A 57,671-nucleotide genomic window follows, 5' to 3' on the forward strand; every position below is an offset into this window, starting at 1 on the left:
CAAAGTAACAGATTTTTTATATTTAATCTGTCTACTTTAGAGGTATCATATCATTTAGCCTGTCGGATTTTTTACGTGATGAAAATACAGTGGTTTAAATATTAAAGAAAAAATAATCTGAAAAAATAATCTGAAAAAATAATCTGAAAAAATAATCTGAAAAAATACTTTCGTTACTAAAACATATAGATATAAATAGAAGTATATGTTATGGTTATCATAAAATTAGTGTTCGAATAATTTAGTTGGAAAGGAGATTTATATGACTAAAGGAAGAAGTAGAATTACAATTAATTATATTAAAAAAATTGTAATTGCATGTGTAATATGTGTTGTAGGTATAGTTGGAACTATTAATGTAAATGCTGATACAAAAAAAGTTGATATCGTAGTTAATAAGACAAAGACTATAAAAGTGAAAAAGCCAAGCGTAAAAGTAAAATGGACAATTAAAAATAAAAAGATTGTTAAAATAGTAAAAATTAAAGGTAAGAAAAATAATATTTTAAAAATAAAGGGAATAAAAAATGGCAAGACAAAAATTATAGCAAAATATAAAAATAAGAAGAGAGTATTTATTATTAATGTTGTTAATAAAAACAAGAAAAAGAATACAGATTCAGAAAAAATAATAAATAATCAGGACAAAACGCAAAATAGTGAAACAACATCATCACAGAATACTGCAAATATAAAAGTGTCATATGTTAACGATAAAATAACTTTAAAGGATAATCTAATAATTAAATATTCATTGACTAATGGCAAGGGAGTGATAGCACTAGATTATAAAACAGAAAAATTGGAAAAATATATAGATGGAAAATGGGAAATCATCGAAAAGAAAAATGAGTATCAGAATACAATGTATGAGGTTAATGATAGTGAGATGATTAGAAATGCAGATTTGAATAATTACTATGATATTTCAATCGGGCAATATCGATTAACCAATAAAGTTAATGGACAGGAATGTATCGTTAATTTTAATGTATATGAAAATGATACAAAATTTGTTGGTATATTAAAGAATAATCAAATAAATATGAATGATGAATTATCATTTTATGTTTATGCTGTAGGTAATGAAGATAATACATATCCGGGAAGTCTTCAACCGGGAAAACTTGAAATATATGAGGATAATCAGTGGAAGAACATTGAATTGAGTGACGATGCAAGATTTCCGGAAATTATAATATTGATTGAAAATTTAAGACCGGGATATTTTAGTATTCCTATATTCCAGGATTATGTAGGACTACATTCCGGACACTATAGATATATTCATACAATAGAAGGAATAAATATTCCTATGGAATTTGACGTTTTATAATACATTTTTCTAGTATAATAAATAGAAAAATAGCACGCTTAATAATTGCTGTAGTAAAAAATAGTTGAAATAATAATAATATTATTATAAAATAAAACGTAGCGTGGTAAAACACAATGAACTGTTAGGAGGAAATATTATGATAGCAGCAGGCGATTTTAGAAATGGTGTTACAATCGAAGTTGAAGGACAGATTTATCAGATTATCGAATTTCAGCATGTAAAACCAGGTAAAGGCGCAGCGTTCGTTAGAACAAAATTAAAAAATATCAAGAGTGGTGGTGTAGTTGAAAAGACTTTCAGACCAACTGAAAAATGTCCTAAGGCTCACATCGATAGAAAATCAATGCAGTATTTATATGCAGATGGTGGATTGTATAACTTTATGGATACAGAAACATTTGAACAGATTGCATTATCAGAAGAAACAATCGGTGATGCACTTAAGTTTGTTAAAGAAAACGAAATGGTTACAATCTGCTCACACAATGGTGATGTATTTGCAATTGAACCACCTCTTTTCGTAGAATTAGAGATTACAGAATCTGAACCTGGTGTTAAAGGAAACACAGCTACAGGTGCTACAAAACCTGCAGTGGTTGAAACAGGAGCAACAGTATATGTTCCATTATTCGTTAATCAGGGTGAAAAGATTAAGATTGATACAAGAACAGGTGAATACCTTTCAAGAGTATAATCTGATTTTAGGATTAATAAATAAAAAGAAGTTCCTGTTTGGGAACTTCTTTTTTTATGTTGTGCACCTTGCGGTGCACGTTTCTAATAGGTGAAAGTCTTTAACATGAAAGCAATGTTTAGAAAAACATTGAATGAAGTTAATTTTACATAAATGCTTTGGCAAATGACCACTGACTAATGGAAGTGGTAATACATATAATAGTAGGAGATATTGGGCTGATGAAAGTAGTAATTTTAGACGCAAAAACTTTAACGAATGATGATATTGATTTTTCGGTATTTGATGAATTTGGTGAAGTGACAATTTATGATTATACTAAATATAATCAGATAGCGGAAAGAATAAAGGATGCTGAAATTATTTTGTGTAATAAGTCGATAATGAACAGAATGACTTTGAAGGATGCAAAGAATGTAAAGTATATAGGACTTTTTGCTACAGGATATAATAATGTGGATATAGAATATACAAATGAAAGAAATATAACGGTATGTAATGCAGGAAGTTATTCTACAAATGCTGTAGCACAACATGTATTTGCTCTTATTCTTGAACATTACAATAAAGTTGGAGAGTATAACAAATTTGTTAAAGACGGAGGGTGGATACACAGCGAAAAATTTTCGCCATTTAAACCAATGAAGGAAATGGATGGAAGAACATTAGGAATTGTAGGATATGGTTCAATAGGAAAGAAAGTTGCAAAAATTGCACAGGCATTTGATATGAAGGTCTTAGCGTATAACAGAAGTCCTAAGAAAGATGAAAGCGTCCGATTTGTAGAAATGGATGAACTGCTTGAAAAATCAGATATAGTTTCTATTCATTGCCCATTAAATAGCGATTCAGAAAAGATGTGTAATAAAGAGTTTTTTGAAAAAATGAAAGATGGAGCACTGTTTATAAATACATCACGAGGCGGAGTAGTTGATGAACAGGCATTAATTGATGCTGTTAAATCTAAGAAAATATCAGGAGCAGGTCTTGATGTAGTAGCAGTAGAGCCGATGGAAAAGCATGAAGAGATTCTTGATATAGATAATATAATTATTACACCTCACTCAGCATGGGCACCTGTTGAAACCAGGACAAGACTTGTTGAAATTGTAAAAAATAATATTAAAAAATGGGTTGCAGGAGCCCCTGTAAATGTTATAAAATAGAACCGAAGGGTGTTAGATATAAGTTATAGTTCTAAAAGAAGATACAAATACTTATATTTAAGGAGGATTAACCAATGAGAAAGGTTATCAGGAAAATTTCAGCTGCTATAGTTGCAACAACTATAACAGTAGCTATGTGTGCAACATGTTTTGCAGGTACAACATTTGAAGGCTACTTTGGACAGAGAGAAAATTGGTACGAAGGAGCTGACGGTAGTTTGTCAGGCGCAACAGCAAGTTCTTTCTCAGCTGATATGGATGCGATTGGCTGGGGCGGTGTTTGGGGAGCACAGGCACACAGAGACATCACAGTGAAGAAAGGACAGAAGTATACTCTTAGTTTTAAAGCAACAACTACAACGGCTGAAAAATGGGTATTCTTTAAAGTTACAGATTCACAGGACACAGTAGTTTATGCAGACTGGTTACACTTACAGCCGGGCGTAACAGAAAACTACAAGGCAACATTTAAAGCATCTGCTAATGCAACATTCATTTATTATGGAATGGGTGGAGAATTTGGTGACAGAACAGAAGAACAGGGTGATATTTATGCACTCTCAGAAGTACTTCCTAATGATGCTGATTCAAGTTTTAGTACATCAGTAAAGGTTACAAACTTCAAATGTGTTAAGTCTAAAGCGAAACTTAAAGTGACAAAGGACAAAAAGAAGAATGGTATAGCTCTTTACAATTACTTAAAGAAAAATGGAAAAATCTTTAAACAGGTTGGAGATTTTGTATGTACTATTCAGACATCAGGAAACAAGATTCAGATAAAAGCAATTCAGAATCAGGAAGTAGTTGCTGATGTTAAGTTAGCAAAGAATAAACCACAGGCAACAGTAAAGAAATTAAGAAGCAGCATAGCTTCAAGTGCAATCAACAGCGCTTTAAAGACAGAAACAAAAATGACATTAAAGAACCTTGGTTATTAATATTGTGCCGACATTTGTGAATGATGTTTGCAAATGTCGGTATTTTTTTGTAGTAGAGGAAATGTCATTATTACAAAAGATAAAGTTCACGGCAAAGTTGAGACTTTGGGGTAAAAATTTAGGGGCAAAAAAATAGATATAATAGAAAATTGTGTGTAAATGAATAAAGAAAATATCGATTTTATAGTAAATAATAGTAATTATTTCGAAGTGAAACCCTAGTATTCGACGATAAACGAGCACAAAATTGAAACAAAAATTATATAAGTCGAAAAAGGTCGAACACATTTTTACATAAAAGTGGAAAAAGGAAATATAATTATAGAGATAAAAGAAATAAGAAACCAAAGGTTGGTACAGAAGGGGGAAGCACACATGATCGACAAGATTATTGAGAACAACCGCGTTAGCATTGTAGGTGAGATTGTATCTGAATTCAGATACAGCCATGAAGTTTTTGGAGAAGGATTCTACATGGTAGATGTATCTGTAGACAGACTTAGTGAATTAACGGATATTATTCCGTTGATGGTATCTGAGAGACTTGTTGATGTAACACAGGATTACACAGGAAGACTTGTAGAAGTATCAGGACAGTTTCGATCCTACAACAGACATGAGGGGACAAGAAACAAATTGGTGCTTTCTATTTTCGTAAGAGAATGGGAAGAAGTAGAAGAGAATCTTGATGCAGGCAGAACAAATCAGATTTTCCTTGATGGATTTATTTGCAAACCACCAATTTACAGAAAAACACCGCTTGGAAGAGAAATCGCAGATTTACTTATTGCAGTTAACAGACCGTATGGTAAATCAGATTACATACCTTGCATTGCCTGGGGCAGAAATGCAAGATATGCATCAGCTTTTGAAGTGGGTGGACACATTCAGATATGGGGAAGAGTGCAAAGCAGAGAGTACATTAAGAAGATTAATGAAGATGAAAGCGAAAAGCACACAGCATATGAAGTGTCTGTCAGCAAATTAGAATATGTAGACGAGTAAAATCGTTAAAAAAAGCAGAAAAACATCCCAAAACAGACTGAAAAGTTTGTTTTGGGATGTTTTTTCTTGCAAAGATGCCACAAACAAATAAACAAATTAGTGATATTATTTATTTATACAACAAATTATAAATCATATTATTCTAAAAAATAAAATAACATCTAAAAAAAAAGATTGATTATAAGCAAAATTGTAAAAAATGCATAAAAGTTGTTGACTTTATAAGAGAATAATCGGACAATAGAGTGGAAGAAATACCATCAGAGATGGTATGCATATAAAGGAGGAAAACATGAGAAATTTTAAGAGGGGAGTTGCATTTGCTATGGCTGCAGTTATGACAGTGTCAATGACTGGAGTGATAAGTGCGGATGCAAACGAAGAAAGTAGCACTATATCAAGTTGGAAAGAAGAAGCAGTTATTACACCAACTGAAGGCAAACTCGTAGGAGCAGGATACATTAATGTTAAAGTTAATACATCTGTAACAGATGCAGAAAGTTATAATATTGTATTTGATGGAAAAAAAGCAGTCGAATTAGAAGCTAATGGTGAGAATGAACAGATGGCAGAAGTTTATACAACATCTATAGCAAAGCATACATTAAAGGTTGAGGCTGTTTTAGCTTCGGGTGAAACAGTAGAGTCTAATGAAAGAAACTTTTTTGTATCTAAAAAAGGAATTGCATTAGGTGAAGATATGAGTAAAACAGTCGAACTTAAAAAAATGAACCTATCTTGGTATTACAATTGGCAGGCAACACCTTATAATAATTCAATTGATGATGGAGTTGATTTTGTACCAATGATTTGGGGAAGAAATCAGGATGATCCGGATGGAACAAAAGATGAAAATTTATTTAAATACATTGCAGAGCAGTGCGCTTTAGTCCCAAAGGATGCTAATTACATACTTGGATACAATGAACCGGAATTATCAGCTCAGGCTAACATATCAGTTGTACAGGCACAGAAAGGCTGGGAAGAAATACAGAAACTTGGAAAAAGAACTGTATCTCCGGCTATTAGTAATCCTAACGGAACATACAGTGGATGGCTTACACCGTTCTTAAAAGGTGGAACAGTTGACTATAATGGAGTTCAGATAGAGATTGAGGGAGTTAGTTGCGATTGTGTAGCAATTCATACATATATTAGTCAGAGAAGTGTTAGCATGGTGATTGATGCTGTAAAGAAAGTACATGAATTATATGGAAAGCCTGTTTGGATTACCGAAATGGGAATTTTTGGAAGCAAGGCATATGGAGACAAATTCGATTATAGTTATCAGAAACCTGGTGAAAATGAAAAAACAGGTGCATTTATTAAAGAAGTATGTGCACAGTTAGATGAGATGGATTTTGTAGAAAGATATGCATGGTTCCCATACAATATTAATTCAGCAAATGATATTGATTCAAATGATGCAAGTGGATCAACTGCATTATTTGATTATGACTCAGGTAAATTAACAGATAATGGATTCTTATATGCATCATTAGGTAATCCTAAAGGTTATGAAACATATAAGTTAACTGATGCTGATAAGTATGTATATGAGGAACCAACAACACAGCAGCCAACAACAACTGCGACACCTAAGGTAGAAGAAACAACAACTCAGGTTACACCAACAACTGTAGTACCTGTAGAAACAACAAAGGCAATTACAATTGGTAAAGTTAAGATTAAGAGTGCAAAAGCAACAAAGAAAAAATCTGCTAAAGTAACATGGAAGAAAGTTTCAGGTGTTAAGCAATATCAGGTTCAGTATTCTTTGAATAAGAAATTTAAAAAATCAAAGATAAAGAAAACCGGTAAATTAACTATTGTATTAAGCAAATTGGCAGGTGGTAAGAAATATTATGTAAGAGTAAGAGCTGTCAGTGGAACTAAAAAAGGAGCGTGGTCACAGACTAAAACATTTAAAACATCTAAATAAAGAACAATAAAAATGTTACAATTTTTACATCAGAAATTAAATTGATTGATTGTTTATATGTGAAAATTAGACAGTATTTCAAATTGAAAATCGTTTTATTTGTGAAAATATGATATTTTGGATTGTAAAATAAAAACGTTTATGATAAGATATTCATAGATTGAAAATAAACGTTTTCAAGAAGAGAAAAAACAATTTTATTTGAGGAGGAAATTGAAGATGAGAAAGGTTTTCAACAAAGTTATGGCAGGTGCTATGACAACAGCATTAGTTGCTACACTTGCAGTAGGATTTAAGGTAAACACAACAGATGTTAAGGCTGATACAGCTAACGCACTTACAGGTAGCTGGACAAGTTCAGCAGAAAGTTATGAACCAAATGATGCTGTTATTACACAGACAACATTTAAGTCAACAGCAGTAGATAATGTTTCTGCTAATATTTCTATTACAGGATGGCAGGCTAATTGGACAGCAGAAAGCGCTGCTCCGGAAGATGCAATTGTATTAAATGATAAAATCTGGGGTGAAAAACCATATCAGATTAAATCAGAAATTAATGCTAAAGTTGTTCCTGGAAATACATATAAATTAAAATTTACAGTTAATAACGGAATGATGGAAGCAGATACAACTACAAAGACAGAAAAGAATATTACAATTACTGTAAATAGTGGTATTGAAGGTGATAATGATAACATAATGTTATTTAAGACAATAACAGTTCCAGCAGGAGAAACAAAAACATACGAATTTGACGTTCCTGTAAGTCCTGATTATTTAAGTAATGATATTAAGGTTCAGTTAGCATATGGTTCATATTATTATTCATATGAATTAACACAGGCAGTTAAGGCTGGAAAAGTTACAGAAGAAGCAGCTAAGGCTTGCAAGTATGCATACGCATATGGAACATCAGAAAATGTAAATGCACATGGAACATTAGCATTCACAGACATTTCTTTAATGGGTGAAAAGTATACACAGAGCGTTATTCCTGAAAGACAGACACCAAAGGCTCCAACAGGTAATACAAATACAGCAGCTCCTAATACAGTAGCTCCTAAAACAGTAGCTCCTAATACAGTAGCTCCTACAACAGCAGCTCCTGCAGTAGTAGCAAGCAAACCTGCACAGGTTAAGAAAGTTAAGGCTGTTAACAATGCTAAGAAGTCAGTTAAGGTTACTTGGAAGAAAGTAAAAGGTGCTAAGTCATATCAGGTTAAGGTTGGAAACAAGAAATACAACGCTAAGAAGACTAATGTTAAAATTAAAAAACTTGCAGTAGGTAAATCTTACAAAGTTCAGGTTCGTGCTAAGAATGCAGCAGGATTTGGTAAGTGGAGTAAAGCTGTAAAAGTAACAATTAAAAAATAATAAAACAGAACAGCAAATATAATTTTCAAAAGTAAGTATGCGGCAATTATCAAAATATTGCCGCATATTAAACATAAGGACTGTAATTAGGAGGACAAATAAGTGAGATTATTTAAGAAAACTATGGCGGTTGCATTAGCATCTGTTATGACTATAGGAATGGCAGGCGTTGCTTCAGCAGCACCGGTTCCTGCAGGAACAAATGTTTTGGCAGGATTAACACAATGGACATCATTCTCTGTATGTACTAGAGAAGATGGTGGAGTATGGGAAGAAGCTTTAAAAGCTATTCCACAGACAAAAGGTGTAGATTATGCAACAGAAGGTTACATAACAGCAACATCAACGGTATCTGATTTTGATTTCTTCGTTATTAATTCCGGATGGGATGGTGAATATAACAAGTTGACAAATGAATTAGTAAATGATAATCCATGGGGTATGACAGCTACACTTGAAAATGTACCTGTTGAAGCAGGACGTAATTACACAATATCTTTTAATATTTCAAGTACATTAAAAGCAAGCAAAAAAGATGCATTAGGAAATAAGATAGGAGATATTACTACAAAGCATATTTTATTCAAGGCATATAAGCCTGGTAATGGTGATGAAGCATTAGATTTAATTTCAACATCTAACATTACATCAGATGGATATATTACATTAGATTCATCAAAGCGTGAAAGTATGAAGGTTTCAGCAGTAATTAATGTTCCAAAGGATTACAAAAAAGGAAACATCGGATTAAAATTCGCTTTAGGTGCATTATTAAAGACATATGCTGATGAAATTGGTATGTCAGGATATATTCATGTAAATAATTTCACAGTTACAGCTAATAAGCAGTATACTGTAAATTTTGTTAGCCAGAACAAGACAATGTCTACAAAGTATGTAAATGAAGGCGAAAAGGTTGATACATTTGCAGCTAAGAGAAAAGGATACACATTAGTAGGTTATACAGCTAATGGAGCTTCATATAATTTTAATTCTGTTGTTCCAAGTGACTTGACACTTGTTGCACAGTGGAAGAAAACAGCTGCACCAGCTAAAGTTAAAATTGCTTCTGTAAAGAGCAAAAGTGCTAAGAAAGCAGTTGTATCACTTAAGAAAGCAAAGAATGTTAAAGGATATGCTGTTCAGTATTCAACAAATTCAAAGTTTAAGGGTGCTAAACAGAAAACATCTAAAAAGACAAAAATTATACTTAAGAAACTTAAATCTGGATCAATTGTATACGTAAGAGCTAAAGCTTATACAACAGATTCAGCAGATAACAAAGTATTTAGTAAAAAATGGTCAGCTAAGAAGTTAGTTGTAGTTAAATAAGTTTAATATTAGAATTAATCTTAAGCAGGTGAAAGGGTGTAGAGATTTTATATGAATATCATATAAGTCTTTGCGCCCTTTTTTTAAACAAAAATCTTAGATGCTATAATTTGATTTTAAATGTAGAAACATTTTATTTAGTTAGAGAGGATAAGAATATGAGAAAAGCAAAGAGAATATTAGCATTTGCATTATCATTAGTTGTTGTATTTTCAGGAATTAATTATGCTGCAATCACAAGCAATGAAGTAGCAGCCGCTACAGTTTCAACAACAGAATGGACTAATAATGGATTGATTAGTCCTGCTAACGGATCATTAATTGGAGCAGGATATATAGATGTAAAGTGGAACAATAACCTAGAAGGAGTTTCATCATATGCAGTTTATGTTGATAATGCTTTAATAGGAACAGTATCTCCAACATCAGCAGAAACTTTATCATGCGAATTTTACACAGTTGGTGTATCTGCACATACAGCATACGTTTCAGCTACATTAACAAACGGAACAGTAGTTAATACAAATACAAGTACTTTTTATGTTACAAAGAAAGGAATTTGTATAAATGAAGATATGGGAGTAGGTATAGATGCTTCTTCATTAAATGTTGGTTGGTATTATAATTGGGGCTTTACAGCATATAATGAAAAAAATTTTAAAAACAGATCATTTGATAATATGGACTATGTACCTATGATATGGGGACAGGGAACAGTTAAAGAAGCAGCTTTTGAAAACGCAAAAAAGAATGGATACAAATATATTTTAGGATATAATGAACCAGATTTAACAAATCAGTCTAATATGTCAATTGAAAAAGTAATTAACAGATGGCAGGATTTTTGTAATTCAGGACTTAAAGTTGGCTCACCTGCAACAGCTACAGCACCGTGCTGGTCTGATAAATGGTTTAAACCTTTTATGGAAAAGATATCAGCAAATAGTTCGTTAGATGTTGATTTTATTGCGGTACATTGTTATTGGGGAACAGATTTAGATTCAACTAAAGGCGCATTACAGTTCTTACAGGCAATTGACCAGACATATGCATTATATCATAAGCCAATTTGGATTACTGAATTTGCAGTAGGTGAACAGCATATGAATTTAAGCATGGCTGATCCTACATGCGCAGCAAATACAAGAAACTTTTTAAAGATTGTATTAGAAGGATTAAATGCAAGAAGTTATGTAGAAAGATATGCATGGTTCTCATTCGACCCTGAAGACAATAGCAAATTTACAGACAGTGCTTCAGGTTTGTGGTACAGAAATACCGGAGTGTTAACAGAATTAGGAAAGTTATACGCAGAAATTGGAAATCCTGCAGGATATCCGGCAAAAACTTATGGAGTATATACTCCAAGTGGAGTTGATACATCAGCAGTTGCGTGTGCAGCATCAGTTAAACCTGTTATATATACTGCATTAGCAAATAACAAAAAGAAAACTATCAAAGTAAATCTTAAGAAGGTAAATAATGCTTCAGGTTACGAAATTAAATATTCAACATATAAGAATATGAAAAAAGCTAAAACTAAGAGTACAACAAAACTTACATATGTACTTAAAAAATTAAAAGCCGGAAAAAAGTATTATGTTCAGTCAAGAGCTTACTTTATTATGGATGGCTCAAAGTTGTATACAGGTTGGAGCAGCAAGAAAGTAGCAAAAATAAAGAAAGTTAAAAAAGTAAAAAAGGCAAAAAAAGCAAAATCAGCTAAAAATAGTAAGAAAAAATAATTGCATAAGTGATTGTTAGACAAAAGAAAAAGGAAATAGGGGTGAGTATCTTACCTATTTATTTTGAAAAGGTAACAGGAGATTATTATATGAGAAAGTTAAGAAAAGTAATTGCAATGGCTTTGATGTCAGCGGTGGTTATTGCCGGAACTCCTGCTTTTAACAATGATGTTAAAGCAGTTACAATAAATAGTGATGCAGGTGCAATAACACAGTGGCAGACAAATGCAATAACAAATCCGGTAGCAGGCAAATTAGTACCTGCAGGCTATGTTGATATAAAGTGGACAAGTGCAAATGATTTAGGAGAAGTAAAAGGTTATAAGTTGTATGTAGATGATGCTTTAGTTAATACAGCAACGTCTAATTCCACACAATTTGAATATTATACGACAGTAGTAAGCCGCCATAAGGTTTATATTATTGCTGAATTTACAGACGGCTCAAGTATAACATCATCTACATTCTATTTCTATGTTACTAAAAAAGGATTGTGCGTAAATAATGAAATGGGGAAAATGTTAATACCTGATGGTATGAATATAGGTTGGTATTATAATTGGGGAGTAAATCCATTTACATATAGTTGTTATACAGATATTGACTATGTTCCTATGATTTGGGGAACAAACTCAGAAAGATATATATCATCAATTGCATCTAAAGGATACAAGTATTTACTTGCATATAATGAACCGGATATGGGAGCAAATGTTGGCGGAAGTAATATAAACGTAAATACAGCGATTAATAATTGGAATAAATTTTTGGGATATAATTTCCATTTAGGTTCACCGGCACCGGCTTTAAGTCCATCATGGGGAATTGATAATAATACAGGTGGCAAATGGTTTAGAACATTTATGAATGGAATAGACCATAGTACAATAGATTTTATACCACTTCATTGTTATTATGGAACATATGGAGGAGTTGAAGCTGCAAATACTTTTCTTACAGATGTAGTAGATAAAACATATGAAATGTATCACAAACCAATATGGATTACAGAATTTGCTCCTAGTGGATGGGGATATAGTAACTCATATGGAAGAAAGCAGTGTAAAGAATTTTTAGAGGCTGTATTAAAAGGATTAGACGAGAGAAGTTATGTAGAAAGATATTCTTGGTTTTCTTTTGATACAACAGATGAAACAAATGGTGCAGCAGCATTATGGACAAATAAAACAGGTGTATTAACTGATTTAGGAAATGCATACGTTGCGAATGGAAATCCTGAAGGATATAGTTATGGAAATTGTACGGCAATAGATAATTCTACTATGAATGTTGTGTATGCTTCATTACAGAATGATAATAATAACAATAATAATAATAATGCAAATGATGGTTTAGATGGTACTACTGTAAAGAAACTAAGAAAAACAGGTATTATATCTGTAAAGAGTTTAAAGAAGAAAACAGCAAAAATTAAAATCAAGAAGGTTGCAGGAGCGAAAGGATATCAGATAAAATATTCTGACAGCAAAAAGTATAGAGGATATATAACTAAAAATGTAACAAAAAGAACAGTTACAATAAAGAAATTAGACAGAAAAACAAAGTTTTACTTTAAGGTAAGAGCATATACAAAAGTTGGAACTAAAAAAGTATATGGCGCATGGAGCAAGACAAAATCGGTAAAAGTTAAATAATACAGATTTGAGTAAATATTTAAAGTCCAATAATATGTTACAAAGAATAAAACTAAAAGTTTTATAGACAAATTATGAATAAGAATAAAGCCATAAATACATATTGAAATTTATAATTGTATTTATGGCTTAAAAATTGAAGGGATTAAGGTATATTAAGGGAAAATCAATGAAAAATATTAAGAAATTAATTGCTGCAATTATTATGTGCTGTTTTGGAGCGGCAATAGGAATTGTGGGGATATTTGTAAATGATAATAGTAAAAAAGAAGATACACTGATTAAATGGAAAGAAAATGCACTTGTTAATCCAACCCCGGGAAAGATGATAGGTGCAGGAAATATAGATATTACGATTGCAAATTTAGAAGATATATACGAAAACAGTGGAAAATATGGCAAAGTAAACGAATATAATATTTATATAGATGGCGAAAAGCAATTTGCCATTAAGCCGGATGAATTTGCAAAAGAGGAAAAAGAAGATGAAGGTTTTGTTTCAGGAATGAAGCTGGAAGATATGACAAAAAAAGAAGAATCCATATCAGATATAGCATCTGTTGCTACAGTAGAATTTCACTGCGCAAAAACAAATTCTTATGAAATATACATAGAAGCTGATTACGATAACGGAAGTAAAATATATTCAGATGTATTTACAATTTATATTTCAAAAAAAGGTTTATGTGTAAATAAGGATATGTCAAGAGAACTTGCAGCAGATAAGATGAATGCATCATGGTATTACAATTGGGATATTACACCATTTAATTATTATTCATTTGAAAATATGGAGTATATACCTATGATGTGGACTTATAGTTCAACTGAGACAAAAATGATAGAACGACTTGAAAAAACGGGATATAAATATTTGTTAACATATAATGAGCCTGATTTTACGGATCAGTCAAATTTAACAGTTGATGAAGTTGTAGATGCATGGCCTGATTTTATGAATAAAGGCATACAGATAAGTTCACCGGCAACAGCATTATGCCCTCCGTGGTCAAAAGACTGGTTTCAGCCGTTTATGGAGCAGATTGATGCAGATGATAATCTTAGTATAGATTTTATTGCGTTACATCATTATTGGAACTGGTATAGTGATGAAGGTGTTCAGGCATTTTTAGATTTGATTGACCAGACATATGAAATGTATCATAAGCCGATTTGGATTACGGAGTTTGCAATATCAGGAGATCCGGGAAAAAATCAGGAGCAGTTAGATGCAGTTATTGGATATATGAAAGGTGTAATACCGGGATTAGAAGAAAGAGATTATGTAGAAAGATATGCATGGTTTTCATTTGGAAGCAGAGATTCAAGAAATGGAGCATCAGCATTGTATGACATTTCAACAGGGGAATTTACTGAACTTGGTAAATTGTATTCAAGTGTAGGTATACCTGCCGGATATCAGGATGATTCCGTAGATGTAATAAAAGAAAATGATATTAAAGATATTTTGATAAAATGATAGACAATATAGCAATATGACCATATTATATAAGGAGGGGAAATATAATTTACCGCTATTCGTAAAGGGGTGAATTAGGTTGACTTATATAATGTGGAGTGCTATTATTATTTTAAATGATAGTAGAGGTTGCGCTACTTATTAGTAAACTGTATGATGTCCCGGAGACAGACGATTACAGAGGAAAGGATGTGGCGCCGAAAGGATTCATTCCGGAGATGAATTTTTGGGTATATGGTTAAGAGCCATATAACTGTCATTAGGAAGTACCCTGATGGAGAGCTACTTATAAGCATCGAAGCGATACTTTTAGGGAGCACACCACGTGGTCCCTTTTATTACGCATGTAACTATTAAATTTATTTTATTTTACAAAAGATAGTTACGGAGAGATTGTATATAAATAAGTGGTGTAAATAATGGGATTAAGATTATGAAGGAGGACATTAAAATGTCGATTTTTACAGGTGCAGGTGTAGCAATTATCACACCTATGAATGAAGATGGTTCAATTAATTATGATGAATTAGGACGAATAATTGAAAATCAGATTGCCGGAGGCACAGATGCAATTATTATTTGTGGAACAACAGGTGAATCTTCAACAATGAATGATGAAGAACATATTAAATGCATTAAATATGCAGTAGATAAGACAGCTAAGCGTATTCCTGTAATTGCAGGAACAGGTTCTAACTGTACAAGAGAAGCAGTCAACCTTGCTAAACAGGCACAGGAAGTTGGTGCAGACGGATTATTATGTGTTACGCCATATTATAATAAAGCTACTCAGGGTGGATTATATCAGTATTATAAGGATATTTCAGACGCAGTAAATATTCCTATTATTATGTATAATGTACCATCAAGAACAGGAACAAACATTCTTCCTGAAACAGCAGTTAAGATTGCAAAAGAAGTAAAGAATGTAGTTGCAATTAAAGAAGCATCAGGAAATATTTCACAGGTAGCTAAGTTAGCATCACTTGCAGATGGATGTCTTGATATCTATTCAGGAAATGACGACCAGGTTCTTCCATTGTTATCATTAGGCGGAAAGGGTGTTATTTCAGTTTGGTCAAATGTAGCACCTGCTAAAGTTCATGATATGGTAGCATCATATATGGATGGAGATATTGAAAAGGCACAGAAGATTCAGTTAGAAGCAATTGAATTAATTGATGCATTATTCTGTGAAGTTAATCCAATCCCTGTAAAAGCAGCAATGAATATGTTAGGATATAAGGCCGGTTCACTTAGAGCTCCTTTAACAGAAATGACAGATGCTAACAAAGAAAGATTAAGAAAAGCAATGGAGAATTACGGAATTTTATAAAGCTTTCATACGGAGGTAAGGATGACAAACATAATTATGAATGGCTGTAACGGTAGAATGGGAAGAATGATTACTGATATAGCTAATAAAGATACAGACGTACAGATTGTCGCAGGAATTGATGCTTATGACAAAGTGGCAAATGATTATCCTGTTTTCACAAATATTTTTGACTGTAATGTTGATGCAGATGTAATTATTGATTTTTCAACAGCTAGTGCAATAGATGATTTATTAAAGTATGCAGTAGAAAAGAAAATTCCGGTTGTTTTGTGCACAACAGGTCTTACATCAGAACAGTTAGATAATGTTCAGAAGGCAAGTGAAAAAGTTGCTATTTTAAAATCAGCAAATATGTCTTTAGGAATTAACACATTAATGAAGATTTTAAAAGTTGCAACAGAAGTGTTAGCCAACAGAGGATATGATATTGAAATAGTGGAAAAGCATCATAATCAGAAATTAGATGCTCCAAGCGGAACAGCATTAGCACTTGCAGATTGTATTAATCAGGTTTTAAACAACGAATATGATTATACATATGATAGAAGCAGCAGAAGAGAAAAGAGACCTGAAAAGGAAATTGGAATCTCAGCAGTAAGAGGTGGAACAATTGTAGGTGAACATGAAGTTATATATGCAGGAATTGATGAAGTAATTGAAATTAAGCATACAGCTTACTCAAGAGCAGTATTTGCAAAAGGTGCTGTTGATGCAGCTAAATATCTTGCTTCTAAAGAAACAGGAATGTATAACATGGCTGATGTATTAAATTAAATCGAATAAAGTTATGTATAAAAGAATGGAAAATGAAAGTTAAAGTTACTTTGCTAATGCTAAGAACTATGAACTATGAACTTTCGAAATCATGCCATTTTAATATTTTAAAAATAGAAATGATTTTTGCCGAACTCAATTTATATTGATTTCAAATTAAATTATTTCTATTTTTTTATATATTTTTATAATTTTTGTAAAAGTGTTCATAATAAATGATGTAAAAACTTTTATGGAGGTTATTATGAACAATATTAAAAAATACTTAGTAGCATTTGTAATGATGCTTTCAATGGTTGGATTTGTAGGCTGTGGAAATAATGATGCAGCAAACGATGAAATGAATGAATCAATGAATGAAACTGTAGAAACAACAAATGAAATGACAACAGAGACTACAACAAATAGAACAGACAGAAACGAAACAACAAGAAGATCAGGAAACGTAAATAGTTCAACTGATACAAATGGTGACGGAGTTGCAGATGATGTAGTGGATGATGTTATCGATGGTGTTGAAGATGCAGGAGATGACATCATAAACGGTGCAAGAGATAATCAGAACAATAACGAAACAAATGTAAACAAAAAATAAAATATAGGTATTTTTGGTAAGCCATAAGCATACTATATGATAACGAATTTGTTATTAAGGTGTTTATGGCTTATAAAATTATGTTGGACCCGGGACATGGTGGAACAGACCCCGGGGCCGTTTATGAAGGCAGACAGGAGAAAGATGATGCGTTACGACTTGCTACAGCGGTAGGGGAGATTTTAAGAAATAATGGATATGATGTAGAATTTACAAGAACATCAGATGTCTATGATACCCCATTTGAAAAAGCAACTAAGGCAAATAATACAGGAGCAGATTTATTTGTATCATTTCATAGGAATTCTGCGCCTACAGCAAATCAGTATAGTGGAGTGCAGAGTTTAGTATATGATGACAGTGGCTTAAAATCACAACTTGCCAGAAATATTAATGCAAATCTTACAAAGATAGGATTTGAAGATAAAGGAGTCGTTGAAAGACCTAATTTAGTAGTTTTAAAAAGAACAAAGATGCCGGCAGTATTAATAGAAGCAGGCTTCATTAATTCAGATAGTGATAATAAATTATTTGATGAAAAATTCTATGAAATAGCAAATGCAATAGCATGTGCAATAATGGAAACTCTTGAAAATTATGATACGAAGGATGCTGATGGAAACACATATACAGTACAGGTTGGTGCATTTAGAAACAGACAGTTAGCAAATAATATGGCGTATAAATTAAGACAACAGGGGTATCCGGCAGATGTCATATTTGAGAACGGATTGTATAAGGTACAGGTTGGAGTGTTTGATGATATTGATAATGCTGCGATGATGGAAATGAATTTAAGAAATGTAGGATATAACACATTTATTCCAAGAAGATATTAATATAGAGATGTTGGGGTCAAAAGTTTTCGACTTTTTTCCTGACGGATGCGATGCTCGGTTAATATATAGAGTTATTATGAATAGTTTTAAGACTTCTATATTTAATTTTTCATTTAAATAATAACTTATGGAAACGCTCTGATATCAAAAAATAAATTTGATATTAGGCGTTTCTTGTTCTGTTATTTATGACAAAATCATGAATATAACATAAAAAGCATTACGTTGAATGTATATTAAAAAATAGGTATACATTAAGATTATAAAAAATAGGTATATAATTAATTAAAATTGGACATTCATTAAATGTATATCATAAAAAGCAATATAAAAAGAGACAATTTACGTGAAATGTTGACAATAAATTTGACAATGGGGTATCATTAGAGGTAAGCGTGTATTAAAATATTAATTCACGAATATATAACACAGGAGATATGGATTGACATGAATAACGGTTTTATAAAGGTTGCGTGCGCAACTCCTAAAATTAAAGTAGGAGATTGTGAATATAACGCTAAAGAGATATGTAAATTAATTGATGAAGTTTATGATAATGGAGCACAGTTTGTTGTATTCCCTGAATTATGTATTACGGGATATACATGCAGCGATTTGTTCTGGCAGCAGCACATGCTAAAAAATGCAAAGAAAAAGTTGGTGGCAATAGCAAAACATTGTGAAGATAAAGAAATTGTAGCTATAGTCGGACTCCCATTGGTATATAATGGCAAGTTATACAATGTTGCGGCAGTTGTTTATGATGGAGAGATACTTGGAATTGTACCTAAGTCATATATACCTAATTATTCCGAGTTTTATGAAGCAAGACATTTTGTATCAGGAAAAGGTGTTGAAGGATATGTTTCATTTGAAGTTACTAAGGATGAATGGAGTTTAGAAGAAAACTGCAAAGAAGGTTTTGATTATAAAATATATATGACAGAGAATGGCAAAGTTGATTTTAAACATAATCAGGATGACTTTGATGAAGACGACTGGGAAGATGATGAAGAAGATGATGAAGATTGGGATGACGATTATGATGATGAAATCCCATTTGGAACAAACATACTTTTTGACTGTGTAAATATAGAAAACTTTAAATTTGCAATCGAGATATGTGAAGATTTATGGGTGCCAAATCCACCTAGCACAAATTATGCTATGGCAGGAGCAACAGTTATAGCTAATCTTTCAGCAAGTGATGAAGTAACAGGAAAAGATAATTATCGTAAAAATCTTGTGGCAGGACAGTCAGCAAGAACAATATCAGCTTATTTGTATGCTGATGCAGGAGAGGGGGAATCTTCTACTGATTTAGTATTTGCGGCACATAATATGATAGCTGAAAATGGAACAATCTTAGCAGAGGCAAAAAGATTTACAAATGAAACAGTATATGCTGAGATAGATTTGGAAAAATTGGCTGCAGAAAGACAAAGAATGAATACATTTACAGCAGTTAGTGACGACGATTATGAAATATGTGAAATTGATTTAGAATTAGAAGAATTTGAACTTTCAAGAGAAATTGATAATACACCATTTGTACCAAAGGATGAAGAAAAGAGAAATAAGAGATGTGAAGAAATTCTTACAATTCAGACAATGGGACTTAAGAAACGTTTAGAACATACTAATTGTAAAAATGCAGTTATAGGAATATCAGGTGGACTTGATTCCACATTGGCACTGCTTGTTACCGTAAGGGCATTTGATGCACTTAATATTGACAGAAGCAACATAATTGCAGTTACAATGCCGGGATTTGGTACAACTGACAGAACATATAATAATGCAGTTACACTTGTAAAAGAACTTGGATGTGAACTAAAAGAAGTAAATATTGCTGATGCAGTAACACTTCATTTAAAACAGTTAGGACATAGTATAGATAATCACGACATTACTTATGAAAATGCACAGGCAAGACAAAGAACTTATTTGCTTATGGATTTTGCAAATGAATATAATGGAATGGTTATTGGAACAGGAGATATGTCGGAACTTGCATTAGGATGGGCTACTTATAATGGAGACCATATGTCTATGTATGGTGTAAATGCGGGAGTCCCGAAAACGTTGGTAAGACATTTAGTTCATTATTTTGCAGACACATGTGGAGTAAAGAAATTAGCAGACATTTTATTTGATGTGCTAGATACACCTGTAAGTCCTGAATTACTGCCACCTACTAAGAATGGAAAAATAGCACAGAAAACAGAGGATGTAGTTGGACCATATGAATTGCATGACTTTTTCTTATATTATATTTTAAGATTTGGATTTGAACCTAAGAAGGTATTATATTTAGCTGAACACGCATTTGATGGAAAATATGATAAAGAAACTATTTTGAAATGGTTAAAGACATTTTACAGAAGATTCTTTTCGCAGCAGTTTAAACGTTCATGCCTTCCTGACGGACCAAAGGTAGGAAGCGTTGCGGTTTCACCTAGAGGAGATTTGAGAATGCCAAGTGATGCAGTAGTACGTGAGTGGTTAGAAGAATTAGAGTAATTATAGCAAATAATATGTATGCGAAATTATTTGTACATGAATAATTTCCATAAAATAAAATTTTGTATATTAATAATAGAAATAGGATGGAACATAATTGTCTCATCCTATTTTTTATAATTTATTATGCTGATATTTTTATAAATAAGAGTGATATCAGCTTTGCAAAAGTGTTGTTGCAAATTAACTTTAAAGATTTGCAAATTAAAACCTGACACAAAAATATTTTATTGAAATTATTTGGCCGAATTAATTGTATCGCATATTGCATTATATAATACAGAATATGTATATTGGCTTTCGGGATTGTAAGATACGTTTTCTAATGACTGAGTTGATACAATCTGGTTAGCAATATCCTCAAAAGCAGGTTTCACTAAAGGATACATTGTAGCTACGGAATCGTCAATATTTTCAATTGTAATGGAATTTATGTGGTTATCATCTAAAACTACCTGAATTTCCATAGGATTTCCGTTTAACGTGATATAAGAGGAATAAACACCGGCCTTATAAGTGCAATCACTTGCAGGAGCCGAAGTAGTGGTGTCTTTTCTAAACATTAAAACTAAGGTTATTATTAAGGCGATTCCAAGGACAATTAATATAAATGTATATATAAGTTCTTTAAGATGAAAAACCATAAATTTAGGACTTTTACTCATGATGTGTGACCTCCGAAAACTGTATAGGTTTTTATAATTAAATCTATGAGCAAAAACATAAAAGTATGATGAAAAAACAGCAAAAATTATATATAATAATTTAAGAATGCCAGGGTCAAAAGGTGGGAACTTTTGCCCAGGCATCATTTAAGGAAATATAAAGAATGGAGACGGATATGTCATTAACATTTATTGTAGGAAGTGCAGGTTCAGGTAAGTCACATTTATTATATGAAAGACTTACAAATAACGCTTCAAAATATGAAAATAGAAATGAAGATTATATAGCTTTGGTTCCTGAACAGTATTCAATGGAAGCACAGAGAGAAATTTTGCTTGCTTCAGATAGACACGGAAGTTTTAACACTGAGGTAGTAAGTTTTCAGAGACTTGCAGTTGGTATATTTGAAGAACTTGGAATGACAGATATTAAGGTTATGGACGATTTGGGAAAAACTCTCGTTGTCCGTAAAGTATTAGAAAATTGCAAAAAAGACCTTAAGTATTATCATAACAAAGCAAATATGCCGGGATTTGTGGATAGAGCAAAAACTTTAATAACCGAATTAAAGCAATATAATTATAGAACACAAGATTTGGAAAAGATGATTGATGATGTAAAAGGTCATAACATTTTAAGAAATAAATTAATTGATACTAAAACGATTGCGGAAGAATTTGACAATTACATAAATGAAAAAATGATTACGATGGAAGAAGTGTTGAGCATTTTTTGTAATGTAATGGAAAAGTCAGAAAAAATAAGAAAAACACATATTTATATTGACGGTTTTACAGGGTTTACACCTATTCAGTATATGGTTTTAGAAAAATTAATAAAATATGCAAGAGAAGTTACTGTCGCAATAACTCTTCCTGAAAATGAAGCTGATTTTAACGGATATAATGACAGAGAATTATTTGCACTCAGCAAAGAAACAATTGTAAAGTTAAGAGAATTGGCAATAAGAAATAGTGTCGAAATCGAAAATACGGTTATTGTAAATAAAGGAAAAAGACCGATACGAATTGCTGATAATGATGAACTTTGTTATTTAGAAGAAAATATATTTAGAAATAGAGTTTTAAAACCTTATGATAAAGAATGCAAAAATTTAGAAATGCATGTAACATCTAATCCAAAAGAAGAGGCAAGATGGATTGCAAATGAAATTTCTAAGTTGATGATTACAGGAAATTATAAATATAAAGATATCGCTGTAGTAGTTTCTGATATGGAAGGATATTATAGATTTATTCAGGATGAATTTAGAAAATCAGGCATTCCGAATTTTATAGATTATAAGAGAGATATATCTAAAAATCCTTTTATTGACGGTATAGTAGCTGCAATTGAAGTGGTTGAGAAAGATTTTTCATATGAAAGTTTATTTAGGTTTTTAAAATTAGGAATTACGGATATTGACAGAGAAGATATTGATATAATTGAAAATTATGTAATTCAGTCAGGAAGAAGAGGATTTAACAGTTACAACAGAAAATGGGAAAAGCAGTATAAAAATATCAGCGAAGAAGAATTTGAAAATATTAATTTGATAAGAGAAAAAATCATAGAAATGTTTTCTGATTTGAGAAACGGCTTAAAGCTAAAAAACGTAGATATAACTGATTTTACAAAGTGCATTTACAAATTTATTTTAGATAATGACTGGCAGCTTAAGATACAAAAACATAAAGTGGAATGTGATGAAGCAGGCAGACTGGATGAAGCAAAAGAATACGAACAGATTTATGAAACCATTATAAAAATGCTTAATAAGCTTGTGGAATTTTTAGGTGATGAAATTGTGTCGGTAAAAGAGTTCAGACAGATTGTTGAATCCGGATTTGCAAGTCAGAAAGTTGGAATAATTCCTCCCGGTCTTGATACGGTAATGGTTGGTGATTTGGAAAGAACAAGATTAAAAGATATTAAGAAAATTATCTTTTTTGCAGGAGTAAATGATGGACTTGTGCCTTCTGCAAATAGTGGTAGCGGAATAATTACGGATATGGAAAGAGAATTTTTGCGCTCAGCTAATTATGTATTAGCGCCAACAGCTAAAGAAAATATATATATTGAAAGACTTTATTTGTATGCATTATTTGCAAAGCCTACAGGTAAAATCTACTTTTCATATAGCACATCAGGCACGGATGGTGAAGTTTTAAGAAAATCATATATTCTTACTTTGATAAACAGAATGTTTCCATCAATAAAAGAAATAAAGGAAAGTAGTAAGGAAAATGTTCCGGGTGATATTACAAACATAACAGAGGCATTAGAGTTTATAACAAACAGAATGCAGGAAAATAAGAGCCTTGATGGGGATAATGAGACAAAGCAGATGATTGCAAATCTTGTTAAGAACAGGGAAGTAGAAAATGCTGTAAAGATGATAATAGAAGGAATTTATTATACATCAAGACATCCAAAATTACTGCCGGAAATTGCGAGAGGACTGTATGGCAACAGACACAACATTGGTATTACAAGACTTGAAAGATATGCTGCATGTGCATATTCACAGTTTTTGGCTAATGGTCTTAAACTTTCAGAAAGACGAAAATTTGAAATAGCTGCATATGATATTGGTAATTTATATCATTATTCATTAGAGTTGTTTTGCAGAAAATTAAGAAATAAAAATTTGAATTGGAGAAATTTAACAGACGAAGATATACAAAAATTAGTTGAAGAATGCGTAAATATCGTATTTGAGGAATACGAAAATAATGCTATTTCAAGTGATGCAAGAAATAAATATATTGCAAATAAAATTTTAAAAACAACTATAAATACTACAGAAATATTAAAAAGTCATATCAATGCAGGAAAGTTTGAACCGGTTTATTATGAGTCAGTAGTTGAACATGGAAAAGTAGACAGAGTGGACTTATACGAGGATCCTGACGATGGGAAAGTGTATGTGAAAATTATTGATTATAAATCAGGGTCAAAGAAATTTGAAATCAGTTCTACATTTTTCGGCACACAGATGCAGCTTCTTATTTATTTAGGAGATGTAATAAAAAGAGAACAGGAAAAATATAAGGACAAACAGGTTTTGCCGGCAGGAGCATTTTATTATGAAATTAAAGACCCTTATACTAATGGACTGACAAAAACAGAAAAAAATAAAATTATGAACGATGGTTCATTGACAAAGGAAGAACTAAAAGAAAGACTTGCCTGTGAAATCAATAAGAAAAGATTTAAAGAGTATAAGATGTCAGGTATTTTTACAGACGATATCAACGTGTTAAAAAATATAGATGAAAATATGGAAAAATCTTCGGATATTATTCCTGTGAGAATTAAAAGAGATGAAAGTTATTACGCAGATGTAATGGCGATTGATAATAAGCATTTTGGTGAACTTATTAATTATGTTTCAGATATGGCAGATAAGTTTAAAGAAGAAATTTGCGAGGGAAATATTGATGTTAATCCTATAGAAAAGGCATGTACATATTGCCCATATGCAGGTATGTGTAGTTTTGATGTAAATGCAGGAGATAAGTATACGGAGGTTCCCGGATATAAATTGCCTGAAGTAATTTCTAAGTTAGATGAGATGTATGAAGATTCGGAAGGAGAAAAATAAATATGCCAAATTGGACTCCAAAACAAAAAGAAGTAATAGATGCAAGAGACCAAAACATATTAGTATCTGCGGCAGCCGGTTCGGGAAAAACCGCAGTTTTGGTAGAGCGAATTATAAATTTATTGACAGATGAAAATAATCCGGTAGATATCGATAATCTTTTAGTCGTTACATTTACAAAGGCAGCAGCTTCTGAGATGAAGGAAAGAGTAAGAAATGCATTAGATGATATTATTACTAATCATCCTGAAAATGAACACATACAAAAACAGATTAATTTGATAAATACGGCACAGATTACAACGATTGATAGTTTTTGCTCGTTTGTTGTGAGAGAAAATTTTGAAAAAATAGATTTAGATCCTGATTATAAAATCGGAGATGAAGGTGAAATTGAACTTTTAAAAGCAGATGTTTTAGAAGAAATACTTACAAAAAGATATGAAGAAGCTGAGCCTGAATTTATGAGGTTGATTGAGCAGTATAAGGCGTCTAAGGCGGATGATAGCGTTACAAATCTGATAATGGAACTTTACACTGCTTCTGAAAGTCATGCAAATCCTGAAAAATGGGTTAAGTCATGTATTGATAATTATATTGTTTCAGATGAAGAAGATTTAAATAGCAAGTCGTGGATGGTAAAAAATATTAATGACATTAAAAATATTATGCCTGACATATGTAAAAAACTTGAAAATGCCATAAATATATGCGAACAACCGGGCGGTCCTGAAAATTATACAAAAGTTCTAACTGATATGTATGGAACGTGTCAGCTTGCAATGGATAAGCAATCTTATAGAGCGTTAAAAAATTCATTAGGAGAGTATAAGATACCTAGACTTCCAAATAAATCAGGTGGTGAAAATTCTGAAAAGGCTGAAAGAGTTAAGGCAATAAAAAACGAAGTAGGAAATAAAATAAAAAACATAGTCGATGATTATTTGTCATACGATATTGATGAAATTTTAGAAGAAATAAATGTAATGAAGGATCAGGTCCGGGTTATAATTGATCTTACATTAGAATTTATGAATAGGCTAAAAGAGGTAAAGCAAGAAAATGCCATAATGGATTTTTCAGATTTAGAACATTATGCATTAAATATTTTAACATATGAAAATGAAAACGGAGAAATAGTTCCGTCAGATGTAGCTATAAGTATGTCAAAACAGTATAAAGAAATAATGATTGACGAATATCAGGATAGTAATACAGTGCAGGAAGCGATACTTACAAGCATTTCAAATGGAGCTGGAATTAATAATGTTTTTATGGTAGGAGATGTTAAGCAGAGTATTTACAGATTCAGACTGGCTAATCCAAATTTATTTTTAGAAAAATATGATACTTACAGTGAAGAAACGGATGCATCAAAGCGTAAAATAATTCTTGATAAAAACTTTAGAAGCCGAAAAGAGGTCATTGATAGTGTTAACTATATATTTGATACAATCATGTGCAGACATACAGGTGGAATTGAATATATAGACAACAACAGATTAGTATGCGGTGCATCTTTTAAAGAACTGCCTGATATACAGGATAATGCAACAGATATTGTTTTAATCGAAGGGGACAAAGAATATGAAATAGAACAAATCGCAAAGAAGATTAAAAAGATTGTAGACCCTGATTTTGGAATGAAGGTTCAGGATAAAGATGGAAATTTAAGAAATGCAAAGTATAGTGATATAGTTATTCTTTTAAGAGGTATAAAAGGAATTTCAAGTCAGTATGTTGATGTTTTAGAAAAATATGGAATACCGGCATACACTGAAACAAAAACGGGATTTTATGATGCAAAAGAAGTATTAACAGTACTAAATTTCTTAAATGTCTTAGATAATCCAAGACAGGATATTCCACTTGCAGGCATAATGCTATCACAAATGTTTAATTTTTCTGAAAGTGAATTGGCACAAATCCGCATTAATGATGAAGAAAGCGGTTTATATGATGAATTAAAGTCATACTTATATGATGGAGATGACGAGAAACTTGTTGATAAGATTACAAATTTTATGAATATTATTAATAACTTGAGAAAAGAAATTCCGTATATAACAGTATATGATCTTATTGATAAAGTACTTAAAATAAACGGATATGATAATTATATTATGGCACTTCCTTCAGGATTAAGAAGAATAAAAAATATTGAGCAATTGAAAGAAAAGGCAGTTGCTTATGAAAATTCCAGTTATACAGGACTTTTTAATTTTATCAGATACATTGAGAAAGTTAAGGTTGTAAGAGAAGAAGGAGAAGCTTTGTCAGTAGATGAAAGTGATAATATTGTAAGAATAATGTCAATTCATAAAAGCAAAGGATTACAGTTTCCTATAGTATTTTTAGCAAATGCTACATCAAAATTCAGACCTGAAAAAGATGCAATTGCAATCCATGAAGAGTATGGAATCGGAATGGATTATGTTAATCATGAGTTGAAAATAAAAGATAGTTCACTTGTAAAAACTGTTATAAGAAACGCAATCACAAAAGAAAATAAAGCTGAATTACTTCGACTTTTATATGTTGCAATGACTAGAGCACAGGAAAAACTTATTATAACCGGTTCAGTAAAAGAAATTGAAAAAGAAGTTGAAAAAATTAACGGATACAGGAGAAATCCATATTTACAGGCAACAGGAAGTGAAATAACAGACATTAACAATTTTATGGACTGGATTTTGCTTGCTACGTCAAGAAATAAAGGCGCAGATGAATTATTGAAGCACAATGATAGTTTTACAGAGGCACAAAATGAAGAATTGTACAATATTGATGCAAGTGTAAACATAACAGCAATTTGTTGTGAAACAGAAGATGATAAACTAAAAGAGTATATTGAGTTAAATGATGATAATACTAAGAAACAGGAATTGCTTCAAATTGATGGTAAAAAAACATATGATAAGATAACAGAGGAGATTCTTAATAAAAACTTAAATTGGGAGTATCCGTATTATGAGGATGTAAATATAAGTGCAAAGGCAAGTGTTACTGAAATCAAGAGACAGGTATTACATGAATATGATGAGCAGCAGGATGGTACGGAAATATTTAAAGAAGAATTGACTGATATAATTCCTGATTTTGCAAAAACAGATGAACAACTTCATGAAAAGTTGACAGGTGCGAACAGAGGAACTGCATATCATAGAATATTTGAACTTATGGATTTAAATTTGTCGGAATATACTGAAGAGTCTGTTAATGAAATGATTGATGGTTATGTAGAAAATGGTCTGATAGATAAGGCAGGAGCAGATTGTGTAAACGCAAATGATGTGATTGCTTTTAGTAAAACGGACTTATTTGAAAGAATGCGACAGGCACATTCGAGAGGAGAGCTGTTTAGAGAACAGAAATTTCTTCTTGGAAAGAAGGCTTGTGAAGTGAATCCAAATACCGATTCAGAGGAACTTGTTGTAATTCAGGGAATTATTGACGTATGTTTTATTGAAAATGGAAGGTATTATGTAGTAGACTATAAAACTGACAAAGTAAGAAAAATGGAACAATTGTATGATAAATACAGTGTTCAGTTAGATTACTATAAAGAAGCAATTGAGCAGATTACAGGTAAAAAAGTTGAAGATGAAATAATATACTCTGTAACGCTTGGCGATGAAATAAGTTTTACTGAGCATAGACAAAGGAGACAATAATGATTTTTCCAAAGTATATAAAGAAAAATGACATTATAGCTGTTACGGCCCCGTCAAATGGAATAACAGATGAAATTAAAATAAAAAGATTTAACAAAGGGGTAGAGCAACTTAAAAACAGAGGATATAATGTTGAATTTACTGACAGTGTTTTTAAGGCTGATAAAAGAGGCGTAAGCAATACCGCAAAAATTAGAGCAGAAGAATTTAACAGATTATTTGATAAAAATGAAGTTACAGGAATAATTTCTGCCGCAGGTGGGGATTATTTAATGGAGATGCTTGAATATGTGGATTTTGAAAAAATAAAGGCAAATCCAAAATGGGTTCAGGGATATTCAGATAATACAGGATTAGTATTTCCTATTATGACAAAATGTGATGTGGCATCTGTTTATGGATGTAATTTTGGAGATTTTGGTATGGAACCATGGCAAAATACAGTAAGCAATGCATTAGGTGTGTTAGAGGGAAATGTAAGAAGCCAGAAATCATTTGATTATTATGAATCCGACCGCCATGAATATGAAACAGGTTTTGAAGGATACTATAAAGATAAAGAAGTATGCTGGATAAACGGACGTGGTGAAGAGAAGATTGAAATGTCAGGAAGATTAATAGGTGGATGCCTTGATGTTATCTGCTTTTTAATCGGAACAAAGTATGACGGAACAGAAGAATTTATTCATAAATATAAAGATGATGGTATTATATGGTTTTTAGAAAGCTTTGATTTTAGCGATACTACGTTAATAACACATTTATGGCAAATGAAACAGATGGGATATTTTAAATATGTAAAGGGATTTGTATTTGGAAGGCCGTTGATGTATAATACGTGGATAGAACAGCCATATAATGAGGCAGTTATGTCTATTTTAGGCGATTTAGACGTTCCGGTTATATTTGATGCGGATATCGGACATAAAGGACCTCAGTTCTCAATGATAAACGGGGCAATTGCAAAAGTCAGCAGTGCCAATGGAAAAGGAGTTATACAATATGCTTGAGTTAAGAGACGTGAAGTTTAGCGTAAACGATGAAAATGGCAGTGTGAAAAATATAATAAACGGCATCAGTATGAATATTGATGAAAGTAAATTTGTAGCCATTACAGGACCAAATGGAAGTGGAAAGTCTACTTTGGCAAAATTAATCGTAGGAATTAATCAGCCAACAGAAGGAAGGATTTTATATAATGGCACAGATATTACAAATATGTCTATTACGGAAAGGGCAAAATTGGGAATTAGTTTTGCGTTCCAGCAACCTGTAAGATTTAAAGGAATCACAGTTATTGACTTACTTAGAATAGCGGCAGGAAAGCAGCTTACAATTAGTGAAGCCTGCGAATATCTTTCAGAAGTAGGACTTTGCGCAAGAGACTATATTAACCGTGAAGTGGATGCAAGTCTTTCAGGTGGTGAGTTAAAGAGAATAGAAATAGCGACAATTATTGCAAGAGGAACAGAACTTTCAGTATTTGATGAGCCTGAAGCAGGAATTGATTTGTGGAGCTTTAACAGTCTTATTAAAGTATTTGAAAAAATGCAGAAAAATAATAAAAACTCAATTTTAATTATTTCTCATCAGGAAAGAATTCTTGATATTGCAGATGAAATTGTTTTATTAGCAGACGGAGTTATCAAGGCACATGGAAGTAAAGAAGAAATTCTTCCGATGGTTCTTGGAGCAGAAAATAATGGCCCATGTGCCAAATTACAGTCATAAGGAGGAAAATCATGGACAAAATTCAGATGGAATTATTTGAACAGCTTACTGGATTACATGAAATTCCGGCAGGCGCATACAACATAAGGGCGAACAGCAAAAAAGACAGCAGAAATACAACTGCAAATATTGATATTGTAACAAAAGAAGATAAAGATGGCATTGATATTTATGTTAAACCGGGAACAAAAAACGAAAGTGTTCATATTCCGGTTGTTATTAGTAAGACAGGATTAGAAGAATGTGTATACAATGACTTCCATATTGGCGAAGGAGCAGATGTGCTTATCGTTGCAGGATGTGGAATACATAATGGCGGTGATAAAAAGTCACGTCATGATGGAATACACACGTTCTATATTGGAAAAAATGCCAGAGTAAAATATGTTGAAAAACATTATGGAAAAGGTGATGGCAACGGTGAAAATGTAATGAATCCTACTACAATTGTTAATATTGAAGAGGGTGGTTACATGGAAATGGAAACAGTTCAGATTAAAGGAATTGATTCAACAAACCGTATCACCGAAGCTAAATTAGACAAAGATGCAAAGATTGTTATTACAGAAAGAATTATGACGCATGGAAATCAGTTTGCAGAAACTCATTTCAATGTAGATATGAATGGAGATGGTTCAAGTGCAAATGTTATTTCACGTTCAGTTGCAAAAGGAAATTCAAAACAGGCATTTTATTCTGTAATTAACGGAAATGCAAAATGCACAGGACATTCAGAGTGTGACGCTATTATAATGGATAATGCTAAGATTACAGCTTTACCTGAAATTACAGCTAATGACTTAGATGCATCATTAATTCATGAAGCCGCTATTGGTAAAATTGCAGGCGAACAGTTAATCAAGTTACAGACATTAGGCCTTAGCGAAGAAGAAGCAGAAGAACAGATTGTTAATGGATTTCTTAAGTAATATGTTTATATGATTGGTAGGATTGCGGAAGTGCGTAGCACGGAACAATCCGTAGGCATCAAGGTTTTGGTCTTTTGCCCCAACATCTTTTTATAGCACAAATAATTGTGCATAAATAACTTCGACATAATAAATATGATAGTAACAATGATACTCTCTTTGCCGGATAAAACGGCAGAGGGAGTATTTTTATGTAGGACAAGTTTATGTTTATAGAACCAAATTAAAAAATAAAGTTAAAAAGCAAATAAATACGATGCAAAAGACAAATAATAGAGAAAACTTTTGTTGATATAAAGATAAATAAAACAACTTGACACATACCCTACAGGGGTATAAAATGCAAATGTAAAAATGAAAGACTAATATAATTAAAGATGTATGAAAGGAGTCGCTTTGGAAGAGAATAAAAAAGAAGTGCAGGCAACAGCAAGTGGAAAATGCAGTAAATGTTGTACAGTCGAAGACCACAATTGTTGTAGTCATAAAACAAAAGAAAGAACTGAAAAAGAATACAAGGATTTAATTAACAGACTTAACCGAATTGAAGGACAGGTTAGAGGAGTTAAAAATATGATTGAAAATGATGCTTATTGTACGGATGTGCTTGTCCAGGTATCAGCAATCAGATCAGCATTAAACAGTTTTAGCAAGGTGTTGTTGACTAATCATATAAAAACCTGTGTGGTTGATAATTTGAAACAGGGTAATGATGAAGTGGTTGATGAGTTAGTTGCAACATTACAAAAACTATTAAAGTAATTATATTAGTATGTAGAAAAATAGAATTAACTTGTGACTATGTAATTTAATAAATTTTATAAAAAATAGAATATATTGCTTTTTAAGTCGCAGTTAATTAATAATTACAAGTTCTAAATCGAGGTGATAAACAATGACAAAATATTCAGTATATGGAATGAGTTGTGCCGCCTGCAGTAGCAGAGTAGAAAAGGCTGTTTCTAAAGTAGAGGGAGTAAATTCCGTAGCGGTGAATTTACTTACAAATTCAATGATAGTTGAGGGAGAGGTTGAGCCTGAGATAATAATGAAGGCAGTAGAAGACGCAGGTTATAAGGCAAAACCTCAGAATGGCGAAAAAGCAAAATCAGAAGAGCAGACAGATGAATTAGATAATTCAGGTGAAACTAAGAAAATACGAAACAGATTTATTTGGTCAATTATTTTTCTTGTTCCACTTATGTATATTTCAATGGGAGTTACAATGTGGAGATTTCCTGCACCGGAAGCATTTGAAAAGAATCATATTGCCATGGGACTTACAGAGATGTTGTTTACAATCATAATTATGATTATAAATAAAAAGTTTTTTGTCAGTGGCTTGAAAGGACTGATAAATAAAGCCCCTAATATGGATACTCTTGTAGCACTTGGTTCGGGAGCTTCATTTGGATACAGTTTGTATGTGTTGTACGCAATGACATTTGCACAAGTTGATGGAAATATGGAACTTTTACATCATTATATGCATGAATTTTATTTTGAATCAGCTGCAATGATTCTTACACTAATTACATTAGGAAAAATGCTTGAATCATTTTCAAAAGGAAAAACAACAGATGCACTAAAGGGACTTATGAAGCTTGCTCCAAAAACAGCTACTATAATTGATGCAAATGGAACAGAAAAAGTTGTGGATATTTCAAGAGTATCAATTGGTGATGTATTTGTTGTAAGACCGGGCGAAAGCATTCCTACAGATGGTGTAATAATAGATGGAAGCAGTGCTGTCGATGAATCAGCACTTACAGGAGAGAGCGTTCCAAAAGATGTAACAGTGGACGATGAGATATTTGGATCTACAATAAACAAATCAGGATTTATAAAATGCAGGGCAACAAGAGTAGGTGAAGATACTACTTTATCACAAATAATTCATATGGTAAGTGATGCTGCGGCAACAAAAGCACCAATAGCAAAAGTGGCAGATAAAGTATCCGGAGTATTTGTTCCGGTTGTAATTGTGATAGCACTAATAACCATAGTTGTATGGCTTTTCGCAGGAAAAGACGTAGGTTTTGCACTTGCCAGAGGAATATCAGTATTGGTAATAAGTTGTCCTTGCGCGTTAGGACTTGCAACACCTGTAGCAATTATGGTTGGTAATGGAAAAGCAGCAAGAAATAATATTTTATTTAAAAACGCAGTTGCACTTGAAAATACAGGAAAAACACAGATAGTTGCTTTGGATAAGACAGGAACAATTACAAGTGGTAAACCGGTTGTAACAGACATTGTTGGAAATGATAAGCATGAACTTTTAAGGATTGCTTATGCTTTAGAAAGTAAAAGCGAACATCCTTTAGCATCGGCGATAGTTGAATATGGAAAAGCGAACAACATTAAAATGCATGATATTAATGAGTTCTCAATTGATGCGGGATACGGTCTCAAAGGTAAAATTGAAGGAAATGCTGTAGCAGGTGGTAATTTAGCATATATAAGCAAATTTGCAAATGTAAGTGATGAATTAATAAAGAATGCAGAAGAATTAGCAAAAGAAGGAAAAACGCCATTGTATTTTTGCAAAGCCAAAGATGTGCTTGGCATTATTGCAGTAGCGGATGTTATAAAAGAAGAAAGTATTGTAGCCGTTAAGAATCTTAAGAATATGGGAATTAAGGTTGTCATGATTACAGGTGATAATGAGCAGACAGCACAGGCAATAGGAAAGAAAGCAGGAGTGGATGAAATCTATGCAGGAGTTTTACCACAGGGAAAAGAAGAAATAATCCGCAAACTTTCAGAAAGTGGAAAGACGGCTATGGTTGGTGATGGTATAAATGATGCACCGGCATTAACAAGAGCAGATATTGGTATAGCAATCGGAGCAGGAACAGACGTTGCAATTGATGCGGCAAGTGTTGTCTTAATGAAAAGTGATTTAAGAGATGTACCGGGAGCAATAAGATTAAGTAAAGGTGTATTGAGAAATATTCACGAAAATCTATTCTGGGCATTTTTCTATAATGTAATAGGAATACCTCTTGCGGCAGGCGTATGGTTCCCATTATTTGGATTAAAATTAAATCCAATGTTTGGCGCAGCGGCAATGAGCCTTTCAAGTGCGTGCGTAGTTACAAATGCATTACGATTGAATTTATTTAAAGTTCATAAAAAAGATGAAATGAACGTAAAGAATAAAGATAGTTTTGAAAAAATAAGTGATAATAATGTAATGATAAATTCAAATAAAAAATGTCAGTCAGGTTGTAATATTAAAGATAATAATATAAATTCAAATGTAAAGGAGACAAGTAAAATGGAAAAAATAATGACAATTGAGGGAATGATGTGTGGACATTGTGAAAAGGCAGTTAAAACAGCCTTAGAAGCAATAGATGGAGTAGAAAGTGCTGTTGCAGATCATGAAAAAAATGAAGCTGTTGTTAAATTAACTAAGCATGTGGATAACAATGTTTTAAAGGAAACAGTTGAAAAACTTGAGTATAAAGTTACAGAAATTAAATAATTGTTTTCATGTAACAAAATGATTACATGAAAACAGTAAACTTTGTACAAAACATCTAAAAAACGTTTTAATTTTATAAAGAATTTAATATACTCTTAAATAGTAAAATTGAACGGGTAAAAATTAAATAAGAAATTTACATCAAAAAAGACAAATAGTTATTCTTCGGATAAAACAAACTTTAAGGTTAAAGGCTTAAAACCTAATAAAAAGTATTACGTAAGAGCAAGAGCATATAGCATATATAAAGGTACAACTGTATATTGTAAATGGTCTAAGCGTAAGGTTATTATTAGAAAAAATAAATAAATATAAGTTAGTTAAAAATGAGACTGTAACACTAACTAAGTGATACAGTCTCATTTTTATGATAGAATACTTAATAGATTACAAAGTATAATTGTGCATAACATAAAATTAATATTAACAGTTATTATTTAATGCAATATATTAATATGAGAAAGGAAATAATATGAACGTATTTATAGGTTTAATCATACCATTTATAGGAACAACATTAGGAGCAATGTGCGTGTTTTTAGTTAAAAACAAATTAAATGACAAAGTGCAAAAAAGTTTATTAGGCTTTGCATCAGGAGTTATGGTGGCAGCTTCTGTGTGGTCATTATTAATTCCGTCACTTGAAATGTCATCAGAAATGGGAAAGTTATCATTTATACCGGCGTGTGTAGGATTTATGCTTGGAATCCTATTTTTACTTGGAATGGATATGCTAGTTCCTCATTTGCATGCCGGAAGTGATAAACCCGAAGGACCAAAGAAATCATTAAAGAAAACAACGATGTTAATTTTGGCAGTGACAATTCATAATATACCAGAAGGAATGGCAGTAGGAGTTGTGTTTGCCGGAATGATGGCAAATAACACGGGGATAACATTAGCTGGAGCCATGGCGCTTTCAATTGGAATAGCAATTCAAAATTTCCCTGAAGGAGCAATAATCTCCTTGCCGTTAGTGTCAGCAGGAAATACAAAAAAGAAATCCTTTGTTTACGGTATGTTATCAGGAATAGTTGAACCGATTGCGGCAGCAATAACAATAATGCTTACAGGAATAATTTTACCGTTGCTTCCATATTTATTGTCATTTGCGGCAGGGGCTATGATATATGTTGTTGTAGAAGAATTATTGCCTGAATCCGTGGAAGGTGAACATTCTAATATTACAACAATTGGATTTGCATTAGGATTTATGATAATGATGATATTAGATGTGGCACTAGGATAATTTGAAAATAAATAATATAAAAAATACGGCTTAAACATAAAAATGAGTAAGCCGTATTTTTTGTGACAAACATAAAGCTTGTCTGTTTATGGACTGATATACGAATTATAACTTAATTACTTTTTTTACACGGTCAGATATAATGAATGCAACTGCGAGTTTAACTAAATCAGGAATAACGAAAGGTGTTACGCACCATCCAAGAACAGTTGCAAGACCAATTGTACCTGTTGATTTCATGTATACAACCATGTACCATGCTGTACCAAATGCATAGCATACAACAAGTCCTAATAAAAGAGCTATAAGTCTAACAATGAATTTATTTCCTAATAAAGATGTGAATAACCAATAAATTAAAGCTGTACATAAGAAGCCTATAAGGTATCCGCCTGTTGTTCCTAAAAGTACGGCAACACCACTTTTAAATCCTGCAAATACAGGAACTCCGATAGCTCCTAATAATAGGAAAACTAAAATTGAAAGTGTTCCACGTTTTCCGCCTATAATTTCTAAAGTTACAAATACAGCAAATGTTTGAAGTGTAAATGGAACTGTCAATGGAATGGAAATCCAAGAACAAATTGCCATTAATGCTGCAAATAAAGCGATTAAAGTGATATCGATTGCTTTGCCTGATGATTTTGTTGCTGTTAAATTTTCTGTTGTTGACATTGTTTTCTCCTTTTTTCATAAAAATAATCACGTATAGATATTCTGAAATTTGACAGATATCCGAATATGTATTTATTGTTGATTTCAATTGTTGTATTGAATCAATTTTTATCATACATATGACAATATAAATGGTAAAAGATGAATTGTCAACCTATATCGCAAAAAAGTTGACAACTAAAATCCCAATATTAGTGATAACACTAATTAATGCACATACTAATTACTAACAATTTAAAATTGATATGATTTAAAGCAGAGTTAAAATTAAAAAATATAGTACATAGTAAAAAACGATGCTATAATGTACAGGATAATACATAATGGCAAATGCAATTTGGGATAAGTAATATATCAATATGAATTAATTATTAGAGTATATAGTTAAAGTATCCTTAATTGCAAAAGAGAGGTACATATGAAACTTTCAGAATTAAAGCAAAGCCAATCGGGAATTATTTCTGTGGTCGGTGGAGAAGGAAATTTAAGAGGTCATTTTCTGGATATGGGAATAATTCCGGGAACAAAAATCACTTATGTTAAAGCTGCTCCAATGGGAGATCCCATTGAGTACCGTATCTGGGGATATGAATTGACTCTTAGATTAGAGGATGCACAAAAAATAGAAATAAATATGTGCAATGAAAATGATAACAGGTTTTTGGATGACAAAGAGGAAAATCTACATAAAAATTACACTGAATCAGGGAAAGAAAAATTATCACATCATCCGGGCCTTGGAGAAATGGGAATATACCATGTTAAGCAACGTGGCGAAGAATTAAAAGATGATGAATTAATAACATTTGGTCTTGCGGGTAATCAGAACTGTGGAAAGACAACATTATTTAATCAGCTGACAGGCTCAAATCAGCATGTTGGTAATTTCCCAGGAGTTACAGTCGATAGAAAAGATGGACAGATTAGAAAACATGAGAATACTTTGGTTACTGATTTACCTGGAATATACTCAATGTCGCCTTATACAAGTGAGGAGATTGTAACAAGAGACTTTTTCTTAAATGACAGACCAAGAGGAATTATCAATATTGTAGATGCAACGAATTTTGAACGAAATATGTATTTGACAATGCAGTTAATTGAACTTAATATTCCGATGGTATTGGCGTTAAATATGATGGATGAGGTTCATAAAAACGGCGGAACTATTAAGATAAATGAATTAGAAGAAGCATTGGGAATACCGGTAGTTCCTATATCTGCCGCTAAAAATGAAGGTATAGATGAACTTATCGACCATGCGATACACGTTGCAAAGTATAGAGAACGTCCGGGAAGAATGGATTTTTGTGATGCGAATGGTGAAGATGGCGGAGCAATGCACAGGTGTCTTCATTCTATAATGCATTTGATTGAGGATCATGCACATAAAAAAGAGATTCCTACAAGATTTGCAGCAAGTAAATTAGTAGAGGGCGATGACGAAGTGCTTAAAAAACTTGAACTTGATCAAAATGAAAAAGAAACGCTTGAACACATCATTTTGCAGATGGAAAATGAAAGCGGATTAGACAGAGTGGCTGCTCTTGCAAAAATGAGATTTACATTTATTGACAAAATTTGCAAGGCTACAGTTGTTGAACCAAAGCAAAGCGTTGAACATATACGAAGTCAGAAAATAGATAAAGTGCTTACAGGAAAATACACAGCGATACCTTCGTTTGTTGCTATAATGGCATTTATATTTTGGATGACTTTTGGAGTGGTAGGAGCATGGCTTTCTAATCTTATGGAAATAGCTATTGATTTTGTTACAAATGCTTGTGATAAAGCACTTATTAGCATACAGGTTAATGAAGTGCTGAGATCGCTTGTGGTTGATGGAATATTGACAGGTGTTGGAAGTGTATTGAATTTCTTACCAATTATAGTTATTTTATTCTTCTTTCTATCATTGCTTGAAGATAGTGGATATATGGCAAGAGTAGCATTTGTAATGGACAAATTATTAAGAAAAATAGGTCTGTCAGGGAGAAGCTTTGTTCCAATGATAATCGGTTTTGGGTGTTCAGTTCCAGCTATAATGGCTACAAGAACATTGCCATCTGAAAGAGACAGAAAAATGACAATAATGCTTACTCCTTTTATGAGTTGCTCGGCAAAATTGCCTATTTATGCAATGTTTACCGCAGCATTTTTCCCTAGATATGGAGCATTGGTTATGACTGCTTTATATTTTACGGGAATTATAGTTGCAATAATTTACGCGCTAATATTAAATCATACGAAATTTAAGGGAGAGCCTGTTCCTTTTGTTATGGAACTTCCAAATTACAGACTTCCGGGAATAAAAAATGTAGGAAGATTGATATGGGATAAGGCAAAAGACTTTATTACAAGAGCATTTACAATTATATTCTTAGCTTCTATTATAATATGGTTCCTTCAGACTTTTGATTTGAAATTAAATGTTGTTGAGGATTCTAAAGACAGCATTTTGGCTTTAGTTGGAAGTATTATTTCTCCGATATTTAAACCATTAGGTTTTGGAAATTGGAAAATATCAACAGCACTTATTACAGGATTTACAGCAAAAGAAAGCGTTGTAAGTACATTGACAGTTCTTTTCGGTGGAACAAATATAGCACTTTATACAGCATTTGATACAACTACCGCTATAGTTTTTCTTGTATTTACATTATTATATACACCTTGCGTAGCTGCAATTGCATCTGTAAAAAGAGAATTAGGTGGAAACTGGGCAGCAATGATAGTGGTGTTACAGTGTGTAGTTGCATGGATTGTAGCTTTTATAGTTAAAATGCTTTTGAGTGTTATTTAAAAATAATACTGAGTTGGAGTGTTTAGAACAAATAAAAATGAAATTCAAAATGTTTACGCTTATATGTATTTATGAGTTGTGTAAAGAAATATATTTATGATTTTAAACAATGTATTATAGATGAATTAAAACCCCCATCATCGTCGTTGAAATGTTTCAATGACGATGATGGGGGTTTGTTTAAAATGCACATAAAAGATAAGAAATGTTAACGTAAACAAGAAAAAATATAGTGAAAAATATACAATAACGACAAAAAAAGAATAAAAAAGTTTTTTAAGTTTTTTTGAATTTAAAATTGAATTATAATACTAATAAGGATCAAAAAAATTAGTAAAATTAGGAAGAGGTAGATGAAATGATGAATAGGTTACCTACGAGGGGAGTATCTTTAATTCTTTCAGCAGCTATGGTTTTTACATTGTGTCCGCAGACACAATTGTTTAGTGTTAATGCCACAGAAAGCGATGATACTCCTTACGTAATTTCAGAAGGGAGACCTGCGTATTCAAGTTCACAAAGTGGGGATGGAAGTGGACCGGAGAATGCAGTTGACGGTGACACAACAACAAGATGGCAGGCAGCACAGAATGATAAAGACGAATGGTTTTATGTAGATTTAGGAAAGAAGACAGACATTGATCATATTTATATTCAGTGGGAAGCTGCGTATGCTAAAAGGTATGAAATACAGTTATCAGATGATGAAGAAAACTGGACAACTGTATATGAAAAAGGTACTAAGCCGGGTGCATTTGTAAATATGGCAGTGTCATATGAAATTAAGTATGATGATAATAATAAGTGCTTTTATGCAGCAGCTAATTGGACTAGTGTGGATAATGCAGTATACAGAGTAACAGAGAATGATGAAATTGCCTCAGCTCCTGATAATTACAAATTCACAGGACATGGAGTTGCAGGAGGACAAATAAAACTTGATGAGGGAAAGCATACAATAAAGGTTACGGCATTATCTAAAGATGATGGAAAAGAACTTGGATCAGGAACATGCGAAATTGATGTGTCTATTGGAAATAAAGGAAACAATGGAGTAGAGGTTGATTCTTCAGCAAATCTTAAACAGACTATTAATAAAGAAGATATGAGTGCAACATCTGCAAGATATGTAAAGATGCTTTGTACAGAGAGAGCAACTAACTATGGAGTTTCAATGTTTGAATTTCAGGTATATGGAACAGATGGTGTTGTAAAAAGACCTGTAAATTACGGAGAAAACATCGCACTTAATAAAGAAACAAAATCATCAGGCCTAAAAGATGAATGGTGGATGTATGATAAAGAAGGAAATTTATTACAAAAGGAACTTGATAAAGTAGTTGGAAAGAATGCAGTAGATGGTGATATGAATACATCATTCTCATCTAAAAATGATATTAATCAGTGGTTGAGTGTAGATTTAGGTGACAGTTATGATATAGGTCGTATATCTGTTACATGGACGGGTGATGCAGGAAAAGTATATGATTATCAGGTATCAAATGACGATAAAAATTGGACAAGCATATATAGAAATGTTAAAGGAACACCTAATTCTACGGATAATAGACAGGTATATGCACAGAATGTAAGATATGTTCGTGTCTTAGCGTATAGTAAAGTTGAAAAGGGAAGTGGAATAGGGATTTCAGAATTAGGAGTATATAAATATAAAGAAGGTGATGAAAAACCTGCAATTAATTTACCTGAATTACCAAAGACAACGACAAAGACAGCAGGTAAAGCAACGTATATTTCTAATGATATGTATTTGGAACAGGCAAAAGTTCCGTATTATAAGACAGAGAATGTAAAGGCACCTATAGAAAGTAATGACTGGTGGCAGTCAATGCTTATAAAGAAGTTTGGCAATACAATTTGTACAATGCCTTTTAAAGTTAGATTTTCAACAAAAGGATTAAGTGTTCTTACAGCTACAGACGGATGGCTTCAGGATCATGCAGCTACAGCTGTAAATTTATCTGTTATTTCAGAAACAACACCTGACTTTTATATTTTGCCGGAAAATTTAGACACAGATACAGCTTGTGATAAAGTAGCCGGTTATAGTGATTTTTCAGTTACGGCACAGTTAGCAGATGATAATCACGTAGCTATGACAAGTACGTTTGTAAAAGGCTCACCATATATATATAACGAATTTGGTGATACTGAAGCATTTACAATATCATCGTCTTCTATAACATCTATATTTGATGGAAATGGAAAAGAAATACTTGCAAGTGGTTCTGTTACAACAGACCATATTGGACTTGAAATTACTGATGATGATAATAAAGATAAAACAAAAACATCAAAAAGTTATTATTGTTTATCGGTTCCAGAAGGAACAGTATTTAAAAAAGTAGGAAATAATATTAAAGTTGAATTTGCAAATAAAAATAGCTATATGTCAGTTGGAACAATGACATCAAAAGACCAGATCGAAAAGTTTTATAAACATGGTTATGCATTTGTAGATAAAACATCAGTTACATATAATTATGATGATGACAATGCAAAAATTACATCAGATTATAAAGTAACAACAAAAGTTAAAAGAACAGGTTTTAATGACACAACATTTATGTGTATGATGCCACATCAGTGGAAATATTCTTCAAAGAATGGAAGTGAATTTGCTACATATCCGTCAGTAAGAGGAGATATGAAGGCAATAGAAAGTAATGAATTTACTACAGTATCTGATTTCTCAGGCTTGATAGCTATATTTGCTAAGCCTAATGGAGAAAAAGATGCAGATGGAACAGCTACATTTGATACAGACGCGGTAGCGAGATATCTTAAGGATTTGGAAAATTCAACAAAGAATATTACACCTGCTGCAGATGCTTATTGGGAAGGTAAGAATTTACATCCTCTTGCAATGGGTGTAATAATGGCAGACCAGATTGGAAATATTGAATTAAAAGAAATTTTCTTACAAAGATTAAAAGCAAGATTAGTAGACTGGTTTACATACGATGGAAAAAATGACATAAGTTATTTTGTCTATAATGAAGCATGGGGAACTATTTATTATAAAGAAAGTGAATTTGGTGCTAATGCAGCTATCTGTGACCATCATTTCACATATGGATATTTTGTATTTAGCGCAACGGTATTGGCTACATACGATAAAGAATTCTACAATGATTATAAGGATATGATTGAGATTCTTATAAGAGATTATGCAAATCCGACGGCAGACAGTGAATATTGCAGATTCAGAGATTACGATTTGTATGAAGGACATTCATGGGCAGGTGGATATGCAGATAATGATTCAGGTAATAATCAGGAGTCAGCATCAGAATCATTATTCAGCTGGATTGGAATGTATCTATGGGGAGTTCTTACAGAACAGAATTCTTACAGAGATGCAGGTATATTTGGATTTACAAATGAAATGGAAACTGTAAAGCAGTACTGGTTTGACTATGATAGAAAAACAGATACTGATGGAAATGTTACTAATAGTAATTGGGTTTCAGATTATCCATATCAGGTAGTTGCTCAGGTTTATGGAGCAATTAACTTCTATGGAACTTTCTTTGGCGGACAGCCATTATATTGTTATGGTATTCATTGGTTACCAATTTCTGAATATTTAACATACTATGGAACAAACCATACAAGATGTGCACAAATATATCAGGGATTGTTAGATGACACTGATAAGGCAATTGAATATGCAGTAATAGATGCTAAAGCAGAAGGTAAATCTGAAGAAGAAATTGAAAAAATTAAAAATGATTATACAAGAGCTGATACAGGTTGGCAGCATATTACATGGCCATATCTGGCTCTTACAAATCCAACTTTAGCAATTGATAAATTCTTAAAGAATGATACTAAAGTACAGAAAACAGATACTGCATTAACATATTGGTATATTAATGCGCTTAAGGAAATTGGTGTAAGAAGTTCAGATTACAAGATTACAGGAATAGGAATAGCCGGAACAGTATATTATAAAGACAGTGAAAAGAAATACACTGCTGAAGTTTATAATCCTACAGGAGAAAGAAAAACAGCATCTGTAAGGGATAATAAAGGAAAAGAAGTAGGAACTGTTGAAGTGGGAGCTAATTCACTTATAAGTTTTGAAATTAAAGGTAAAGGATTTAGCTATAAGCAGATGTCAGCACCTACTATTAAAGCTACATCATTAGCATCTAAGGATGTTACTGAAAATATTTCAGGAACAAAAGAATTTGATGATACACAGTTAGTAGAGTTAGAGTGCGCAGATGAAGATGCAACTATTTACTATACAACAGATGGTAAGGCACCAACTAATGAGTCTACCAAGTATACAAAAGGTGATAAAATACTTGTATCAAGTGATACAACTTTAAAAGCTGTTACAGTAAAGGAAAATTGTATTAATTCATCGTATGCAGCAGCAACATTTAAAATCAAAGGAGAAGCAATTCAGGATGATACAAATGTTGCGTTGAACAAAACTGTTACAGCAAGCAGTGAAGATGGTGGTAATACAGCAGCAAATTCAGTTGATGGTAAAGAAGATACAAGATGGCAGGCAAAAGCAGATGATACAAATGAATGGATTCAGGTTGATTTAGGCAGAGTCAGAGTAGTTAACACTGTAAAGGCAAAATGGGAAGCAGCTTATGCAGCAACATATGAGGTTCAGACATCAGTTGATGGAAAAACATGGAACATAGTCGCTACTGAAAATGGTGGAACAGGTTATATAACAACTACATTTGCAGCAACAAATGCCAGATATGTAAAAATACAGACAACGTCAAGAGCAACAAATTATGGATGCTCAATTTATGAATTTGAAGTTTATGGTGCACGTCAGACTAATAAACCTACATTATCAATTGAGAGTGGAACATATGATGATGCACAGCAGGTTACCATGAAAACAGATGTAAAGGGTGCAGAAATCAAGTATACATTAGATGGAAGTGAGCCAACAGAAGATTCTGAGACATATATTGAACCTATTACAATAAGTGAATCTTCTTACGTTAAAGCTGTAACTTACAGAAAAGGAATGACTTTATCTGATGCAGCAGAAGCAGAAGTAATTATAAAGGGAACTTTAGGAATTAATAAGAAAGAAGCGTCAATTCCAAGAGATGGACAATTACAGTTGAATGGATTAAGCGATGAAAAGATAACATGGGAATCATCTGATAGTAAAATTGCAACTGTAGATAAAGATGGACTTGTAAAAGGTGTTTCTGTAGGCAGTGCAGAAATAATTGCATCAATTCCAAATGGAAAGACAAAAACATGTAAGGTTACTGTAGTTGAACCAATTCCAATCACAAAGATAACTTTATCTGAAACAGAAGTGACACTTAAGAAAAAAGAGCAGGTTTCATTAGAAGCAGAGATAGAACCTGATAATACTACTGACAGTAAAATTATTACATGGTCCTCACAAGATGAAGGCATTGCTTCAGTAGATAATAAAGGAAAAGTAACTGCAAATTCAGTAGGAACTACAAAAATAACAGCCAAAGCAGGAAAAGTATTTGCAGAATGTACAATAACTGTAAGAGAGGTTACAACAGAAGAAATGCTTGTAGATGAAAACTTTAACCTCGCTTTACATAAGAATGTTGAAGTATCTTCTCTATATACTAAAGAGGGAAGTCAGACAACAGATATCCTTACAAATGGAGTCCTTACAGATAATATATCATATGAAACAGACTGGGATAAAACAAGAACATATGAATACGTTCTTGTTGATTTAGGAAAGAATTATACAATAGAAGCATTAAATAAGGTCGCAATTAAATTTAGTGCTGAAAATACTGCAGCTGAGAATATGTCAGTTCAGTTCTCAAATAATGGCGTTGATTATGTAACAGCATATGAAAATACTGCTCTTAAGTATAGTGATTCAAAAGAAGGATTATTTACATTTGACACAAATGTAAATACAAGTGAAATGTCTAGTGTAAGATATGTTAAGTTCTATATGAAGGGACATAAAGACTGGGGATTCCAGATGAAAGAAGTTGCGGTCTTTAGTACAGAACAGAATGCTAAAGAAGTTGAATTTGGTACATGTACTCCTCCGGCAGATTTCGCAGTAACAACACAAGATTTTTCTCAGATTACATATACTATTACACCGGCAGAAGGACAGGAAGATTATACATACGCAATTTGGATTGATGGAGTACGTATGGGAGAACCTGTAAAAGCAGGAACGTATACATTAGATGGAATAACAGATGGAGAACATGTAGTTGAAGTGCACTCATATTGTAAATTTAAGGATAATGACTACATTGCTTCAAAAGAAGGAATTTCAAGAACAATATCAATTGATGATGGAACTTTGTATAAACGTTTAAATACAAAAAGAAATATTGCAAAAGGTTGTAGTATTTCATTAGATTCAGTTTATTCAGGAGAGGGAAGTCAGGATACAAGTGTCTTAACAGATGGAGAAATATCACAGGCATTGGATAAGGTAGTTGAATCGGTATGGGGCGAAAAAACAGCTGTTATAAATCTTGATTTAGGAAAAGATTACAAAAAAGACCAGATAGACGGAGTACTTTTAGCATTCAAAAATGGAGATACTTATGGTAAAAAATACACTGTAGAATTTTCAGAAGATGGCAAAAACTTTGAACAGGTGGCAACTATTGAAAATAGTGAATTTAAAAATTATTTTGAAAATAAGTTGGATATGTCATTATATAGTCATAGTAAGGTAAGATATGTTAGATTTAATTTACTTGAAGGAGCTACAGGTTGGGGATATCAGATATCTGAAGTAGCTGTATTTGATAAAGGATTCTACAAAGTAACAATTGATGGAAATGTTAAAAAAGTAAAGAATGGAGAAACAATTACCTTACCTGATGTAAATTCTGAGGGTACAAATAAACTTGGATATTATGATGTTGAAAATGATGAGACAGCAGCACCCGGAGCTACATATCTTGTAACAAAAGATGCTAAATTTGAAACAATTAATATGACAGTTAATTTGTTAAATGGAGCAAGCATGAGATTTTCGGAACCGTCAGGTTTAAGATTCCAGGCAAAAGTTACAACAGATAATGATGGACTTCTTGAACAGAACGCAGATGGTATAGGAAAACTTGTTACAACAGGAACTCTTATAAGTACAAGAGACTTGTATAATGATAACGGTGAGAAAATTGAACTAGATAGTAAATATACTAAGATTAACATTGTAAATACAGGCTGGTATGATGCTAATAAGAATAAGGATTATACTGATGATGTCGGAAATTACTGTGGTTCAATTGTAAAGATTGCTAAATCAAATTATAAGAGAGAATTTATTGCAAAAGCTTATGCTACTATAAATTATACTTATTATAATTCAGATAATGGTAACAGTAGCATAACAGTATATTCAACTACAACTGATAAGAATGGAAATGAGATTGATGTAGTTGGAAGAACAATAAATTATGTTGCAACAGCTATAAAGAATTCAATAACATATTATAATTCATTACCTGAAAATGCCAGAAAATACGTTGATATGTATTTAGATGTTTCAGAAGAAAATACAAGCGAAGAATAATGTTTAAAAACTGGTTATAAATTTGGGCTACCCACATATTTGACAAACAACCAAAAAACTCTCCTACAAAATGAACTCATAATGTAGGAGAGTTTTGAATTTATTGCTTTTTCATTCTACATATCGATGATATTATCATCCGGAATTACTAAAGCACATATAATATAAATTATTATACCTGAGCCATAGAAGAGTGAGAGAATAGCCCATATAAGACGTACAACTGTAACGTCAATATTAAGATATTCAGCAAGTCCTCCACATACTCCGGCAAGCTTTTTATTTTTTGATGATTTGTATAATTTACGCTTCATAACTACCTCCGTATAAAGCAATTTTAAAGTAAATAATTAGTAAACCATAGCTTCTTCTTCACCTGTAACAACTCTTAATGCACCCTGAGCAAGAGCAAGTAATTCATCTTCACCAGGATAAATTGTAACAGGAGCAATCCATTCAACAGCAGCCTTCATATCTTCCTGAGTTTTAGCATTGTAAGCAATACCACCTGTTAAGATAATCTGATCAACTTTTCCACCGAGAACTACAGACATAGCACCGATTTCTTTGCATAACTGATAATGGAATGCATCAACTACAGCCTTAGCTGTTTCGTTACCTTCTGCAATCATTTTCATTAAATCTCTCATGTCATTTGAACCGACATAAGCGTTGAAACCACCGTTACCATTAATCATTTTCCCAACTTCTGCCTGAGTGTATTTTCCACTAAAGCAAGCCTTCATCAATGAACCTGAAGGAAGTCCGCCTGAACGTTCAGGTGAGAATGGGCCGTCACCATCTAATGCATTTGCAACATCAACAACTTTACCATTCTTATGAGCACCAACTGATACTCCGCCACCCATATGAACAACGATTAAATTTAAATCTTCGTATTTCTTACCAACTTCTTTTGCATATCTCTTAGCAACAGCTTTCTGGTTTAATGCATGGAAGATTGAAATTCTAGGGAATAATGGATGTCCTGATAATCTTGCAACATCAGCTAATTCATCAACTACAACAGGATCAACGATATATGATGGAACGTTAATCTGTGCTGCAATTTCATGAGCAAGAATACCACCAAGGTTTGATGCATGCTGTCCCTGCTTACCAATCTTTAAATCTTCAAGTAATTCAGGAGTAGTAGCATATGTACCACCTGGAATTGGCTTTAATAAACCACCACGACCTACAACAACATCAATAGTTGAAAGGTCAACATTCTTTTCTTCTAAGACTTTTAAAATAACTTCTTTACGGAAGTCCTTCTGATCATAAATTGTTGCGTACTGCGCAATTTCTTCAGTTGAATGTCTTAAAGTTTCTTCCATAAGCTGTGTTTCATCTTCGTAAACACCAATTTTAGTAGAAGTAGAACCCGGGTTGATAATCAATATTTTGTATGACATTTTAATACCTCCAAATTATTACATTGCTTCAGCAACTACAGCTGCTAATGCGATTGAATTTACTTTAACTTCAAATTCATCAGAACGTGATGTTAAAATAACAGGGGCCTTTGTACCTGTTAATATGTTACCGTTTTTAACATCTGCTGTATGAACTAAACATTTATATGTGATGTTACCTGCCTGAATATCAGGGAATAATAATACATCAGCATCACCAACAATTTTTCTGTTAGTTGTTCCTTTGTGGAATGCAGCTTCAGGTTCGATGGCAAGATCAAGTGAAAGTGGTCCGTCAACGATACATCCTGTGATTTCTCCATTTTCATTCATCTTAGTAAGTGCTTCAGCATCTACTGTACATGGCATTTTAGGATTTACAACTTCAACAGCTGCAAGAGGAGCTACCTTAGGACATTCAATTCCACATGCATGAGCAATTTCAACTGTGTTCTTAATAATCTGAGCCTTTGTATCAAGGTCAGGATAAGGAACGAATGCAACATCTGATAAGAATAATAAATGATCAATACCCTTAACATCAAATACGCAAACATGTGATAATGTTTTGTCAGTTCTAAGACCAACTTCTTTATCTAATACACTCTTAAGGAATGATTTTGTATCTATAAGACCTTTCATGTACATATCAGCTTTTCCGTCATGGACTAATTTTACAGCTGTTCTTGCTGCTTCGATTGGATCAACAACATTGATGATTTCAAATTCATCTGCATTCATCTTTAAAACACTGGCAATTGTACGAATCTTTGCTTCATCACCAACTAAAATAGCTTCAGCAATATTTCTGTCTTTTGCTGCCTTAACTGCTTCTAAAACTGCATCATCCTGTGCACAGGCAACAGCAACCTTTTTCATAGGGCATTCTGCAACCTTTGCAAGTAAATCGTCAAAACTTTTTGTCATTTTGTTTACCTCTTCAATATTTATAAATTTTTTTTGGATTTATATCCTGTGCTTAACCACTTTAAATAGTAGCACGGTATATTTGACAGGTCAAGAAATAGAAAGAAAAATAAAGAAAACTTCCTTATAGATATGTAAAATTAAAATTAAAAATAAAAAAATACCTTAATAAAATAGAAGTACTTGTTTATATTTTTTGTTTTGTTATAAATATAGATTAGAAGGCGAAAATAGGTTATTAGAAAATCTATTTTTAATGAAAATAATAAAATGTGGGGAGTACTAAAAAGAGGACAGGAGAGTGTTATGAGAAAAAAATTAAGTAAGGTAATGGCATTAATATGCGCTGCTACAATTACAGTAACAAGTATGCCTTATTTGTCTGATTCGACTAAAGGTGCAACTATGGACTTTAGTGCTGAAAACAGTTCAGTAATGGTAGACAAAGGCGGATATAAGAAAGAAGTCTATGGTGTTGGTACAGACGACTGGGGAGTAACATGGACAGATAGAAAAAACAATTTACCTACAAGAACAACATATTTAACAGATAATTACAAAGAAACAGTTGGAACAGTACCTACAAATGATTGGGCGAGCTCAGTTGTATTTGACAAATATTCAGAATCATTGTACGCACATCCACTTGCATACCGCGCAGCAAGTAATGGAATGCAGATGGCATCACCGGCGGTTACTAGTGGTACATCATATGTAGATGGAGAGCCTACAGTAGAAAGTCTTTTAGAAGATAATACGGTAGAACTTGTTGTTGGTGGCAATAACTTTAGTGCAAAGGATGCAAAAGTTGATAAAACTACAGATTGGACATACGATATATTGATGGAGAACAATGCTTCAACATCAAGCATAATGGCGACAATCGGAAAAGGAACACCATATGCTTATTACAATTTTAAAAATGTAGAACCTACCATTTCACTTGGAGCAGGTGGAACAGATCTTGCGATATATAAAAATTCAACATCTTCAAATATTTTAGGGGTAAGTCTTAAGAACAAGAAAGACGGAAAGACACATTACTACTTAATCAGTGCACCAAGTGGTACAACATGGGTTAATGCGGGTGGAAAACTCACTGCAAAAATGCCGGCAGGAAAAAACTACATGTCAGTTGCAATATTACCTGACGGAAGTGACAATGCATTTGAATTATACAAAAAATATGCATTTAACTTTATTACAGATACAAAGGTTGAGTGGAAATATCTTAGTAATTCTTCAAAGGTAGTTACAAAATATAACGTGGTTACAAAGAACATGGAAACAGGAGCAAACGGTGGAGACACAATTATTGCTTTATATCCTCATCAGTGGAGATATGCAAACAGTAAATTTACAGGATATACATACGACACAATAAGAGGGACAATGAAAACAGTTGTTGGAACAAGCTATTCTACAACAATGCAGTATAATGGAATTTTATCATCACTTCCTGTAACAAAAGATGAAGATACAGTAGGAAAAATAAAGGATCAGTTAGGGTATTTATACTCTTATAGAAAATCAAAAGATGATCCAAAGTGGATTTGTTTCTTAGAAGGTCAGTATGGCGGATATGATACATACTGGGTAGGAAAAAATCTTAACACATTATCAGATGCAATATGGCTTGCAGACCAGTTTAAAGATAACGACATGAAGACTATGACAAATGACATGGTTGAAGGTGTTGAAAATTATCTGGAATTTTGGCTTGACCCACATCGGGCATATATAGACGGTCAGCATGTAGATGATTATTTTTATTATGATAAAGAGTATGGAACACTTATTGGCTATCCTACATCATATGATTCAGATAAGCAGGTAAATGACCATCATTTCCATTACGGATACTGGATAAAGGCAGCTGCGGCAGTTGCAATGAAAGACCCACAGTGGGCAAAAGAGTGGGGCGGAATGGTTTATGAAATGATAGGCGATATAGCAAATGCAAATAGAGATGGTAGCAGCTATAACAAAAACAGCGAGACAAGATATCCGTTTTTAAGAAATTTTGATATATACGAAGGTCATTCATGGGCATCAGGAGTTGCAAACTATGAATTTGATGAAAATGGTCAAATGGTGGACAAAAAAGGTGGACTTTCAGGTGGTAACAACCAGGAATCATCATCAGAGTCAGTAAATGCATGGTCTTCACTTATTCTTTGGGGAGAAGCTGTTGGCGATGAAAGAATCAGAGACCTTGGAATCTACATGTACACAACAGAAATAGCAGCAATTGAAGACTATTACTATGATGTACATAATGAGATTTTTACTAAAGAATATAAAGATAGTAATAATTATAATATCCAGACAGTAACAAGATTGTTTGGCGGAAGATATGATCATACAGCATGGTGGACAGAAAATCCAATAGAAGTTACTACAATTACAATGCTTCCAATATCAGGGGCAACACTTTATATGGGAAAATACAAAGACAAGGTAAAGAATGTAGTTGACAGCATAGGAGAAAACAGTAAGCAGTGGAGTAATTTTGTGAACAATAAGGAACAGATTTGTACAAATTACGGAAAAAAAGATATGCTTACTGATCCTAAGACAAATCAGGACGTGGTTGCTGAATACTATGCATACTATGACCCGGATGCAGCACTTGCAAAAGTTGATTTAAGTGATAGCGGAAAAGTTGAAAATGGTGAATCAAGAGCACATACATTAGCTTACATTACAAGTTTGAAAGAATATGGAAACCAGAATTTTGATATAACAGGAAGTACTCCATTTTCAGTTGTATTAGAGAAAAATGGAGTTAAGACTTACGTTGTAGAAAATCACACAGATAAGACACAAAGAACATATTTCTCAGATAAGACATATGTTGATGTACCGGCAAATTCAGTTTATGCAGGTGGAAAGAGCGGGGATGGAGAAAATCCAAATAAAGATGATTCACAGGAAATAACAAAGCCTGAAGCAACTACAGCAAAACAGAGTGAAACTACAACAAAAGAAGAGACAACAACTAAAAAACAGGAAGAGACAGTAAGTAAAGAACAAACAACAACTGACAAGTTGAATGAATCTACAACAGAGCAGATACAAGTTACAACAAAAGACGAAATTAAAGAAAATCAGTCAACAAAAGATAATAAGCATTCAGATGTGACAACAACTGCGAATAAAGAAGGTTTTAGTACAGGTGGAGTAGGTAATGGTGAAAAATATCAGGCACCTGGTAAAGTTAAAAAACTTAAAGTAAAGAAGAAAAGCCTTAAGAAGATTCGCCTAAGTTGGAAAAAAGTAAGTGGTGCAAACGGATATCAGGTTTCTGTAAAAGTTAGAAAGAAAGGCAAATTTAAAGTTGTAAAGACAATAAGAAAAAATAAATATATTAGACGCAAATATAGAAATAAAATTATTTATGTTAAGGTAAGAGCGTACAAAATAGTTGCCGGAAATAAAATTTATGGAAAATATTCTGCTGTTAAAAAGTATAAAAACAAATAATTAAGTAAAGCCATTATTAAGGATGATTAGCACAAAATGTTCTTGGTAATGGCTTTTTATTTGAAAAAATAAAGTATAAAACTTATAAAAAACTCAACAAAATGCGACGAAACTATTGACTTTCACTCACTAAACTGATAAAGTGAAAGCTGCTAAAAACGTTTCAAAACGTAAGATAAATTAAATATGGGAGGTTTTACAATGAAAAGCAGGTTACTAAAGGGGATTTCCTGTCTGCTTGCTTGTGTGATGTTGTTGGAGGCTACATTACTGTACTTTACAAAAGATGTTTATTCCAACGAAAATGTAATTGCACTAAAGAAAGAGGCAGTGAAATGGATTGAAGACAGTCAGAATGAGGATGGCTCATGGGGGAAGAGCTTAGGTATATATAATACAGCAGAAGTATTAAAATATACAGGAAAACAAAATCTTTCAGGGGATGTCAGAGAGAAAGCCGTAAAATATCTTGATACGGCGTATGAAAATAACAATGACGATCTATATAGAAAAAATTCCATTAATGAAATAACAACAGAAGATAAAATAAAAGAAATAATTAAAATGCAAAACAATGACGGAAGTTTCAGTGTAAGCGATGAATACAAAGGTGACACATTTGATACACTTCTTGCACTTGAAGCAATGCTAAGCAGCGAATTGATGAATAAAAAGTCAATGGAAAAGGCTGTTTTATTTGTTTTGTCAAACCAGAAAGAAGATGGTAGTTTTTCATACAACGGCAAAAAAGATGGTGGAGTATACATAACTGCATATGCAGCTTTTATATTAAAAAAATACATCAGCGAAAATGGTGGAAAAGAAAGTGAAAAGCTTGCCCTTAACAGAGCAAATGAGTATCTTATTTCAAAGGAAAGTGAAATAATCGGAAATGATGAAGAATCATTAATGAATTTATTAATGATTACAATTGCGCTGACAGAGATTGATGCAAATAGAACATTACAGAGGATTGAAAAAGCAGGAAAAGAAATAAAACAGGATGGAAGTCTCAATCAAGATGAATGTTTAACAGCAATGTTTGTTTACGCAATAGATGAATATCTTACATTTGTCAGGGATGAATCAGTTATATCGGGTCCCCAAATAACAGGTATAGTAATAAATTCAGATGAAAACATAACCGCATACACAGATATAAAAGTTGTTCCGGAAATAATTGGGATAAATGATGAAAAACATGAAGTGTCTGTGTGTATGGGAAACGAAAGCACAGCTTATGTAAAAGGAACAGAAACTGACGACGGATATGTAATTAATACGAAAAACATGGAACCGGGTGAATATTACATTGTTACAATGGTTACAGATAAAGAAAGCGGACAGGTTGTGGCAATAAAAAGAAAACAGGTAGAAATCAGTGAAGGAATTAAAATATTTAAGTCAGTTCTTAATTATTCACCAAAGGCTGTTTCCGTAAATACGAAAAAAGAAATTAAGTTTAAGTTAAAGGCAGAAATGGGAACAAATACAGATACGGACATTGATATAAACATAAATGTTGAAAATCAGAATGGAGAAAATGTTTATAAAGACAATCATAGTATTGAGGCAGGCACAAATACAAAATACATTGAATGCAATGATTTTTCATTCATGTCACAGGCAGACACGGATGATTTATATACAGTAACAGTAAGGTATAAGAATAAAAATACGGTTATTAAAACCGACAGAGCGCTGATAAAAGTTTTTGATGAAGAAAATGAAAATAGAATTGACATAAAATACGAGGCTGACAAAGATGAAATAAATGATGACGACACACATGTAAACGTGAAGTTTAACATGCAGGGAATTGGTCTTTCGGAAACAATAAAAAGAAGACCGATGGACATTGTCATAATACTGGATAATTCCGGAAGCATGAGAACAGAGGATTGGAATATATCAGAAGAGGGCGCAAAAATCATAGTAAACTACATGCAGCCGGAAGACAGGGCATTGATAAGATATGTTAACCGGGGAAATGCGGAAACGGGATTTTCAAATGATAAAGAGTATCTGAATGAAGTGCTGAGCAGAGGCGTATGGCTATGGGGAGGAACACCTATATACAGTTCAATAAACAACTCAATAAATGATTTAAAAAATTCCGAATACAGAGATAAGGTAATATATCTGTTTTCAGATGGAGAAAGATGGGGAGATTCTCCTGAAATAAATGTTAAAGAACTTAAGGACTTGAACATAACCATATATTCAGTGTTTCTTGAAGCAAATGCATCGGAAGAAAGCAGGGTGGAGGCAAAAAAGACAATGCAGTACATTGCCGACATATCAGACGGTGTGGCATTATCTGCACCGACAAATGATGAAATAACTGAATGCGTGGCAAAACTTGCAAACGACATATTCATGGTTGCGGGTAAAAACATAGAACTTAAGATGAAATTAAATAAAGACATAAATCCTGATGACATTGAATTCAGTAATGCCCCTGATGAAATAATAAAAAATGATGATGGCACAAATACACTATTATTTAAGCAGGGCTACTTAAGCGTGGGTCAGGATAACAACATAGAGATGAAAGTACCCGTAACAGGAATTGCGGATGACGAAATAATTAATCTCATGGATGAGATAACACTTTCATATACAAATGAAAATGATGAAAAAGTTGAACTTAAACTTGATCCCTTAACCGTAAAACGAAGAATAACAACTGAAATCGTTGAAACGGAACCTGAGACAAAACAGAGTACAGAAGAAGCAGTAGATAAAAAGGGAATATATGCCAAAAATGTTATCCCAAAGGAAAGTGACGAGCAGGGAAAAGCCATTAAGGGAAATGTAAGTGTGGACAACACGGATATGGAAACAGGAGATACTGCAAAAATTTCTTATGTAATCGAAAATAAAGGACAGGAAAAGGAAAACGGCATTTTAAAAATAAGTGCAATAAACATAAAGAACAAAAATGTAACTGAATTGGAAAATAAGGAAACGAAAATCGGACAGGGAGAGAAAATTACTGAAACCATAGATACAGACACTTCATTACTTGGAGAAGGAAATTTCTTAATCATATATCAGTTTGTGACAGATGATGAAGTAATTCTGATGGATGAGGCAGGATTTAAACTTACAGACCATGCTTATAATTTTAAAATTCAGTGTAGCGACGGTGGAAGTGTTGTTTCAAAGTTTATGGAAACTTATAAGGAAGGACAAACCATAAGCCTTAAGGCAAAAGCAGACGATGGATATATATTTGCAGGATGGGAGTGTGACTATGGAGCATTCTCCGACAGGTATGATAAATCTACAATGTTTACAATGCCGGGTAATGATGTAACGGTAAAAGCAGTATTTGCGAAAAAGAAAAATATGGAAAATCACGACAACAGTATTAGTGAATCCGTAACAAAAGATAATAGCGGTGAAAAACCGGGCAATGAAATTACAACACAAAAAGTCGTGAAAAAAGATGGAAATTCAAATGTTAAAGGCAGGTCGGAAAAGTCAGAAAAGAATTCTGCCATAACAAAGGAAGAGCATGAGAAGAATGCCAATATAAGTGGTAAACATAAAAAAGAGTATGGTAAGAATGACAGCATTAAGAAAAATAGTGATGGCATAAAAACATACAACGTGGATGAAAATAATCAAAACAACAAAGAAATAAAATCAGGCTCACCCGTAAAAACCGGTGATTTTGAAACAAGAAAAACAATTGCAGCATTGATGATTATTCAGTTCATTTCAATTATAGTCATTATATTTATGGCAGGAAAAAAGGAAAAAGAAGAACAATAGGGGTTAAAAAATGTATAAAGAGAAAAAAATTAACAGGGTTTTAAGTTTTATTCTGATAGTGGCAATGGTGACAGTGTCAATGTATGTGCCGGGAATAAAGCAGAATACCACTAAAAGTTCAGACATAAATGAAGCGTATCAGTTAAGTGAAGCAGAAGTTAAAACACAATCTGCAAAAAATGCTGAGAAGTTAAAAACATATATGTCTGAAAGTGTAAATAAAGTAAAATCAAAAAAAGAAACCGCAGAAAGTCTTAAAAATATTCTTGAATATGTGTCGGAACTTAAAAAATCTGTTACAGATGAAATGAACAAGGCACAAAAATATGCTAAAGAAGAAAATCTTAAAACAGTATTAAAGAGAGTAGAAGAAAGCAGAAAAGAAGTTAGCAAAGACTTTGCAGATACAGAAAATGACATAAACAGAGTGATAAAACTTTGTGACAAAAAAGATGTAAGCAACAAAGAACTAGATAATGAATACGCTAATCTTACAGATGAAGTCAGAAAGATAACGGAAAATGAAGACATAGAAACAAAAGTGCCCGATAAACCACATCAGACCTCTAAAAGTTATGATGTAAGTGAGAGTGTAGGAAAACAGACACCGGATAGCAGTTTGTACACGACATCTTTGTTAAAGAAAATAGAAAACGGAGAGTGTGATGGAGAGAGCACACAGGATGAAGCATTAATTTTAAGTGATGAGGCTAAAAAGATAGCCGATACGCTAAATACTCCGTATGAAATATATAAATATGTAAAAGATACAGTAGATTTTAAGCCTTATTACGGTTTAAGATATGGTGCTACAGGTACATTTACATGTAAGGTGGGAAATGATTATGATACGGCATCGCTTCTAATAGCAATGTTGAAATACAGAGGATTTGAAGCGAGATATGTAGTAGGAACAGTAC

Annotated in this window: 34 protein-coding genes and 1 riboswitch (1 of these 35 running past the window's edge); of the genes, 29 read left to right on the plus strand and 5 right to left on the minus strand. The window is 32.7% G+C overall.

All coding sequences use genetic code 11. From position 1 onward, the window contains the following. The first annotated feature begins 262 nt into the window (after positions 1-262). The 16 genes from DWW96_RS12610 (at position 263) to DWW96_RS12685 (ending at position 20,743) form a co-directional block, all read left to right on the plus strand. Positions 263-1,336: a hypothetical protein gene (locus DWW96_RS12610; RefSeq protein ID WP_117910654.1), complete on the plus strand. Its 1,074-nt coding sequence runs from the start codon at positions 263-265 to the stop codon at positions 1,334-1,336. Between the two features lie 139 nt (positions 1,337-1,475). Then, the gene (gene efp, locus DWW96_RS12615; RefSeq protein ID WP_117910655.1) at positions 1,476-2,033 is read left to right on the plus strand and encodes an elongation factor P; all 558 of its coding nucleotides are present in this window, start codon (positions 1,476-1,478) and stop codon (positions 2,031-2,033) included. Between the two features lie 221 nt (positions 2,034-2,254). Continuing rightward, positions 2,255-3,199 (plus strand): D-2-hydroxyacid dehydrogenase, encoded by a 945-nt coding sequence (locus DWW96_RS12620; protein ID WP_117910656.1) that lies wholly within the window; start codon positions 2,255-2,257, stop codon positions 3,197-3,199. Between the two features lie 74 nt (positions 3,200-3,273). Then, a complete protein-coding gene (locus tag DWW96_RS12625) occupies positions 3,274-4,137 on the plus strand; it encodes a hypothetical protein (protein WP_117910657.1) in 864 nt (287 codons plus the stop codon). Positions 4,138-4,512: 375 nt separating this feature from the next. Beyond that, entirely contained in the window at positions 4,513-5,142 is a 630-nt protein-coding gene (locus DWW96_RS12630; RefSeq protein ID WP_022088190.1) for a single-stranded DNA-binding protein, read from the plus strand. Positions 5,143-5,434: 292 nt separating this feature from the next. Next, positions 5,435-7,084 (plus strand): glycosyl hydrolase, encoded by a 1,650-nt coding sequence (locus DWW96_RS12635; protein ID WP_158562714.1) that lies wholly within the window; start codon positions 5,435-5,437, stop codon positions 7,082-7,084. 219 nt (positions 7,085-7,303) lie between these two features. Then, positions 7,304-8,461 carry a fibronectin type III domain-containing protein gene (locus DWW96_RS12640; RefSeq protein WP_117910659.1) on the plus strand — a complete coding sequence of 386 codons (1,158 nt, stop codon included), beginning with the start codon at positions 7,304-7,306 and terminating at the stop codon, positions 8,459-8,461. Positions 8,462-8,563: 102 nt separating this feature from the next. Beyond that, complete coding sequence (locus DWW96_RS12645; protein WP_117910660.1) at positions 8,564-9,793, plus strand: InlB B-repeat-containing protein; 1,230 nt, start codon at positions 8,564-8,566, stop codon at positions 9,791-9,793. Between the two features lie 158 nt (positions 9,794-9,951). Further along, complete coding sequence (locus DWW96_RS12650; protein ID WP_117910661.1) at positions 9,952-11,538, plus strand: glycosyl hydrolase; 1,587 nt, start codon at positions 9,952-9,954, stop codon at positions 11,536-11,538. Positions 11,539-11,627: 89 nt separating this feature from the next. Then, positions 11,628-13,193, plus strand: a complete 1,566-nt coding sequence (locus DWW96_RS12655; RefSeq protein WP_117910662.1) for a glycosyl hydrolase — start codon at positions 11,628-11,630, stop codon at positions 13,191-13,193. A 169-nt stretch (positions 13,194-13,362) separates the two neighbouring features. Further along, positions 13,363-14,673, plus strand: coding sequence for a glycosyl hydrolase (locus tag DWW96_RS12660; protein ID WP_117910663.1), 1,311 nt, complete (start codon positions 13,363-13,365; stop codon positions 14,671-14,673). A 115-nt stretch (positions 14,674-14,788) separates the two neighbouring features. Then, a riboswitch (Lysine riboswitch) is annotated at positions 14,789-14,966 on the plus strand. 158 nt (positions 14,967-15,124) lie between these two features. Beyond that, positions 15,125-16,009: a 4-hydroxy-tetrahydrodipicolinate synthase gene (dapA, locus tag DWW96_RS12665; RefSeq protein ID WP_117910664.1), complete on the plus strand. Its 885-nt coding sequence runs from the start codon at positions 15,125-15,127 to the stop codon at positions 16,007-16,009. A gap of 21 nt (positions 16,010-16,030) precedes the next feature. Further along, positions 16,031-16,786, plus strand: coding sequence for a 4-hydroxy-tetrahydrodipicolinate reductase (dapB, locus tag DWW96_RS12670; RefSeq protein WP_117910665.1), 756 nt, complete (start codon positions 16,031-16,033; stop codon positions 16,784-16,786). 244 nt (positions 16,787-17,030) lie between these two features. Continuing rightward, positions 17,031-17,381, plus strand: coding sequence for a hypothetical protein (locus DWW96_RS12675; RefSeq protein ID WP_117910666.1), 351 nt, complete (start codon positions 17,031-17,033; stop codon positions 17,379-17,381). 65 nt (positions 17,382-17,446) lie between these two features. Then, positions 17,447-18,220, plus strand: coding sequence for an N-acetylmuramoyl-L-alanine amidase (locus tag DWW96_RS12680; RefSeq protein ID WP_117910667.1), 774 nt, complete (start codon positions 17,447-17,449; stop codon positions 18,218-18,220). A 447-nt stretch (positions 18,221-18,667) separates the two neighbouring features. After that, entirely contained in the window at positions 18,668-20,743 is a 2,076-nt protein-coding gene (locus DWW96_RS12685) for an NAD(+) synthase (protein ID WP_117910668.1), read from the plus strand. A gap of 236 nt (positions 20,744-20,979) precedes the next feature. Here the strand turns inward: DWW96_RS12685 and DWW96_RS12690 are convergent, their stop codons facing one another. Beyond that, a complete protein-coding gene (locus DWW96_RS12690) occupies positions 20,980-21,408 on the minus strand; it encodes a hypothetical protein (RefSeq protein WP_022088178.1) in 429 nt (142 codons plus the stop codon). Between the two features lie 176 nt (positions 21,409-21,584). Here DWW96_RS12690 and DWW96_RS12695 point away from each other — a divergent pair, with 176 nt between their 5' ends. The 8 genes from DWW96_RS12695 (at position 21,585) to DWW96_RS12730 (ending at position 36,092) form a co-directional block, all read left to right on the plus strand. Continuing rightward, complete coding sequence (locus DWW96_RS12695; RefSeq protein ID WP_158562715.1) at positions 21,585-25,016, plus strand: PD-(D/E)XK nuclease family protein; 3,432 nt, start codon at positions 21,585-21,587, stop codon at positions 25,014-25,016. Positions 25,017-25,018: 2 nt separating this feature from the next. Then, positions 25,019-28,690: a helicase-exonuclease AddAB subunit AddA gene (addA, locus tag DWW96_RS12700; protein WP_117910670.1), complete on the plus strand. Its 3,672-nt coding sequence runs from the start codon at positions 25,019-25,021 to the stop codon at positions 28,688-28,690. Further along, complete coding sequence (locus DWW96_RS12705; RefSeq protein ID WP_117910671.1) at positions 28,690-29,700, plus strand: S66 peptidase family protein; 1,011 nt, start codon at positions 28,690-28,692, stop codon at positions 29,698-29,700. Before addA ends, DWW96_RS12705 begins: the two co-directional genes overlap by 1 nt. Beyond that, positions 29,693-30,421 carry an ATP-binding cassette domain-containing protein gene (locus tag DWW96_RS12710; RefSeq protein ID WP_022088174.1) on the plus strand — a complete coding sequence of 243 codons (729 nt, stop codon included), beginning with the start codon at positions 29,693-29,695 and terminating at the stop codon, positions 30,419-30,421. The genes DWW96_RS12705 and DWW96_RS12710 overlap by 8 nt, the downstream gene beginning before the upstream one ends. Before the next feature lie 11 nt (positions 30,422-30,432). Next, positions 30,433-31,350: a SufD family Fe-S cluster assembly protein gene (locus DWW96_RS12715; protein WP_117910672.1), complete on the plus strand. Its 918-nt coding sequence runs from the start codon at positions 30,433-30,435 to the stop codon at positions 31,348-31,350. A gap of 417 nt (positions 31,351-31,767) precedes the next feature. Beyond that, positions 31,768-32,112, plus strand: coding sequence for a metal-sensing transcriptional repressor (locus tag DWW96_RS12720; protein ID WP_243003081.1), 345 nt, complete (start codon positions 31,768-31,770; stop codon positions 32,110-32,112). Positions 32,113-32,245: 133 nt separating this feature from the next. Beyond that, a complete protein-coding gene (locus DWW96_RS12725) occupies positions 32,246-34,843 on the plus strand; it encodes a heavy metal translocating P-type ATPase (RefSeq protein ID WP_117910674.1) in 2,598 nt (865 codons plus the stop codon). A 472-nt stretch (positions 34,844-35,315) separates the two neighbouring features. After that, on the plus strand, positions 35,316-36,092 hold the full coding sequence (locus DWW96_RS12730; RefSeq protein ID WP_117910675.1) for a ZIP family metal transporter: 777 nt from the start codon (positions 35,316-35,318) through the stop codon (positions 36,090-36,092). A 105-nt stretch (positions 36,093-36,197) separates the two neighbouring features. On the opposite strand, the gene DWW96_RS12735 is transcribed toward DWW96_RS12730, so the two are convergent. Next, entirely contained in the window at positions 36,198-36,767 is a 570-nt protein-coding gene (locus DWW96_RS12735; protein WP_117910676.1) for a biotin transporter BioY, read from the minus strand. 418 nt (positions 36,768-37,185) lie between these two features. On the opposite strand from DWW96_RS12735, the gene feoB reads away from it, so the two are divergent. Both feoB and DWW96_RS12745 read left to right on the plus strand, forming a co-directional pair. Next, positions 37,186-39,570 carry a ferrous iron transport protein B gene (feoB, locus tag DWW96_RS12740; RefSeq protein ID WP_117910677.1) on the plus strand — a complete coding sequence of 795 codons (2,385 nt, stop codon included), beginning with the start codon at positions 37,186-37,188 and terminating at the stop codon, positions 39,568-39,570. A gap of 358 nt (positions 39,571-39,928) precedes the next feature. Beyond that, positions 39,929-47,137, plus strand: coding sequence for a discoidin domain-containing protein (locus tag DWW96_RS12745; RefSeq protein WP_117910678.1), 7,209 nt, complete (start codon positions 39,929-39,931; stop codon positions 47,135-47,137). Positions 47,138-47,253: 116 nt separating this feature from the next. On the opposite strand, the gene DWW96_RS12750 is transcribed toward DWW96_RS12745, so the two are convergent. From DWW96_RS12750 to ptb, 3 genes are read right to left on the minus strand one after another with little or no spacing between them, the layout of a single operon-like run. Continuing rightward, complete coding sequence (locus tag DWW96_RS12750) at positions 47,254-47,451, minus strand: PspC domain-containing protein (RefSeq protein WP_022088165.1); 198 nt, start codon at positions 47,449-47,451, stop codon at positions 47,254-47,256. 36 nt (positions 47,452-47,487) lie between these two features. Continuing rightward, positions 47,488-48,555, minus strand: a complete 1,068-nt coding sequence (gene buk, locus DWW96_RS12755) for a butyrate kinase (protein WP_022088164.1) — start codon at positions 48,553-48,555, stop codon at positions 47,488-47,490. Positions 48,556-48,573: 18 nt separating this feature from the next. Further along, positions 48,574-49,482, minus strand: coding sequence for a phosphate butyryltransferase (ptb, locus tag DWW96_RS12760; protein ID WP_022088163.1), 909 nt, complete (start codon positions 49,480-49,482; stop codon positions 48,574-48,576). Between the two features lie 306 nt (positions 49,483-49,788). On the opposite strand from ptb, the gene DWW96_RS12765 reads away from it, so the two are divergent. The 3 genes from DWW96_RS12765 to DWW96_RS12775 form a co-directional block, all read left to right on the plus strand. Then, complete coding sequence (locus tag DWW96_RS12765; RefSeq protein ID WP_158562716.1) at positions 49,789-52,968, plus strand: glycosyl hydrolase; 3,180 nt, start codon at positions 49,789-49,791, stop codon at positions 52,966-52,968. Between the two features lie 201 nt (positions 52,969-53,169). Further along, the gene (locus DWW96_RS12770) at positions 53,170-56,751 is read left to right on the plus strand and encodes a VWA domain-containing protein (RefSeq protein ID WP_158562717.1); all 3,582 of its coding nucleotides are present in this window, start codon (positions 53,170-53,172) and stop codon (positions 56,749-56,751) included. 10 nt (positions 56,752-56,761) lie between these two features. Beyond that, positions 56,762-57,671, plus strand: part of the annotated coding region (locus tag DWW96_RS12775; RefSeq protein ID WP_278286590.1) for a transglutaminase domain-containing protein (this coding region is incomplete at its 3' end). The annotated region continues 1,139 nt past the right edge of the window; 910 of its 2,049 annotated nt are in view.

It is taken from the genome of Eubacterium sp. AF17-7 (assembly GCF_003461285.1).
GTDB classification, from domain to species: domain Bacteria; phylum Bacillota; class Clostridia; order Lachnospirales; family Lachnospiraceae; genus Eubacterium_U; species Eubacterium_U album.

What these genes read in the sequence shown, in the direction of transcription:
- DWW96_RS12610 (WP_117910654.1), top strand. Translation starts at nt 263, where the DNA reads ATGACTAAAGGAAGAAGTAGAATTACAATTAATTATATTAAAAAAATT.
- efp (WP_117910655.1), top strand. Translation starts at nt 1,476, where the DNA reads ATGATAGCAGCAGGCGATTTTAGAAATGGTGTTACAATCGAAGTTGAA.
- DWW96_RS12620 (WP_117910656.1), top strand. Translation starts at nt 2,255, where the DNA reads ATGAAAGTAGTAATTTTAGACGCAAAAACTTTAACGAATGATGATATT.
- DWW96_RS12625 (WP_117910657.1), top strand. Translation starts at nt 3,274, where the DNA reads ATGAGAAAGGTTATCAGGAAAATTTCAGCTGCTATAGTTGCAACAACT.
- DWW96_RS12630 (WP_022088190.1), top strand. Translation starts at nt 4,513, where the DNA reads ATGATCGACAAGATTATTGAGAACAACCGCGTTAGCATTGTAGGTGAG.
- DWW96_RS12635 (WP_158562714.1), top strand. Translation starts at nt 5,435, where the DNA reads ATGAGAAATTTTAAGAGGGGAGTTGCATTTGCTATGGCTGCAGTTATG.
- DWW96_RS12640 (WP_117910659.1), top strand. Translation starts at nt 7,304, where the DNA reads ATGAGAAAGGTTTTCAACAAAGTTATGGCAGGTGCTATGACAACAGCA.
- DWW96_RS12650 (WP_117910661.1), top strand. Translation starts at nt 9,952, where the DNA reads ATGAGAAAAGCAAAGAGAATATTAGCATTTGCATTATCATTAGTTGTT.
- DWW96_RS12655 (WP_117910662.1), top strand. Translation starts at nt 11,628, where the DNA reads ATGAGAAAGTTAAGAAAAGTAATTGCAATGGCTTTGATGTCAGCGGTG.
- DWW96_RS12660 (WP_117910663.1), top strand. Translation starts at nt 13,363, where the DNA reads ATGAAAAATATTAAGAAATTAATTGCTGCAATTATTATGTGCTGTTTT.
- dapA (WP_117910664.1), top strand. Translation starts at nt 15,125, where the DNA reads ATGTCGATTTTTACAGGTGCAGGTGTAGCAATTATCACACCTATGAAT.
- dapB (WP_117910665.1), top strand. Translation starts at nt 16,031, where the DNA reads ATGACAAACATAATTATGAATGGCTGTAACGGTAGAATGGGAAGAATG.
- DWW96_RS12675 (WP_117910666.1), top strand. Translation starts at nt 17,031, where the DNA reads ATGAACAATATTAAAAAATACTTAGTAGCATTTGTAATGATGCTTTCA.
- DWW96_RS12680 (WP_117910667.1), top strand. Translation starts at nt 17,447, where the DNA reads ATGGCTTATAAAATTATGTTGGACCCGGGACATGGTGGAACAGACCCC.
- DWW96_RS12685 (WP_117910668.1), top strand. Translation starts at nt 18,668, where the DNA reads ATGAATAACGGTTTTATAAAGGTTGCGTGCGCAACTCCTAAAATTAAA.
- DWW96_RS12690 (WP_022088178.1), bottom strand. Translation starts at nt 21,408, where the DNA reads ATGAGTAAAAGTCCTAAATTTATGGTTTTTCATCTTAAAGAACTTATA.
- DWW96_RS12695 (WP_158562715.1), top strand. Translation starts at nt 21,585, where the DNA reads ATGTCATTAACATTTATTGTAGGAAGTGCAGGTTCAGGTAAGTCACAT.
- addA (WP_117910670.1), top strand. Translation starts at nt 25,019, where the DNA reads ATGCCAAATTGGACTCCAAAACAAAAAGAAGTAATAGATGCAAGAGAC.
- DWW96_RS12705 (WP_117910671.1), top strand. Translation starts at nt 28,690, where the DNA reads ATGATTTTTCCAAAGTATATAAAGAAAAATGACATTATAGCTGTTACG.
- DWW96_RS12710 (WP_022088174.1), top strand. Translation starts at nt 29,693, where the DNA reads ATGCTTGAGTTAAGAGACGTGAAGTTTAGCGTAAACGATGAAAATGGC.
- DWW96_RS12715 (WP_117910672.1), top strand. Translation starts at nt 30,433, where the DNA reads ATGGACAAAATTCAGATGGAATTATTTGAACAGCTTACTGGATTACAT.
- DWW96_RS12725 (WP_117910674.1), top strand. Translation starts at nt 32,246, where the DNA reads ATGACAAAATATTCAGTATATGGAATGAGTTGTGCCGCCTGCAGTAGC.
- DWW96_RS12730 (WP_117910675.1), top strand. Translation starts at nt 35,316, where the DNA reads ATGAACGTATTTATAGGTTTAATCATACCATTTATAGGAACAACATTA.
- DWW96_RS12735 (WP_117910676.1), bottom strand. Translation starts at nt 36,767, where the DNA reads ATGTCAACAACAGAAAATTTAACAGCAACAAAATCATCAGGCAAAGCA.
- feoB (WP_117910677.1), top strand. Translation starts at nt 37,186, where the DNA reads ATGAAACTTTCAGAATTAAAGCAAAGCCAATCGGGAATTATTTCTGTG.
- DWW96_RS12745 (WP_117910678.1), top strand. Translation starts at nt 39,929, where the DNA reads ATGATGAATAGGTTACCTACGAGGGGAGTATCTTTAATTCTTTCAGCA.
- DWW96_RS12750 (WP_022088165.1), bottom strand. Translation starts at nt 47,451, where the DNA reads ATGAAGCGTAAATTATACAAATCATCAAAAAATAAAAAGCTTGCCGGA.
- buk (WP_022088164.1), bottom strand. Translation starts at nt 48,555, where the DNA reads ATGTCATACAAAATATTGATTATCAACCCGGGTTCTACTTCTACTAAA.
- ptb (WP_022088163.1), bottom strand. Translation starts at nt 49,482, where the DNA reads ATGACAAAAAGTTTTGACGATTTACTTGCAAAGGTTGCAGAATGCCCT.
- DWW96_RS12765 (WP_158562716.1), top strand. Translation starts at nt 49,789, where the DNA reads ATGAGAAAAAAATTAAGTAAGGTAATGGCATTAATATGCGCTGCTACA.
- DWW96_RS12770 (WP_158562717.1), top strand. Translation starts at nt 53,170, where the DNA reads ATGAAAAGCAGGTTACTAAAGGGGATTTCCTGTCTGCTTGCTTGTGTG.